This is a genomic window from Microbacterium sp. MYb45 (assembly GCF_002979655.1).
GTDB lineage: Bacteria > Actinomycetota > Actinomycetes > Actinomycetales > Microbacteriaceae > Microbacterium.
In genome coordinates, this window is record NZ_PCPG01000001.1 from 626,461 (window position 1) to 682,330 (window position 55,870).

Below are 55,870 nucleotides of genomic sequence, written 5' to 3' on the forward strand. Positions count from 1 at the left end.
CTGCGCGACGGCGTGGGTCGCGGCACGCCGGGTCATCCACGCGCCGTCCGCCCACTCGTAGGACGACGCGGTCACGACGGATGCTGTGTTCGGCGGTACCTCGGCCGCGAGCGCCATCGGGTCGGCTTTCAGTATCCAGGCTCCGTCGCGGGTGCGGATCTGATACTTGTATCGCGTGCCCACGGGGAGATCGGGGATGAAGAGCTCCCAGACTCCGCTCACGCCCATCGAGCGCATCGCGTGCGCATCGCCGTTCCAGTCGTTATGATCGCCGACGACGCGCACTGCGGAGGCGTTGGGCGCCCAGACGGCGAACGCGACGCCCTGCTCGCCGTCCAGCGTCCGGGGGTGGGCACCCAGCGCCTCCCAGAGGCGTTCGTGCCGTCCCTCGGCGATCAGATGGAGGTCGAGGTCTCCGAGAGTCGGACGGTGTCGATACGGATCCCCGGAGAGCGTCTCCTCGTGATCCGCGTACCGCGTGGCGAGCCGGTATGGGAGCGGGGGACCGACGTGCTGCGCCTCCCAGATGCCATGCGCCACGTGGGCGAGCTCGAGCCGGCTGCCGTCGCCGAACACCGCGGACACGCCGGCGGCCAGCGGGCGTCGGACGCGGATCACGGTGACCGTGCGGTCTGCGGCGTCTTTGTGGGGGTGCGCGCCGAGGATGGCGTGCGGATCGTGGTGCGTGGCCGAGGAGACGGCCTCCCACTCGGTGGATGCGGCGACATCTTCTGTGTAGCTCATGCTCGCTCCCTCACCTTCAGGATGTGCACCGGCTCGGCGAAGGCGTCGAGCCGCACATAGTTGTGATCGTTCCACGTCCAGACGGCGCCGGTGAGCAGGTCTTCGACCTCGAACGGATCGCCGAGCGGGATGCCCCATTGCGTGCTGTCGAGGTGCACGGTCGTCTCGCGCACGGAGTGCGGGTCGACGTTCGCCACCACGATGACGGTATCGGGACGTCCGGTACCGGTGAACGGCGCCGGCAGGTGCTTGCTGTACACGAGGACGGCATCGTCGTCGCTCCAGTGCGCCCGGAAGTTCCTGAGCTGGCCGAGTGCGGGGTGAGCTGCGCGGATCTCGTTGAGGCGCCGGAGCAGAGGAGCGAGCGATTCGCCGCGGGCCTCTGCGCCCGACCAGTCGCGGAACTTGAACTCGTACTTCTCGTTGTCGATGTTCTCTTCCGACCCGGGCCTCGCCACGTTCTCGAAGAGCTCGTAGCCGGCGTATACCCCGTAAACGGGCCCTGCGGTGGCGGCGATGCAGGCACGGATACGGTACGCCGCGCGCCCGCCGAACTGCAGGTACTCGGTCAGGATGTCATGGGTGTTCACGAAGAGGTTGGGCCGCATGTAGTCGGAAGTCTCCTGCGACACGGAGGTGAGGAATTCCTCCAGTTCGCTCTTGGTATTCCGCCACGTGAAGTAGCTGTAGCTCTGCTGGAAACCGACGGCGGCCAGGGCACGCATGACGGCGGGGCGGGTGAAGGCCTCCGCGAGGAAGATCACGTCCGGATCGACGGCGCCGATCTCGCGGATCAGCCACTCCCAGAACTGCAGCGGCTTGGTGTGGGGGTTGTCGACCCGGAAGATCTTCACCCCCTGGGCCACCCAGTGCTTCACGATCCGCAACATCTCGGCCGCGATGCCATCGGGGTCGTTGTCGAAGTTGAGCGGGTAGATGTCCTGGTACTTCTTCGGCGGGTTCTCGGCGTACGCGATGCTGCCGTCGGGGAGGGTCGTGAACCACTCGGGGTGCTCGCGCACCCAGGGGTGGTCCGGGGCGGCCTGGAGTGCGAGGTCGAGTGCGACTTCGAGGCCGGCTCCGTGCGCCGCGCGAACGAAGGCGCGGAAGTCGGCCGGCGATCCCAGGTCCGGGTGGATCGCGTCGTGACCGCCCTCGGCGGAGCCGATCGCATATGGGGATCCGGGATCACCCGGCTCCGCTGTGAGGGTGTTGTTGCGCCCCTTGCGGTTGGTGGTACCGATCGGATGGATCGGAACCAGATAGACCACGTCGAAACCCATCGCGGCGACCTCCGGCAAGCGTTTGGCTGCCGTGCGGAACGTCCCGCTCTTCACGGTCCCGTCCTTGAGCCGCTTCGCGCCCTCCGATCGCGGGAAGAACTCGTACCACGCACCGACGCCCGCCGCGGCACGGTCCACGTTGAGCGTCTGTCGCTCGGTGGCGGAACGCAGGCTCGTCAGAGGGCGGGCCAGGAAGACATCAGCCAGTCCGGAATCGGTGGAGAGCGCGAGTGCCGTTTCGCCATCCCCGGTCCGCAGCGACTCGGCGTCCGCGAGCAGACGTTTCCGCTGGGCGGCGGGGCGGTCCTTCTCAGCGGCGGCCCGCGCGAGCAGCTCTGCGCCGAGCGCGGCCATCACCGGCACGTCGACACCGGCTGCGACCTTCAGCTCCGCGGCGTGGGCCCAGGTTGCGAAGTCGTCGGAGAACGCTTCGAACCGATAGCGCCATGCACCCTGCTCGTCGAGCGCGATCTCCGCCGCCCACCGGTCCGTGCCGTCGCTCCGGGCGGTCAGCCGGTGCAGGCTCTCCTCGCCCGTGGGCGACGTGAGGCGCACCTGCACACCGATGATGTCGTGGCCCTCGCGGAACGAGACCACGGTGAACGGGACGACCTCGCCCACGAAGGCCTTCGGCGCGAAGCCGCCGGGCACTGCAGGTGTCGGATCGAGCAGCGGGATGCGAGTGGAGCGAAGCGAGCCCGGGACATCCGCGTCGCCGAAGGCGCGCGTCGGGATCTGAGCGGGGCTCCGTAGAGCCGAGGACCGAGTACCAGCACGTGCAGCCACATCCCGAATGTACCGCGCCGTCGTGGTCGCGGGTAGCGTGCCGCGTGGTGCGTCGGGAGCCGGGTTCATTCGACGCGGAACAGCCTCATCGATGTACCGGAGACGGGAAGCACATCGCCGGGCGCGAAGATCTCCTGCTCGTCGGAAGGCCGCTCCTGAGCGCTCGACCACAGCGACACGAAGCGGGTCGCGCCCTCGATCTCGTCGGGGAGGCGCACGTCGATGGGTGACTCCGTCCCGTGCACGATGAGCAGGATGCGGTTGTAGGCCTCGGTATCGGGGGTGGAGGCGGCGACGTACTGGAGGGTCCGGTTGCCGGGGTCGGCCCACTGGCCCTGCTCCATCGTCTCGCCGTTCTGGTCGAACCAGTCCATGACCGAGGCATTCGGGATGTGCTCGCCGAGTCGCGCGTAGCGGCCGGGGCGCAATGCCGGGTTCTCCTGCCGCAACCGGATCAGGCGTGAGACATGGGCGCGGAGGTCCTCCTGCCAGGGCTCGAAATCCCAGGCGAGCCAGGTGAGAGCGGAGTCCTGAGCATAGGCGTTGTTGTTGCCGCGCTGGGTGCGTCCGACCTCGTCGCCCGCCGTGAGCATCGGGATGCCGGCCGAGAGGAGCAGCGTCCCGAGAAGGTTGCGCATCGCTTTGCGCCGCGCGGCGAGGATCGTCGGGTCATCCGTGGGCCCCTCGACACCGTGGTTGAAGGCGCGGTTCATGTCGGCACCGTCGCGGTTCTGCTCACCGTTCGCTTCATTGTGCTTGACGTCGTACGAGACGAGATCGTGCAGGGTGAAGCCGTCGTGTGCCGTGACGAAGTTCACGCTGGCGAGCGGCCCCCGGTCTTCGCTGAACGTGTTGGAGGATCCGGCGAGTCGGGTCGCGAACCCACCGACGCCCACCGGGGCGGACGCACGTCGTGCATAGTCGATGTCGCTGAGCCAGAAGTTGCGTACGCGGTCGCGATAGCGGTCGTTCCACTCGTGCCATCCCGACGGGAAGTTCCCCGTCTGCCACCCGCCGAGACCGACGTCCCACGGCTCGGCGATGAGCTTGGTGTCGGCGAGGATCGGGTCATCCGCGATGGCCTGCAGGAGCGGATGCTCCGGCGTGTAGGTGTGTGCCCCGTCGCGGGCGATCGCGGTGGCGAGGTCGAAGCGGAAGCCGTCGATCTGCATCTCCTGAGCCCAGTAGCGGAGGGAGTCGAGGACGAGTCTGGCCCCGGCATCGGTCGCCGTGTTCAGCGTGTTGCCGCACCCGGTGGTGTCGACGTAGACGCCGGACTCGTCCTGGCGGTAGTAGTGGGCGTTGTCGATGCCGCGCAGGCTCGAGCGGGGACCGCCGATGCCCTCTTCGGAGGTGTGGTTGTACACGACGTCGAGGATCACTTCGAGGCCGGCCTCGTGCAGCAGCCGCACCATCCCCTTGAACTCGGCGAGGACGGCCTCCGGTCCTTCTTTGCGCGCGTCCTCGGTCGCGTAGGCGGTGTGCGGGGTGAAGAAATTCAGGGTGTTGTAGCCCCAGTAGTTGGTGAGTCCGCGTTCGAGCAGGCGCGGCTCCGGCACGAAGGCGTGCACGGGGAGGAGCTCGATGGAGGTGATGCCCAGCGAGTGGAAGTACTCGATCATCGCGGGATGGGCGAGGCCCGCATAGGTGCCGTGCAGGGCGGGCGGCACATCGGGGTGACGCTTGGTGAGTCCCTTGAGATGCCCCTCGTAGATCACCGTGCGGTCGAGCGGGATACGAGGCTTCTGGGAATCGCCCCAGTCGAAGCCGTCGACGATGACGACCGAACGCCACTCCTCGTAGCCGTCGCCCTGGGCCAGGCCCCGTGCATACGGGTCCAGCAACAGCGTCTCCGGGTTGAAGGTGTTTCCCGGGCCGTGGGGCCCGCCGACGCGGACGGCGTAGCGGACGCCGGGCTGAAGGAGCTCCGTGGTGATCTCCCAGACGCCTCCTGCCAGCCGTTCGAGCGGAACCTCGTCGGTCGCCCAGTCCAGGTCGGTGGAGTCGAACACGACCAGCTCGATGGACGAGGCGTTCTGCGACCAGACGCGCAGGGTGCCGACGCCGTCGTGCAGACGGACGCCGAGGTTGTCGAGGGTGGTGCCGCCGGGCACGGTCAGGTCTCGGGACGCGGGCATGAGTACACACTAGGCGCGATGTGTTGCAGTCTCATGTCAGGGCGTACCGGGTTCCACGGACGGAGACCCGGCAGGGCGGGTTTCGCGAGAGAATCGAAGGATGCGGCACTATCTCGATCATGCGGCGACCACGCCTCTGCGCCCCGAATCGCGTGACGCCTGGCTGGCTGCCACAGTGACCGTCGGCAACGCCTCCTCCACGCACGGCGCCGGCCAGGATGCCCGCCGACTGCTCGAGGAATCCCGCGAGCGGGTCGCCGCGGTGCTCGATGCCGACCCGATCGAGATCGTGTTCACCTCGGGTGGCACCGAGTCGATCAATCTGGCGTTGCAGGGGCTGTGGAGGGCCCGCCCCGAAGGTACGGCGGCGATCGTGATGCCCGAAGCCGAGCACCACGCCACGATGGACACCGTGGCTGCGCTCGTGGAAGACGGCGCCGAGCTGCGCCGGGTGCCGGTGACCGCCCAGGCACGGATCGATCCGGAACAGTTCGCTCTCCGGCTTCCGGGCGCCGCTCTCGCCACCGCGCTCGTCGCGAACAATGAGGCGGGCACGATCAACGACGCGGCGGCGCTTGCCGCCGCCGCCGCGACGGCGGGTGTGGCGCTCCACCTCGACGCCGTCGCCGCGCTCGGACATGTACCGCTGTCGTTCCGGGATCTGCGTGGAGATCCCGCCGGAGGAGTGGGGCTCGTGGCCATGAGTCTCGCCGGGCACAAGATCGCGGCTCCCGTCGGCGTCGGGGTGCTCGTCACAGCTCGCACCGCTCGAATGACGGCCGTCCTCCGCGGCGGCGCGCAGCAACGAGGCCTCCGGGCCGGAACCCAGGACGTCGCCGGTGCTGCGGCGTTCGCCACTGCACTCGAGCTCGCCGAGTCCGAGCGGACGGAGGAGGCCGCGCGATTGCGTGTGCTGCGCGACCGTCTCGTCTCGGGCCTACGTTCCGCCGTGCCGGCAGCCGAGCTCCTGGGCGATCCGACGGACCGGCTGCCGGGCAACGCGCAGGTGCTGTTCCCCGGTGCGGTGGGGGAGAGCCTGTTGTTCCTCCTCGACGTCGCCGGGGTGGCGGCGTCGACCGGATCGGCGTGCCAGGCAGGCGTCGCCGAGCCGTCGCACGTCGTGATGGCGATGGGGCGGAGCGAGCGGGATGCGCGCAGCGTGCTGCGATTCTCGCTGGGTCGGACGTCGACGGACGCCGATGTCGAAGCGGTGCTCGCCGCGATCGGCGACGCCTATGCGCGAGCTTCCGGCGCCGGCACAGGCGCACGCTCGTAGACTGTTCCCATGCGGATCCTTGCGGCGATGAGCGGCGGCGTCGACTCCGCCGTCGCGGCAGCAAGAGCCGTGGAGGCGGGGCACGACGTGGTCGGTGTGCACCTGGCGCTCTCCAGAGCCGGTGGAACGCTCCGCACGGGTAGTCGCGGGTGCTGCACAATCGAGGATGCGCTCGATGCCCGCCGCGCCGCCGACCTGCTCGGCATCCCGTTCTACGTGTGGGACTTCTCCGAGCGTTTCCGCGACGATGTCATCGAGGACTTCATCTCCGAGTACCAGGCAGGACGAACGCCCAACCCCTGCATGCGCTGCAACGAGAAGATCAAGTTCGCGGCCCTCCTGGAGCGCGCGATCGAGCTCGGCTTCGACGCCGTGTGCACCGGGCACTATGCCACGCTCGTCGACGGTGCCGACGGACTGGAGCTGCACCGGGCGTCGGACAACGCCAAGGACCAGTCGTACGTCCTGGGTGTGCTGAACGCTGAGCAGCTCGCACACACGTACTTCCCGCTCGGAACGACCCCCTCGAAGGCGATCGTTCGTGCCGAGGCGGCAGCACGCGGCCTGACCGTCGCCCAGAAGCCGGACAGCCACGACATCTGCTTCATCCCCGACGGGGACACCCGAGGATGGCTCGCTGAGAAGGTCGGAACCGCCACGGGCGAGATCGTGGATCGCAGCGGGGAGGTCGTCGGCTCGCACGAGGGGGCGCATGCCTTCACGGTGGGACAGCGCCGCGGCCTCAAGCTCGGTGTGCCCGCGGCGGACGGCAAGCCTCGCTTCGTGCTCGAAGTCCGACCGGTGTCGAACACCGTCGTGGTCGGACCCAAGGAGGCTCTCGCGATCGCGGAGATCGCAGGGGAGCGGTTCAGCTGGGCCGGGGCCGCGCCGACGGAGTCCTCGTTCGAGTGTCACGTGCAGATCCGCGCGCACTCCGAGCCGGTCGCCGCACGTGCCGTGGTCTCGGACGACGGGGTCCGGGTGACGCCGGAGGTCCCGCTCGACGGGGTCGCGCCTGGGCAGACCGCCGTGCTCTACGTCGGCACCCGGGTGCTCGGGCAGTTCACGATCGACACCACGGTGTCGGCGGTGCCTGTCGGCGCGTAGACCCCATCGGTGTCGGTGCCCGCTCGTAGACTGGCGGGGTGCCGGAGAACATCTCGCTGGAAGACGCCCGAACCGAAGCCGAGGAGCTGACCGCTCGCATCCTCGACGCGAAGGAGGCCTATTACGGCCGTGACACATCGGTCGTGGATGACTTCACCTACGACGGATGGATGCATCGGCTCGAGGAACTGGAGCGGCTGCACCCCGAGCTGCAGGGTCAGGATTCGCCCACCCAGATGGTCGGGGCGGCCGAGGCAACGGGGCTTGCGACGATCGAGCACGCCGAGCGCATGCTCAGCCTCGACAACGTCTTCTCCGTCGACGAACTGCGGGAGTGGGCGGCGAAGACCAGGGCCGCCGCCGGGCGTGATGTCGCGTGGCTCACCGAGCTGAAGATCGACGGGCTCGCGATCAACCTCCGGTACGAGAACGGCGTCCTCACCTCTGCCGCCACTCGGGGCGACGGCCGCGTCGGCGAGATCGTGACGGAGAACGCCCTCCGTCTGCCAGAGATCCCGCAACGGCTGAGCGGGGAGGGTCATCCCCCGATCGCCGAAGTGCGTGGCGAGGTATTCATCCCTGTCGCAGCGTTCGAGCGTCTCAACGCTGCGCAGGCCGACTTCCGGGACCGCGCGTACGCCGATGCTCTCGCGCGCTGGGAAGCCAGGGGAGGCGCGAAGAAGGCGTTCGACGAGGAGAAGGCGCAGACGGCGGCCGCCCGACGCTTCCCGTCGTTCGCCAATCCGCGCAATGCCGCCAGCGGCGGGCTCCGCCAGCAGATCGACAAGAAGAACGGCCTCGAACTCGAGGCCGGACTCCTGCGCATCGAGTCGCTCGCGCTCTACGTGCACGGCATCGGCGCGTGGACGAACCCTCCCGTCGCCGCGCAGAGCGAGGTGTACGACCTGCTCGCCGAATGGGGTCTGCCCACGAGCCCGCATACGAAGGTGTGCCACACGATCGACGAGGTGGTGTCCTTCGTCGAGTACTTCGGCGAGCACCGTCATGACATCGAGCACGAGCTCGACGGCATCGTGGTCAAAGTCGACGAGCTCGAGCTGCACGACGAACTCGGCGCGACGAGCCGAGCGCCCCGCTGGGCCATCGCCTACAAGTACCCGCCCGAAGAGGTCCAGACCAAGCTCCTCGACATCGTCGTATCGGTGGGACGCACGGGGCGCGCCACGCCGTTCGCCGTCATGGCGCCCGCGCACGTGGCCGGTTCCGTCGTCCGCCAGGCCACGCTGCACAACAAGGATGTCGTCAAGGCCAAGGGCGTGCTGATCGGCGACACCGTCGTTCTGCGCAAGGCCGGCGACGTGATCCCCGAGGTTCTCGGCCCCGTGGTCGAGAAGCGCGACGGCAGCGAGCGGGAGTTCGTCATGCCGGTCGAGTGCCCGGAATGCGGTACACCGTTACGCGCGATGAAGGAAGGCGACATCGACCTCCGGTGCCCGAACGCGCGTTCGTGTCCCGCTCAGGTCCGTGGCCGTGTCGAGCACATCGGATCCCGCGGCGCCCTCGATGTAGAAGCGCTCGGCGAGGTGACCGCTGCGGCGCTCACCCAACCGACCTCACCGGCTGTGCCCCCGCTCGAGACCGAGGCCGGGCTGTTCGCCCTCACCCTCGAGGAGCTCGTACCCATCGAACTGTTCGTGCGAGATTCCGAGACCGGACTCCCGAAGGAGGACGAGGACGGGATCGTCAAGACGCGCGCTCCTTTCCGACGCAACCCCACCGCGGCCGAGAAGAAGTCGGGTCTCGAGGGGCCGCAGCCGTCGTCGCAGGCGCTCACCCTGCTCGCCGAGCTCGAGAAGGCGAAGACCAAGGAGTTGTGGCGACTGCTTGTGTCGCTCAACATCCGCCACGTCGGCCCCGTCGCCGCCCGGGCTCTGGCGCAGTGGTTCGGCTCTCTCGATGCGATCCGTGCGGCTACGCGAGACGAGCTTGCCGCCGTCGAGGGCGTGGGGGGCATCATCGCCGATTCCCTGCTCGCATGGTTCGAGGTCGACTGGCATCAGGAGATCGTGCAGCAGTGGGCCGATGCGGGCGTGCAGTGGTCGACGCCTGGCCACCCCGGGCCGGGTGCGGCGGTTGCGGCGGGTGGAGTGCTCGAAGGTCTCACGGTGGTGGCCACCGGCTCCCTCGACGGCTACACCCGCGACGGCGCGCAGGAGGCGATCATCAACGCGGGCGGTAAGGCTGCGTCGAGCGTGTCGAAGAAAACGGATTTCGTAGCGGCGGGTCCCGGCGCGGGATCGAAACTCGCCAAGGCCGAGGACCTCGGAATCCGGATCCTCGACGCGGCACAGTTCCACATCCTCGTGACAGAGGGGCCGGCCGCGCTCCCGCCCGCGAGCGACGGGTCGTGAAGCGTTACGGGCCTCTGATCGTCGTTCCGAATGCTCTGGCGCTCGGAGACCCCGGGCGACACCATCTTCGTCTCACTCCGCAGGCGGTGATCATCCGCCGAGGTGCCGAAGGTCAAGGGATCGTGCCGTGGGACCGCGTGGAGGGGATCGCTCTCGATGTGCCGACGACGCGGTTCCGGCTGCCCGGGTTCTTCGGCACGGTACTGCTCGGCGCACTGACGGCGGCGATGCTGAGCGACCCCGGCATCGAGCCCGATGATGGAGCGGTGACGCTCACTGTCGATGGTGAGAGCACGACGCTGCCGCTGAGCCGCCATCACGTCGGTGGCTACTGGCAGCCGACGGTGGCGGGCGCACATCGATTGATCGCGCACCTCATCGCACACCCCGAACAGCGGGCATTGTTGGCGCACCCCGAGCCGCTGATCGACGTCGCGGCGCAACTCGCGCGCGGAACGGGATAGTCCGAACCGCGCGCGATGCGGCGTCAGCTCTTGTGACGGGGCTTGCGGAACGGCTTCTCGTCGCGGCTGTCGCGAGCCGGTCGCTCGTCGCGGTCACGACGCTCGAACCGGTCTCCCGCGTCGCGTCCACCTTCACGCGGGCCGCTGCGGCGCGCGCCGGCGGGGCCGCGGTCGGGCTTGATCTCGATCAACCGACCGGAGATGCGGGTGTCGCGAAGCTTCTCCAGGACGGTCGGACTCATGTTCGCCGGAAGCTCGACGACCGAGAAGTCGGGACGGATGTTGATCGCGCCGAAGTCGTCACGGCCGAGGCCGCCTTCGTTCGCGAGGGCACCGACGATCTGGCGCGGTTCGACCCGATGACGGCGACCGACCTCGATGCGGTATGCCGTGTAGTCGCCGCGACCTCGACGCTCACGCGGTTCGCGGGACTCACGCGCGTCCCGTCCCGTGCGCTCGCGCGGAGGGCGATTATCTGCTTCGACAGCCTTCGTCAGCGGATCGTTGGCCGGGTCCAGGAGCAGCGGCTTGTCGCCCTGAGCGACCACGGCGAGAGCTGCTGCCACGTCGGCCTCGGGGACGTCGTGGTGGCGGACGTAGTGGGCGACGATGTCGCGGAAAGCGTCGATGCGGCCGGTCTCCGACAGTGCGGTGGTGATCGCGTCGTCGAAGCGGTTCAGACGCGTGGTGTTCACGTCCTCCGTGCTAGGCAGCTGCATCTGGGCGGGCTGCTGACGGGTGGCCTTCTCGATGTGCTTCAGGAGGTAGCGCTCGCGCGGGGTGATGAAGCTGATCGCATCGCCCGATCGTCCCGCACGACCCGTGCGACCGATGCGGTGCACGTACGACTCGGTGTCGGTGGGGATGTCGAAGTTGACGACGTGGCTGATGCGCTCGACGTCGAGACCGCGAGCGGCCACGTCGGTCGCGACGAGGATGTCGAGTTTGCCGTCCTTGAGCTGGTTGACACTACGCTCGCGCTGCACCTGGGGCACGTCGCCGTTGATCGCGGCTGCGGAGTATCCCCGGGCCCGCAGCTTCTCGGCCAGCGTCTCGGTCTCGTTCTTGGTGCGCACGAAGACGATCATCCCGTCGAAGTTCTCGACCTCGAGGATGCGGGTGAGCGCATCGACCTTCTGCGCATACGACACGACGAGGTAGCGCTGCGTGATGTTCGTGCCGGTGGCAGTCTTGGACTTGATGCTGATCTCTTCCGGCTCACGCAGGTACTTCTGCGCGAGTCGACGGATCTGCGGCGGCATCGTGGCCGAGAACAGCGCGACCTGCTTCTCCTCCGGGGTCTGCGCGAGGATCTGCTCGACGTCTTCCGCGAAGCCCATCTTCAGCATCTCATCGGCCTCATCGAGCACCAGATACTTCAACTCGGACAGGTCGAGTGTGCCCTTGGCGAGGTGGTCCATGATTCGGCCGGGCGTACCGACGATGACGTGGACACCGCGTCGCAGCGCGGACAGCTGCACGCCGTAGCCCTGTCCGCCGTAGACGGGGAGGACGTGCACGCCCTTCATCTTCGAGGCATAGGACTCGAATGCCTCGCACACCTGGAGTGCGAGCTCACGGGTGGGAGCGAGCACGAGCGCCTGCGGGATCTTCTGGGAGACATCGAGGCGTTCGAGGACGGGAAGCGCGAAAGCGGCGGTCTTACCCGTTCCGGTCTGTGCCTGGCCGACTACGTCGCGGCCGGCGAGAAGCGTTGGAATGGTCGCCGCCTGGATGGGCGACGGGGTCTCGTAGCCGAGGTCCTTGATGGCTTTGAGGACGGGCCCGGTGATGCCGAGCTCCTCGAATCCGGGGGTCGCGGGGGAGTCCTCGGGGGCGTCGGTCAGCACTGCATCTTCAGGGGTCACTTCCCAAGGGTAGCGCGCTGCGGCGCTCGGCGCCTGTGAGGACGACCTCAGGCGCCGGTGGTCAGGGCGAGCAGCTTCTCCTTGACCTGACGTCGGAGCACCTTCCCGATCAGCGATTTGGGGAGCTCGTCGACCACGAACACACGACGCGGCACCTTGTACGGAGTGAGGATGCTGCGGGCGAAATCTCGGATCGCCTCCACATCGACATCGGTTCCGGCATCCACGACGATGGCGGCGACGACCTCCTCGCCGGAGTGCTCGCTCGGCAACCCGACGACCGCGGCATCCGCGACCTGGGGGTGCTGGCGCAGCGCGTTCTCGACCTCGGTGGGCGCGACGTTGAAGCCGCCGGTGATGATGAGCTCCTTGATGCGATCGACGATGCGGACGAATCCGGCGTCGTCGATCGTGACGATGTCACCGGTCCGGTACCAGCCGTCGACAAAGACGGCTTCCGTCTCCTCGGGCTTGCCGTAATACCCCGAGAACACCTGGGGGCCGCGCACGACGAGTTCTCCGGCTGATCCGGCCGGGACGTCTTCGCTCGGGTTCTCCGGGTCGACGACACGGCATTCGGTCCCGGGCAGGGGGAGCCCGACCGTGCCGGGCTCGCGGTTGTCCGCGACCGGGTTCGCCATCAGGACGGGCGAGCACTCGCTCAGTCCGTAGCCCTCGACGAGGTAGCCATGCGTGGCCTCTTCGAAGGGGACGACCAGCTCGTGCGGCAGTGCCATGGCGCCGGAGATCGCGACCTCGATGCCGTCGAGCGACACACCCTTCTCCTTCGCTGCGGCGAGGAGGCGGTCCGCGATGGGCGGCACGAGTGGGAGGAATGTCGCGGGGTGCTTCTTGACGACGTCGAGCACGAGGTCCGGATCGAACTTGGGGAACAGCACGAGTCGGGCGCCCATCGACATCGCGAATGTGAGGCAGAGCGTGAGGCCGTAGGCGTGGAACATCGGCAGGACCGCATAGACCACGCAGCCCTTGCCGCGCTGGATCGACGGCACCCAGGCCTGAGCCTGCGCGGCGTTGGCGAGCAGGTTGCGGTGTGTGAGGGCCGCGCCCTTCGGCGTTCCCGTGGTACCGGACGTGTACTGGATGATCGCGAGATCGTCGGTGCGCGGCATCGGATGTGAGGCGGGGATCGGCTCGGAGGCCAGGAGAGAATCCCACGCGACGGTACCGCGCACCTTCTCGGTCAACGCCGCGCGCGACTCGCGAGCCTTGGCGACCGGGAGCCGCAGCGCGAAACGGGTGACGAACGGCATGGCGCGGGTCACGTCGACGGAGATGAGGTTCGTGACGGCCAGATCCGTCGGGAACTCCTGCACCGTGGACACGACCTTGTTCCACACGATCGCGTGCTTCGCGCCGTGATCCTCGAACTGCTTGCGCAGTTCGCGAGGGGTATAGAGAGGGTTGTGCTCGACGGCGACAGCGCCGAGACGGAGTACCGCGTAGAAGGCCACGATGTGCTGGGGGCAGTTCGGTAGAACGATGGCGACCGGGTCTCCTGCGCGGACCCCGAGGTCGCGAAGTCCTGCTGCGGCGCGGTCGATCGCCGACTGCAGCTGTGCGTAGGTGGTCTCGCGGCCGAAGAACTGCAGGGCGGGAGCGTCCGGGTAGTCGCGGGCCGAAGCGGCGACGATGTCGACGAGCGAGCCGTCCACGGGAGGGAGGTCGTCGGGGACTCCTGCGGCATAGCTGGCGATCCACGGGCGAGGGGGCTGGAACGTGCTCACCCGCCCAGCATATGTCGACCGACTCGCGGGGCAGGGGAGTTCGGAGTGCGGCAACTAGACTGGAGGGGTGTCTGAAATCACCCCTGAACTCGTGCGCCATCTCGGTGTGCTCGCACGCATCCAGCTGAACGACGACGAGGTGTCGCGGCTCACGGGCCAGCTCGACGCGATCGTCGACAACATCGCGAAGGTCTCGGAGGTTGCGACAGATGATGTCGTCGCGACGAGCCACCCGATCCCGCTGAGCAATGTCTTCCGACCGGATGTGGTCGGGCAGACGCTCACGCACGAGCAGGTGCTGCAGAACGCTCCGGACGCCGCGGACGGCCGCTTCCGGGTCACCGCGATCCTGGGAGAAGAGCAGTGAGCGACATCATCCGACTGAACGCGGCCGATCTCGCCGCCAAGCTCTCCACGGGCGAGGTGTCGAGCGTCGAGGCGACGCAGGCGCACCTCGACCGCATCGCCGCCGTCGACGGTGACGTGCACGCCTTCCTGCACGTCAACGAGGGAGCGCTCGAGGCCGCAGCCGCGATCGACGCCCGCCGCGCTTCCGGTGAATCCCTGGGGCCTCTCGCCGGTGTGCCGTTGGCGATCAAGGACGTTCTGGTGACGACCGACCAGCCCACGACCAGCGGCTCGCGCATCCTCGAGGGATATCGCTCGCCCTACGACGCCACGGTCGTCGCACGCTCGCGCGCAGCAGGGATGATCGCTCTCGGCAAGACCAACATGGACGAGTTCGCGATGGGTTCCTCCACGGAGCACTCGGCGTACGGCGCCACGCACAACCCGTGGGATCTCGATCGCATCCCCGGTGGGTCCGGCGGTGGCTCCGCCGCTGCTGTCGCCGCGTTCGAGGCTCCGCTTGCGCTCGGCTCCGACACCGGCGGGTCGATCCGTCAGCCCGCGCACGTCACCGGCACGGTGGGCGTCAAGCCCACATACGGCGGCGTGAGCCGCTACGGTGCGATCGCACTCGCCTCCAGCCTCGACCAGGTCGGCCCGGTCTCCCGGACGGTCCTCGATTCCGGGCTGCTGCACGACGCCATCGGCGGGCACGACCCCAAGGATTCGACCTCGCTGCGCGACGAGTGGCCCTCGTTCGCTGAGGCCGCCCGCGAAGGGGCGCGCGGAGACGTGCTCAAGGGGCTCAAGGTCGGCGTGATCCGCGAACTCCCGGACAGCGGCTTCCAGCCCGGTGTCGCGGCGTCGTTCCGCAGCGCGCTCGCGCTCATGGAGGCTCAGGGCGCCGAGATCGTCGAGATCGGCGCTCCACACTTCGAATACGGAGTGGCTGCGTACTACCTGATCCTCCCCGCCGAGGCTTCGAGCAACCTCGCGAAGTTCGACTCCGTGCGCTTCGGCCTGCGGGTGACGCCCGACGGCAACCCCACGGTCGAGGACGTCATGTCCGCGACCCGCGACGCCGGCTTCGGCGATGAGGTCAAGCGCCGCATCATCCTCGGCACGTACGCACTGTCGGCCGGATACTACGACGCTTACTACGGCAGCGCACAGAAGGTCCGCACGCTCATCCAGCAGGATTTCGCGAACGCGTTCGCCGAGGTCGACGTGATCGCGACGCCCTCGGCCCCGACCACGGCGTTCAAGCTCGGGGAGAAGATCGATGACCCGCTGCAGATGTACCTCAACGACATCACGACCATCCCGGTGAACCTCGCCGGCGTCCCCGGCATCTCCATTCCGAGCGGCCTCGCCGATGACGATGGCCTGCCCGTCGGCATCCAGTTCATCGCTCCGGCGCGCGAGGATGCCCGTCTCTACAAGGTCGGCGCCGCGCTCGAGACGCTGCTCGTCGACTCGTGGGGCGCGCCGCTGCTCACTCGTGCTCCGCAGCTCGCAGAAGGGAAGCGCTGATGGCCGCCGCCAAGCTCATGGACTTCGACAAGGCGCTCGAGCTGTTCGAGCCGGTCCTCGGTTTCGAGGTCCACGTCGAGCTAAACACGAACACGAAGATGTTCTCCGATGCGCCGAACCCGGCCAACGAGGCGTTCCACGCCGCGGAGCCGAACACGCTCATCGCGCCGGTCGACCTCGGACTGCCCGGGTCGCTGCCGGTTGTGAACGAGACGGCGATCCGCTCGTCGATCAGTCTGGGCCTCGCGCTCGGCTGCTCGATCGCCGAATCGAGCCGGTTCGCGCGCAAGAACTACTTCTACCCCGACCTGGGCAAGAACTACCAGATCTCGCAGTACGACGAGCCGATCGCCTATGAGGGCTCGGTCGAGGTCGAGCTCGAGGACGGGACGCTCATCACGATCCCGATCGAGCGTGCGCACATGGAGGAAGACGCCGGAAAGCTCACCCACATGGGCGGAGCCACCGGACGTATCCAGGGGGCCGAGTACTCGCTCGTCGACTACAACCGTGCGGGGGTGCCGCTGGTCGAGATCGTGACCAACATCATCTACGGCACCGAGCACCGAGCGCCGGAGGTCGCCAAGGCCTACGTGCAGGCGATCCGCGACATCGTTCGCGGGCTCGGCATCTCCGAGGCTCGGCTGGAGCGCGGCAACCTGCGCTGCGACGCGAACGTTTCGCTGCGCCCGCGGGGTACAGACAAGCTCGGTACCCGCACGGAGACGAAGAACGTCAACTCGATGCGCTCGGTCGAGCGCGCCGTGAGGTACGAGATCCAGCGACAGGCGCAGATTCTCGCCGATGGCGGCACGATCACACAGGAGACGCGGCACTGGCACGAGGACACCGGCACGACCTCGCCGGGACGCCCGAAGTCGGATGCCGACGACTACCGCTACTTCCCGGAGCCTGATCTGCTGCCCGTGGAACCGGCCGCCGAGCTGATCGAAGAGTTGCGCGCCGCGCTTCCGGAGCAGCCCGTCGCTCGTCGTCGCCGTCTCATGACGGAGTGGGGCTTCACGGACCTCGAATTCCAGGACGTCCGCAACGGCGGCCTGCTCGAGGTCGTCGAGGCGACGATCGCTGCCGGCGCCACTCCGGCCACCGCACGCAAGTGGTGGACCGGCGAGATCAGCCGTCTCGCGAACGCACAGGAGAAGGACGCGACCGACCTGATCAGCCCGGAGAACGTTGCTGCGCTGCAGAAGCTCGTCGATGCGGGAACCCTCACCGACAAGCTCGCCCGCCAGGTGCTCGAAGGCGTCATCGCCGGCGAGGGCACGCCGCAGGAGGTCGTGGACGCCCGCGGGCTCGCGGTCGTGTCGGATGACGGCGCGCTGATCGCCGCGATCGACGAGGCCCTGGCCGCTCAGCCCGACGTGATGGCGAAGATCAAGGATGGCAAGGTGCAGGCCGCCGGCGCTGTGATCGGCGCCGTCATGAAGGCGATGAAGGGTCAGGCGGACGCCGCACGTGTCCGTGAACTCATTCTCGAGCGCGCTGCGCAGTAGCGTGCCACCCCGGGCCTCGTGTCCGAGGCCCGGGGGAGAATGGTCGTATGGGACACGGTGACGGCAGAGGACGCATCGTCTCCGCCGTCGATGCCGACGACACGGGAACCCGCATCCTGCACGTCGACATGGACGCGTTCTATGCGGCCGTCGAGGTGCTTGATGATCCCTCCCTCCGTGGTCTGCCGCTGATCATCGGGGCGCCGGACGGCCGTTCCGTCGTCTCGAGTGCGTCCTACGAGGCTCGTCGCTATGGCGTCCGTGCGGCGATGCCGGTTTCCCAGGCGTTACGGCTGTGCCCGTCCGCGCGCATCGTCCTCCCGCATTTCCACCGGTACCAGGAGGTCTCACGGCAGGTGATGGCGATCTTCGAGTCGTTCACGCCCCTCGTCGAGCCGCTGTCGGTCGACGAGGCGTTCCTCGATGTGCAGGGCGTGCGCCGCCTCTGGGGGAGTCCCGCTCGCATCGCGGAGTTGATCCGGCAACGAGTGCTCGACGAGGTCGGCATCACCTGCAGCGTGGGCGTCGCTGCCACCAAGCACGTCGCGAAGATGGCGTCCACGATTTCGAAGCCCGATGGCATGCTCGTCGTCGCAGCGAAGGACACGCTCGACTTCCTCGCGCCGAGACCGGTTCGCGCGATGTGGGGCGTCGGGCCGAAGGCCGCGGAGGCCCTCGAGGCGCGAGGCATCCGCACGGTGCAGGATGTGCGCGAGGCGCCGCGAGAGATGATCGACAGGGCTGTGGGTGCGGCCCTCAGTGCACGCCTCGCGCAGCTGGCGATGGGACAGGATCCGCGTGCCGTCGACACGGAACGCGTGGAGAAGAGCATCGGTCATGAGGAGACATTCGACACGGACATCCGGGATCGGGATTTTCTCCGTGCGGAGCTCCTGCGACTCGCCGATCGCGTCGCAGCGAGGCTGCGGCGTGCCGACTGGGAGACGGCGACCGTCGCGATCAAGATCCGATTCGACGACTTCCGCACGCTCAGCCGCTCCGTGACCCTGAGCGAGCCCACTGCGGTCGGTCAGCGGATCGGCGAGGCAGCCCAGTCACTGTTCGAGCAGATCGATCGGCGGGACCCCGTGCGACTCGTCGGCGTCCGCGCCGAGAACCTGCGCCCCGCTGGCGGTGGCGGTCTCGGCCTCTGGGACGACGACGAGGATTGGCGCAAGGTCGAGGGCGCCGTCGACGAGGCCGTGGCACGGTTCGGCTCGGCGACGATCAGCCGCGCGCGACACATCGGGCGTGTCGATGGCCGAGGCGCCGCGCAGCATCCGAAGGCGCACGGCCTGGATTGATCTCACGCGCGCCCTGTTCCTCGGCTACCGTGGAGGTATGCCGAACATCGCACTGGAACTCGGAAAGCAAGCAGCGTCCTTCGGCGTGAAGAGCGCGTACGGAGAGCCCCAGGATGTCGACGGGGTGAGCATCACTCCCGTTGCATTCACATACTCCGGATTCGGCGGTGGCAGCGGCGACGGTGCCGAAGGCGGGGGAGGGGGCGGTGTCTCCGTCCCGGTCGGGGTCTACGTCCGGCGAGAAGAGGGTCTCCGCTTCGAGCCCAACATCGTCACGCTGCTCCTCGTGGCGGTGCCGTTCGTCTGGGTCACCGGGCGGGCTCTCGTGCGCATCATCCGTGCCCTCAAGAAGTGACGACCCCGTCGCGACGGCTCTGGAGCGCGCTGCGACCCTGATCGAACAGGACGTCCGCGCGCTGGCGGCCGCGAATCCTGTCGTCCTGATCGACGGCGGCAGTGGCGCGGGGAAGTCCTCTCTCGCGGCGAGGCTCGTCAGGCGCTGGCCCGTCCTCGGTCACGTGCAGCTCGTCGCCCTCGATTCGATCTATCCCGGTTGGGATGGCCTCGATGACGGAGCAGAACGCGCTCTCGAGTGGATCCTGCGTCCGCACGGTCGCGGATACCTCGGCACGTGGCGGCGCTGGGATTGGGAGTCGGAGGCCGAGGCGGAGAGCCACGCGGTCGACCCTGCCCTCGGCGTGATCATCGAGGGCAGTGGAATCCTGCGACCATCGACAGCGGGTCTCGCGGACGTCAGGGTCTGGGTGGAATCCGCGGAGGCGTCGCGGAAGACCCGGGCGCTGAATCGTGACGGAGAGACGTACCGTCCGCACTGGGATCGCTGGGCGGCGCAGGAACGCCGTCATCTCGAACGGGACGACCCTCGTGCTCTGGCCACTCGGATCGTCGACGTCCCGTAGGTCAGATCTCCGACGCGGATTCCGCCTCATCGGCAGCCTGGATGATCAGCTCCAGCCGATAGCCGACCCATTCGTAGACATCGTGGCGGCCGTCTTCGTCGGTCTGGACCTCGGACGTGATTCCGAGTCGCGTGGCGATGACGAGACGGATGGCGGTGAGCGTTCGAAGCCAGGCTTCGAGGCTATCGAACGCGATGAGGGTCTCTCGCACTTCAAGCGCGTCTTCCTCCGTGAGCGAGTCGATACCCGGGGGGTACTCATCCAGCGCCGCGCGGACCCTGCGCGCGTCGGCGAGACGACGATCGAGGAGATCCTCCCGCGTGGCATCGGCGAACTCGGCCGCAGCATCCGAGTCTTCGGGATAGGGGTTCGGCGTCAGCCGGTCGATGGCCGGATCATCCGTGCCCCGTGATTCGCTGACGAGCTCGATGAAGTCCTCGACGAGCCGGGACAGGTGGAACTCCTCGATCACGGTGATGGGCATGACGATGATGTCGTCGCTCACAGCGGTGCCTTCCTGACGGTGGCCCAGAGCCCGAAGTCGTGCATGGCCTGCGCATGCACCTCCATGGTCTCTCGCGGTCCGGTGGCGACGATCGCGTGTCCCTCGTTGTGCACGGCGAGCATCAGAGCCGTGGCGTGGTCGAGCGAGTACCCGAAGTAGGTCCGGAACACGCGGACCACGTAGCTCATGAGGTTCACGGGGTCGTTCCACACCACGACCTGCCAGGGCTCGAGCGGGGCGGCGCTGAGGTCGACGATCTCATCGAGTTCCGGGTGGGCGATCCTCGCCATCATGCCCAGCCCATCTCGTGGAGCTGCTCATCGTCGATGCCGTAGAAGTGAGCGATCTCGTGAACCAGGGTCGTATGGATCTCGTCACGGAGCTCGTGCTCGGTCTCGCACTGGGCGAGATGCGGCTCGCGGTAGAGGACGATCCGGTCCGGAAGTTCGCCCATCCCGTATTGCGTGCGCTCGGTGAGCGCCAGACCGTCGTACAGGCCGAGCAGATCCAGGCTGCCGTCGTCGGGGCGGTCCTCCACGACGAACACGACGTTCTCCAGGCCCTCGACCATGTCATCGGGCAGGAGATCGAGCTCGTCGATCACCAGTTCTTCGAAGGCCGCGGCATCCATGTCCATCCTGTCCAGCCTAGAGGCGCGCAGGCCCCGGCGCCGGATCAGTGCAGAAGGACGAGCACGCCGGCCACGGCGATGAACAGTACGCCGAACACCAGGTTGAGGATGCGTTGGCCGCGCACGGATCTGGTGAGTCGCCGGAACGGGCGGGCGGCGGCCGCGAAGAACCCCCACATGACGATCACATCGACCACGATCACCGTGGCGACCAGCGTGAGGTACTGCGGCACCGGAGGCTCGTCGAGCCGGATGAACTGCGGGATGAACGCCAAGAAGAAGACGATCGCCTTGGGGTTGAGCAGGTTGACCCAGAACCCCCGTCGGATCATCGACCAGTGACTCTCATGAGAGTCGACGGGCACGGGAGCGTCATCCAGGGTGCCCGCAGGTTTCGTGAGGATCAGGCGAATGCCGAGGAACACGAGATAGGCCGCCCCGGCGTACCGGATGGTGTTGAACAGGAACTCCGAGCGCGAGACGAGCAGACCGACGCCTGCCGCGACGATCGCGACATGCACGATCAATGCGATCTGCTGCCCGATGATTCCCCAGATCGAGCGCTTCCACCCCTGGTTGAGCGCATTCGACATCGTGTTGATGGCGCCTGCTCCGGGGGTGAAGCTGATCACCACCGACGCGGTGAGCAAGGAGAACCAGACCGCGAGCGACACCACGCAAGTCTAGGGCTTCGGTGGGGACGGGCAGATCAGCTCGGCGATGCGAAGAAGGCCCGAACCATGCGGTTCGGGCCTTCTTCCTGAGGGTGAGTAACGGGACTCGAACCCGCGACATCCGGCACCACAAGCCAGCGCTCTACCAGCTGAGCTATACCCACCATGTGCCCGCCGGAGCAGGCAACCATACGAGTCTATTACATGTTCGGAGTGAACTCGGACACCGTACGGGTGGCGATCTCCCGTGCGTCGTCGCTCGACGGGCCGGGCTCGTCGACGAAGACAGCCTCTCGGTAGTAGCGGAGTTCGCGGATCGACTCCAGGATGTCGGCCAGCGCTCGGTGCCCGCCGTCCTTCGCCGGTGCCTGGAAGAAGACGCGTGGGTACCACCGCCGCGAAAGCTCCTTGATGCTGGAGACGTCAACGTTCCGGTAGTGCAGCCACTGGTCGACCTGCGGCATGTACTTCGCGAGGAACATCCTGTCGGTACCGATCGTGTTGCCGGCGAGCGGCGCCTTGCGCTCGAGCGGAACGAAGCGCTTGATGTATGCGAGTGTCTGTTCCTCGGCCTCTTCGAGAGAGACCCCGTGCGGGATCTCCAGGATCAGGCCGGACGTCTCGTGCATCTTGGTCACGAAGTCATTCATGTGCTCGAGGGCTGCAGCGCCGGGGCGGATCACCACCTGAAAACCGGGATCGACGGGGTTGAGCTCGAAATCGGTGATGACGACAGCGATTTCCACGAGCTCATCGACCGCGAGATCGAGGCCCGTCATCTCGCAGTCGATCCAGACGAGACGATCGTTCTCGGACGCAGATACCATTCCGCCATCCTATCGACGGCCCCGACATCGCTGGGGAAGATGCACTTCCTCGAGCATCGTCGGGTCCGCGATACTCTAGAAGCGTGCGCCTCCGTAGCTCAGGGGATAGAGCAGGAGCCTTCTAATCTCTTGGTCGCAGGTTCGAATCCTGCCGGGGGCACCTTCACCCGATCCGTGTCGGACGGGGCACGAGCTCGTCGCGATGAGCCCATCGACCCGGTCGGGCACGATACTCCTGCCTCAGCAGTAGCGAAGCGCGGCGACCGCGTCGTCCGCACGCCAGAACTCACCGATCACGCGAAAGACCCCGGTCGCGAGGTGCAGGCGCTCGGCGCGATATCGGATTCCGAGGGGATCGGCGACGATACGCAGGTGGCCGAGGACATGTTCTCGTCGGTCCTGCACGCGCCAAAGGTGATCCGCGGCGCGGACGAGGTGCTCGCGGGGAGAAGAGAGCCGGGGCGTCGCATAGGGGACGTCGGGGAGAGAGGTGGTCAAGCTTTCGGACATCGGAACTCCTTTCGTGATTCGAAGCTATGACCGACCACCGACATTCGCCTGTCCGTGGCGACACGCGCTGTGATCTGCCCTTTCTGCACCGCAAGGCGTTCATGAGCGCTGTCCACGCTTCGCGTGTTCCAGGTCGGTTGCCGGGTGCGGTGCAGGTCAGGCTGGGGCGATCCGGACGGGCTCCGCTCCGGTCGACGAAAGGACAGCACATGATCGACATGGTCACCATCGTGGGAAGAGTCGCCACGGATCCGACCCAGGGTCAGACCGGGGGAGGCGTGCCCGTCACGAACTTCCGTCTCGCGAGTACCCATCGTCGTTTCGACTCCGCCACGCAGGAGTGGACGGATTCCGGCACCAACTGGTTCTCGGTCGCCGCCTTCAGGAGCCTCGGCGAGAATGCGAAGGCATCGTTGCGAACCGGGGACAGTGTGATCGTCACCGGGCGGTTGAAGATCCGCAACTGGGAGAGCAACGGTAAGCACGGCACGAGCGTCGACATCGACGCCGACTCCATCGGGCATGACCTGCGATGGGGCACGACGGCATATCGACCGCAGTCCCGTCCGGCGGCGGCCGGGCCCTACGCGGCGCCGAGTGCCGAGGGGAACGGCCCGGACGAATCTCCGGAGGATGATCCCGAGTCGGAGCAGGTCCGGCATGATTCCGAGCCGCTGGACCTGTCGTGGGCTGCGCCCGCCTCGACCGCGGGCGCCATGTCCTGACGGGCGGCTCCGCGCTCGATTCAGCGGGGTGGGGCGCCGGTGGCGTGCAGGGCCGGATTGCGGGGGAGACGTAGACTCGGCTTGTGCTTCGTCGTTCGGTCCTCACGTCGCCGCGCGCGGCCGGTGCCCTTGCGGCTTCGATCGCCGCGTTCCTGCTGCTCTCCGCCTGTGCGCCGACTCCCGGCCCGTCTGCATCGCCCACGGCTGTCGCGTCGCCGACTCCCGGGACGACGACTCCTGCGGAACCGACGCTCGTGCCCGACGGCGCAGCCGAGGAGAACCTCCCGGTCTTCACCTCGGTCGCCGAACGCGTCTGGGCAACGGATCAGCGGGGGGCCGGGCGAGCGTACATCGATGCTCTGGTCACGGCGGGATTCGATCGGAGCGCGATGCAGGTGACGCAGGATCAGTCGACGGTCGGCAACCCTGCGGAGAGCCTGCAGTTCTCCGTGCGCTGGGGTGACAGCGAATGTCTCGTCGGTCAGGTGGGTCCCTCCACGGGACGTGTCGTCACCGTCGTGATGCCGCAGCTCGCCGAGGGGCGCTGCCTGGTGGGCACCACACGTCCGATCGACTGGTGACACGCCAAGGGCTGTTGGTACATCCGTCACGATCTATTCTTCACGCTGATCATCCTCGGACGCGGTGATTGCGGACAGCGTGATGGCTCCGCAGCGCACCGACGTGCGAGGCTGACCTCGGGCGCGCGTGGAGTCCGGCAGACGGCGGAGCCCAGTCCGGGCGCCGGGGAATCGTCTGACTGCCGCCCCGGAGGTAGTCTTAGGTAGATTTCCGCACCGCTTCAGCAGTGCGATGGCAGGTTCGATTCTGATCAGCAAAGGTGTTTAAACGGTATGGCTGAGTACATCTACTCGATGGTGCGTGCGCGTAAGGCAGTGGGCGAGAAGCTCATCCTCGACGACGTCACGATGGCGTTCCTCCCCGGGGCGAAGATCGGCATGGTCGGCCCGAACGGCGCCGGAAAGTCGACGATCCTCAAGATCATGGCCGGTCTCGACACTCCGTCGAACGGCGAGGCGAAGCTCTCCCCGGGGTACACGGTCGGCATCCTGATGCAGGAGCCGGAGCTCGACGAGTCCAAGACGGTGATCGAGAACATCCAGGACGGCATCGCGATCAAGCCGAAGGTCGACCGGTTCAACGAGATCTCGCTACTGATGGCCGAGCCCGACGCCGACTTCGACGCTCTCCTCGCCGAGATGGGCACGCTGCAGGAAGAGATCGACGCAGCCGACGGCTGGGACCTCGACTCGCAGCTCGATCAGGCCATGGACGCTCTGCGCACGCCCCCGGCCGACGCCGCGATCGCACCGCTCTCCGGTGGTGAGAAGCGTCGTGTCGCCCTTGCGAAGCTGCTCCTGCAGAAGCCCGACCTCCTGCTCCTCGACGAGCCCACCAACCACCTCGACGCCGAGAGTGTGCTGTGGCTCGAGCAGCACCTGCAGGCCTACAAGGGTGCCGTGATCGCGATCACGCACGACCGGTACTTCCTCGACCACGTCGCCGAGTGGATCGCCGAAGTCGATCGCGGTCGTCTCATCGGCTACGAGGGCAACTACTCGACCTACCTGGAGAAGAAGGGCGAACGACTCGAGGTCCAGGGCAAGAAGGACGCCAAGCTGGCCAAGCGCCTCAAGGAGGAGCTGGAGTGGGTCCGTTCCAGCGCGAAGGGCCGCCAGACCAAATCGAAGGCGCGTCTCGCTCGCTACGAGGAGATGGCTTCGGAGGCGGAGCGGACCAGGAAGCTGGACTTCGACGAGATCCAGATCCCCGCGGGCCCGCGTCTGGGTGGCATCGTGATCGATGCCAAGAAGCTGCAGAAGGGCTTCGACGGTCGGGTACTGATCGACAACCTCAGCTTCAACCTCCCGCCGAACGGCATTGTCGGTGTGATCGGACCCAACGGCGTGGGTAAGACGACGCTCTTCAAGACGATCGTGGGTCTCGAGCCGCTCGACGGCGGGGATCTGAAGATCGGTGAGACGGTCAAGATCAGCTATGTCGACCAGTCGCGTTCCAACATCGATCCGAACAAGACGCTGTGGGAGGTCGTCTCCGACGGCTTGGACTACATCACCGTCGGCAAGACCGAGATCCCGTCCCGCGCTTACGTGTCGAAGTTCGGCTTCAAGGGCCCGGACCAGCAGAAGAAGGCCGGCGTGCTCTCCGGTGGTGAGCGCAACCGCCTGAACCTCGCGCTGACGCTCAAAGAGGGAGGCAACCTGTTGCTCCTCGATGAGCCGACAAACGACCTCGATGTCGAGACCCTGAGCTCGCTCGAGAACGCCCTGCTCGAGTTCCCCGGCTGTGCTGTGGTGATCACTCACGACCGGTGGTTCCTCGACCGGATCGCGACGCACATCCTCGCGTACGAGGGCACCGACGAGAAGCCCGGCCAGTGGTACTGGTTCGAGGGGAACTTCGAGGCGTACGAGGAGAACAAGATCGAGCGCCTCGGCCCCGACGCCGCGAAGCCGCACCGTTCGACGCACCGCAAGCTGACGCGCGACTGAGGCCGCGATGTCCGCTTCACCGGGGCCGCGTCTGCACATCCCGATCCACCTCCGCTGGGGTGATCTGGATGCGTTCAATCACGTCAACAACACCTCGATGCTGAAACTGCTCGAGGAGGCTCGAGTCAGAGCCTTCTGGCGTGCCGGCCCCGGTGAGGAGGCGCCGTCGACGGCGGTGCTCGATTCCGGCATCGACGAGGGAATCCTGACCCTCATCGCGCGACAGGAGATCGAGTACCTCGCGCCCGTGCCATATCAGCGACGCCCGCTCGAGGTGCAGATGTGGTTCGGCAAGCTCGGCGGCTCCAGCGTCGAAGTCTGCTACGAGGTCCACAACGACCCGACCGCAGAACCGCGACAGATCTACGCGCGATCGACGGCGATCATCGTGCTGGTCGACGCTCAGACCGGGCGCCCCACCCGACTCACTCAGGAGATGCGCGACGCCTGGGAGCCGTATGTGGGCGACTCGATCGAGTACTCCCACCGCTGACGTCGCGGCGGGTACCGGTGTGACCGAGCCCTAGGGCGACTCCTCGGGCACGCGGATCATGATCTCCTGTGCGACGCTCGCGACCAGCGCGCCGTCGCGCGTGTAGATCCGTCCGGTGGCGAGCCCCCGCCCCCCTCGCGCATTCGGCGACTCCTGCACATAGAGCAGCCACTCGTCGACGCGCGCGGGTCGATGCCACCACATCGCGTGATCGAGGCTCGCGACCTTCAGCCCGGCGAGCGCCCAGTAGACGCCGTGTGCCCGCAGGATCGATTCCTGGATCGTCATGTCGCTGAGGTACGCGAGCGCGGCTCGGTGAAGTCGCTGGTCGTCAGGGAGAGGGGCGCGCAGTCGCATCCACACGGCTTGCCGGGGCACTTGTGCATCTTCGCTGGGCAGATACAGCGGTGAGTCGACGTGCCGCACATCGGCCGCTCGCTCACTGAGCATCCGGGTGGTGCCTTCGGGTAGCCCGTGGACCCGCTCCTCGTCCGGGGCGAGCTCATCCGGGCCGGGAATGCCCGCCGGCATCGGCTCGGCGTGCTCCACCCCGGGATCGGCGTCCTGGAACGAGGCGATCATCGAGAAGATCGGCACGCCGTTTTGGTAAGCCTGGGTCCGCCTGGTCGAGAACGATCGGCCGTCGTGGATCCGATCGACCGCGATGGTGATTCCCTGGCTCGCATCCCCAGGACGGAGGAAGTACCCGTGCATCGAATGCACCGCACGGTCCTCAGGGAGTGTCCGCTCCGCGGCGAGCAGAGCCTGGGCGAGCACCTGGCCCCCGTAGATGCGGCCGCTCGGCATCGGGTGCGAGGAGCCCGTGAAGATGTCCTCTGTGGTGCGAGCCTGAGCCGCATCGAGATCGAGGACCTCGAGAAGCCGTTCGACGGTCTGGATGGCGTGCTGCTCCGCGCTCATGTGTTCCTCTCTGCGACCCCGCATGCCGCACCGTTGGTAGTTTAGAACGCGTGACGCATCACCTCCTCCTCGCTGACCCCGACACCGCGAAGGACGTTCTGACCTTCGTCGGACGAGCGACCAGGATCACCGACGAAGGCGTGCGCCTGCAGGCGGCGAACGGTGTGCTCGCGCTCACCACCGCGGTACTCGCGCCGCAGGGTCTGTTCGACCAGACGCCGACCATTCTCGCGATGCGCATCGTGCATGCCGACCCCGAGCTCGAGTGCGACGTCGTCGTCGATCGACTCACGAAGACCGATGACGCCGATCGGCTCACGCTTCCGGAGACCGGTCTGTCGCCGGCATGGGCCGGCGTCGCCCCGCCTCGGAGCGCGTGGACGCCGGAGGCCGCGCTGGCGGCATCCGTGATCGCCCAGCGCGCGCAGTGGGGGATCTCGGCGGTCGCGCGGGGCGCCGGCCCCGGTTCGGGCGAGGAAGCGGTCCGCGCCCTCCGCGCCGCGATCTGGGGTGAACCCGATGAGGATCTCGGAGGGCTGCCTCGCGGAACGGCGTTCGCCGCCGACGCGATGGGCTTCATCTCCGGTGAGGAGCAGGTCCAGCTCTCACGGTCCGGCAGGTGGACACGTCTGGCGTTCCGTCGCGGTCATGTGCTGGTGCGCGGTCCCGTGGCCACCGGGCTGACGGGCGTCCGTTCCACCGGTTCCGCCGTCTAGTCATCGCGCGGATTTCCGCCGCGCTCAGCGCCCGGGACCGTGTTCGTCAGCCCGCTGCTGCGGCCGCGCGGCCGGCGGTTCGCCCCGAGAACAGGCATCCGCCGAGGAAGGTCCCCTCGAGCGCGCGATAGCCGTGAACTCCACCGCCGCCGAAACCGCTCGCCTCACCTGCGGCGTAGAGTCCGGGGATCGGGTCTCCGTTCGCATCGAGGGCACGGCCTTCGAGGTCGGTGTTGATGCCGCCGAGCGACTTGCGCGTGAGGACGTGGAGTTTGACCGCCACTAGCGGCCCGGCGCTCGGGTCCTGCAAGCGATGTGGTGCTGCGGTGCGGATCAGCTTGTCGCCGCGATAACCACGCATGGAACGAAGCATGCCGATCTGCGCATCCTTCGTGAAGTCGTTGTCCATCTCTCGATCTCGGGCGACCACCTCGCGGCGGACGTTGTCGATGTCGAGGAACTCGCCGCCGGGGTGGCGCTGCATCTGCTCGAGCAGCGACTCGAGGTCCTTCTCGACGATGAAGTCCTCACCTTCGTCGAGGAACGACTGCACCGGCCCGGTCGGTCCCTTGGCGAGTCGGGATTTCAGCAGCAGCTGAACATCTTTGCCGGTGAGGTCGGGGTTCTGTTCGCTGCCCGAGAGCGCGAACTCCTTCTCGACGATCTGCCGCGAGGTGACGAACCAGGAGTGATCGTGACCGGTCGTACGCAGGTGCGCGAGCGTTCCCAGAGTGTCGAACCCGGGGAACAGGGGTACCGGGAGGCGCTTGCCCGTCGCATCCAGCCAGAGCGACGACGGCCCGGGGAGGATGCGGATGCCGTGAGACGGCCACACCGGGTCCCAGTTCGTGATGCCCTCGACGTAGTGCCACATCCGGTCGCCATTGATGAACCGCGCACCGGCGGCCGCGCTGACGCTGTACATCGATCCGTCGACATAGGCCGGTACCCCTGTGAGCATGTGCTCGGGGGGAGTGCCGAGGCGTTCGGGCCATGCAGCCCGCACGAGGTTGTGGTTCCCCCCGATGCCGCCAGAGGAGACGATGGTCGCCCGTGCCGCGATCTCGAACTCGCCGATGATCTCGCGCGACGACACCGCACCACGCGATGCGCCCGACGAGGCGAGCACGTTTCCGCGCGCACCGGTGACCGCGCCGTCGGTCACCACGAGCTCGGAGACGCGGTGTCGCGGGAGGACCGTCAGACGTCCTTCCCGCTCGCCCTGCTCGATGGCGGCTGCGAAGGGTGCGACGATCCCCGGCCCGGTGCCCCAAGTGATGTGGAATCGTGGAACCGAGTTGCCCGGTCCGATGGCGCCGTAGCCGCCGCGTTCCGCCCAGCCCACGACGGGGAAGAACCCGACGCCGCGCTCGCGCAGCCACGAGCGCTTCTCTCCGGCTGCGAACTGCAGGTAGGCCTCTGCCCAGCGCCTCGGCCATTCGTCTTCCGGCCGATCGAACCCGGCGTTGCCGAACCAGTCCTGAGTCGCGAGCTCGAGGGAGTCCTTGATCCCGAGCCGCCGCTGTTCAGGGGAGTCGATGAAGAAGAGCCCGCCGAACGACCACCAGGCCTGACCGCCGAGGTTCGTCCGCGGCTCCTGGTCCACCAGGATGACGCGACGGCCGGCGTCTAGAGCCTCGGACGCGGCGACGAGTCCGGCCAGCCCCCATCCGATCACTAGAACATCTGTGGACAGGGGCTTCGTCGTCATGAGCTCTCCGTTGATTCCTGACGTGATCGGGTCTCGAGCGTGGGGCGACCGCCGGGAGCGGCCCCGATCCCCGAAGGCTCGGATGTGTTCACCATGGCATACGCGGCGCGCTCGAGGTAGTCCCAGAGCGTCGCTTCGTGCAGAGGAGACAACTGCGCCTCGTCCACGGCGGTCCGCATGTGACGAAGCCAACGATCGCGCGCGTCGGCATCGATGTGGAACGGCATGTGCCGCATCCGCAGGCGGGGATGCCCGCGCGTGTCGCCATACGTCGTCGGGCCGCCCCAGTACTGCTCGAGGAACATGCGGAGCCGGTCTTCGGCGGGGCCGAGGTCTTCCTCCGGATACATCGGCTTCATCACGGGATCGAGGGCGACCTCGCGGTAGAACACCGACACGATCTTCGTGAACGTGTCGTGTCCACCGATCTCGTCGTAGAACGTCACTTCTGGGGACTCCCGTCATCCGTGGGCTTCTTGCGGCGCCAGATTCCACGGTCAGGGATCACCGGCACGCCGGTCACCGCGTTAGGTCGCGTCCGGGGAGGATTAGCGCCGCGGACCCGGCGGGCGCCATCGAGCCCTGTCGGCACGACATCGACCATGCGCGGCACGCTGATCTCCTTCTCGAGGAGTGCGGCGCGCAGGCGGCGGCGCAGCTCCTGCGCCACGTCGTCCTTCGCGTTGGCACGTGCTTTGATCACGATGCGGACGACGAGGGCATCGCCGTCGATCGACTCCAGCCCCCAGAGCTCCGGTTTCTCGATGATGCGCGTGCGCCACTTGGGATCCTTCGCCAGCCCCTGTGCGGTCTCGAGCATGATGTGCTCGACCTGCTCGAGGTCGGAGTCGGCCGGGACGCCGAGGTCGATGATCGACCGCGCCCATCCCTGCGACATGTTGCCGATTCGGGTGACCTCGCCGTTTCGCACATACCAGAGGGTGCCGTTGACGTCGCGCACCTGGGTGATCCGAACGCTGACGTACTCGACGACACCGCTCGCGAGCCCGAGGTCGACGACGTCGCCGATTCCGATCTGATCCTCGGCCACCAAGAACATGCCGTTGAGCACGTCCTTGACGATGTTCTGCGCGCCGAACCCGAGACCGGCGCCGACCGCAGCCGTGAGGAGGGTCAGCGACCCCAACAGGCTCTGGTCGAGGGCGTTCACGATGAGCACGATCGCGATGACCACGAGCATCACGTTGACGATGTTCTGCAGGATCGTGCCGAGGGTGCGGGTCCGTTGCACCAGACGCATGTCGGCGAGGGGCGAGCGCTCCAAGGCCTGAGTGTCGTCGACCGACGCCTTGCTCTTCGCGCTGTCGACGATGCGGTGCACGACCCGACGGATGACCAGGCGCAGGATGAGCCCGATCACGACACAGCTAGCGATGATGATCGCGACGGTGAGAGCCTTCATGCCGACCTGGCTCAGCCAGGCGAGCAGGTTCGTCGCCCAGTCGGGGAGTGGGGTCTCCGCGGGAGGAGCATTGACATCGAAGGGGAGCATCATCAGTCACGATCCTAGCGAGCGGGTCTCTGTGCAGGCTGGGCGGATCCGCCGTGCGAAAACGGAGACCATCCACGTCCGCTGCGTCGCATCCGCGCGGGACACTCCGAGAGCGAGGTGGGTGGTCTCCGTTTCGAGAGCCGGTGGCGGCTGAGGCGGAGCGCTCAGTCCTCCGCGTCGCGTGCCTGTGCGGCGAGTGCGCGCTCGACGTCCGCGAGGTTCTCGAGCACCAGGCGTCGAAGCGCCGGCGCAGCATCCTGGTTGGCCGCCAGCCACGAGCGCGTCGCGTCACGAAGCGCCCCGTCGGCGAGAGCCGTCGGGAAGAGCCCGACGATCAGGTACTGAGCGATCTGGTAGGTGCGCGACTCCCAGATGGGGAGCAGCATGTCGAAGTAGGCGGGGACGAACTCGCCCAGTACGGCGGCGCCGGCAGGATGCGCGAAACCGAGCGCGGCGGAGCGAACGATCGTGTTGGGAGCATCGTCGCGCTCGATGAGCGAAGCCCAGGCCGCTTTCTTGGACGCCGAGTCGGGCAGAGACGCCCGCGCCTGCGCGGCGAATTCCCCGCCCTTGGCGGTGTTGTCCGCCGCCAGAGCGGCATCGATCGCCGCGGCATCGGTGGCGCCGATGGTCGCGAGACCCACGAGCAGCTGCCAGTTCAGGTCTGCGTCGATCTCCAGACCGTGAAGCGTGTCCTCACCGGAGCGCAGACGGCCCACGATTCCCGCGTGCTCCGGAGTCACCAGGGCATTCGCGAAGGCGGTGACGAACTGCAGCTGGCTGTCGCTGCCCGGCTCGGCCGACTCCGCCAGGCTCCACAATCCGTCGGCGACCTTGAGACGAGCGGTCTCTCGCTCAGCCGGGGCGACGTAGAGCGTGGCGGCCGTCCGCAGCTGAGCGAGCGTGGTGCGCACGGTCGTCGACTCGGTCTCCCGGCCGATGTTCCCCAGCACGAGGTCGATGTAGGCGGAAGCCGCCGTCTCCGCATCCCGCGTCTGATCCCACGCGGCACCCCACACGAGCGAGCGGGCGAGCGGATCGTGGATGTCGGCCAGGTGAGCGATCGCGGTGGCGAGCGACTTCTCGTCGAGGCGGATCTTCGCGTAGGCGAGGTCCTCATCGTTGAGCAGCACGAGGTCGGGGCGGGCGATGCCCTGCAGCTCCGGCACCTCGGTGCGGTCGCCGTCGACGTCGACCTCGAGGTAGTGCGTGCGGGTGAGTGCACCGTCGGTCAGCGTGTAGAAGCCGATGCCCAGTCGGTGCGGTCGGATGGTGGGGTAGTCCGCCGGGGCCGTCTGCGTGATGGCGAAGCGCGAGATCGTGCCGTCGTGGTCCTCCGCGATGACCGGCTCGAGCGTGTTGACGCCTGCCGTCTCCAGCCACTTCTTCGACCATGTGCTGAGGTCGCGACCGCTGGTGGCCTCGAGCTCCGAAAGCAGGTCACTGAGTTCGGTGTTGCCCCAGGAGTGCTTCTGGAAGTACTGCGACACACCGGCGAAGAACGCCTCGATGCCGACCCAGGCGGCCAGCTGCTTCAGGACCGATCCGCCCTTGGCGTAGGTGATGCCGTCGAAGTTGACCTGCACGTCTTCCAGGTCGTTGATCTCCGCGACGATCGGGTGGGTCGAGGGGAGCTGGTCCTGTCGATAGGCCCAGGTCTTCTCCATGGCGTTGAACGTCGTCCACGCCTCGGTCCACTCGGTGGCTTCGGCGGTGGCGATGGTCGACGCCCATTCGGCGAACGACTCGTTCAGCCAGAGATCGTTCCACCACTTCATCGTGACGAGGTCGCCGAACCACATGTGTGCGAGCTCATGCAGGATCGTCACGACGCGGCGCTCCTTGACGGCGTCGGTGACCTTGCTGCGGAAGACATAGGTCTCGGTGAAGGTGACGGCTCCTGCGTTCTCCATCGCTCCCGCGTTGAACTCCGGGACGAAGAGCTGGTCGTACTTGGCGAACGGGTACGGAACCCCGAACTTCGACTCGTAGTAGGCGAAACCCTCGCGGGTCTTGTCGAAGATGTAGTCGGCATCGAGGTGCTGCCACAGGCTCTTGCGTCCGTAGACGCCGAGGGGGATCACACGGCCCGAGGCGCTGGTGAGCTCCGAGAACGTGGACTCGTAGGGTCCGGCGACGAGCGCGGTGATGTACGAGGAGATGCGTGGGGTCGGCTCGAAGCCCCAGGTCGCCGTCGTGTCGTCGTCGTGCACGATGGGCTCGGGCGTGGGGGAGTTGGAGATGACCTTCCATGCCGCTGGCGCCGTCACGGTGAACTGGAACGTCGCCTTGAGATCGGGCTGCTCGAACACCGCGAACACGCGACGTGAGTCCGGGACCTCGAACTGCGAGTAGAGGTAGACCTCTTCGTCGACCGGGTCGACGAAACGGTGGAGGCCCTCGCCCGTGTTCGTGTAGAGGCAGTCGGCATCGACGACCAGCACGTTCTCGGCCTGCAGCCCGCTGAGCGCGATGCGAGAGTCGGCGAAGACCTCGTTCGGATCGAGCTGCTCGCCGTTGAGGGAGATCTCACGCACGTCCCGGGCGATCAGGTCGATGAAGGTGAAGCTCTCCGGAGTCGCGGTGAAGCGCACCACGCTCCGGGAGCCGAAGATCTCGGCACCCTTGGTCAGATCGAGGGCGACTTCATAGGACTGAGTGTCGATGACGTCGCGGCGCTCCTGCGCTTCGATGCGGGTGAGGTTCTCTCCAGGCACAGCTTTACTCCCAGGGGTGAGGGGATGTCACCGGGGTCGGCGCAGTTGGCGCCGACGGCAACCATGACAGCCTACGCCAGTGCGGGAGCCGGCCCCTCGCATCGCACTCGGGAGGGCGGCGGTATAGAAACGGCGCTGCACGGACGCCTTTGCTCCGCCGAGGTGAAAGAATGGAGGGGTGACTGCGATCGAGCCGAATGCCGTTCCCTTTGCCTCGCCTGCTGCCGCGGGTGGTGCACCCTTCGTGACCACGCCGGTCGACTATGACGCGATCCTCCTCGCGGGCTTCGGGGGGCCCGAGGGGCAGGAAGATGTCATCCCGTTCCTGCGCAACGTGACCCGCGGTCGAGGAATCCCCGACGAACGGCTCGAGGAGGTCGCGCACCACTACCGGCATTTCGGCGGGGTGAGTCCGATCAACGGACAGAACCGCGTGCTCAAGGAAGCCCTCGAGAACGCCCTCGCCGCACGCGGCATCACGCTCCCCGTCTACTGGGGCAACCGCAACTGGGCTCCGTATCTCGAAGAGGTCGTGACCGAGGCCTCGACCAATGGTCACAACACGCTGCTGGCCTTCGCCACCAGCGCCTACAGTTCGTTCTCCAGCTGCCGTCAGTACCGCGAGGACTTCGCTCGCATCCTGGAGGAGACCGGGCTCGGGGAGACCGTGACGATCGACAAGATCCGGCCTTTCTACGACCACCCCGGTTTCGTGGAGGCGTTCGAGACGGGAGTCCGTGAGGCTGTCCAAGGCTTCCTGGCCGACGGTATCGCGGCGGCGGACATCCAGATCCTCTTCTCCACCCACAGCATCCCGACGGCCGACGCGGAGCGCTCCGGCGCGCGAGACATCGACTGGGGAGCGGGAGGCGCGTACGCCGCTCAGCATCTCGCCGTGGCTGCCTGGGTCATGGATCGGGTTCGCCAGACGGTTCCCGCAGCGGCCGACGTCTCGTGGGAGCTCGTCTACCAGTCCCGGTCCGGGCCCGCCTCGCAGCCGTGGCTCGAGCCCGACGTGTGCGACGTGATCGGTGAACTGCCCGACCGCGGACGCAAGGCAGTGGCGGTCGTCCCCGTCGGTTTCATGAGCGATCACATGGAGGTCCTGTGGGACCTCGACACCGAGGCCGCGGAGGCCGCGGAAGAGGCCGGACTCGCCTTCACGCGAACCCCCACCCCCGGTGTCTCACCGGCATTCGTCGACGGCATCGTGGACCTGATCGAGGAACGTCTCCAAGGTCGCCCCAACGAGGATCGTGCCCATGTTACGACGCTCCCCGGCGGCTTCGACGTCTGCCGACCCGGGTGCTGTGAGAACATCCGTGCGGGGTTCAAGCCCGCCGCCGCCGGCATCGCCCCATGACCTCGGAGCCGATCCGCGCCGCTTCTAGGATGGGAGTCATGCGCATCCACATCGCCACCGACCATGCGGGACTCGACTTCTCCACGCAGTTGCAAGAGCACCTGCGCGCTGCGGGGTATGAGGTCGTCGATCATGGCCCGATCGAGTACGACGCGGTCGACGACTACCCGGCGTTCTGCATCCGCGCGGCGCAGGCGGTCATCGCCGACCAGCGCGACGGTGTCGAAGCCCTCGGTGTGGTCTTCGGCGGTTCGGGGAACGGTGAGCAGATCGCAGCGAACAAGGTTGCGGGGGTGCGGGCCGCTCTGGTCTGGAACCTGTCGACGGCCGAGCTCGCCCGCGAGCACAACGACGCGAACGTCATCTCGATCGGCGCGAGGCAGCACACCTTCGACGAGGTGACCTCGTTCATCGACCGGTTCATCCAGACACCGTTCTCGGGTGATGAACGCCATGTGCGGCGGATCGGGCAGATCGCGGACTTCGAGCGCGACGGGTCCCTGCTCCCGGATCCGCGGGGCTGACATGCCCGAGGGCCACTCCGTTCACCGGATCGCATGACAGTTCGATCGCAACTTCGTGGGCAAGACTCTGAGCGCGTCCAGTCCACAGGGACGGTTCGCCGAGGGAGCCGCGGTTCTCGACGGACGTGCGGCGGTGAGTGTGCAGGCCGTCGGCAAGCAGATGTTCCTCGAGACGGAGGGCGACCTCTGGCTGCGGGTGCACCTCGGTCTCTACGGTGCCTGGGACTTCGCCGGTGAGATCATCGTCGATCCGACGATAGCCTCCGCCAACGGGCGGATGGGGCAGACGAACCAGCGCGGCACCGTCCTCGACGACCCCATCCTGGATGATGCCGGCGAGAACTCCCTCGCGTCCATCGGGGCACCACGCCGCACGAGGGTGCACGTCCGCATGTCGGAGCAGACGAAGGGCCTCGCCGATGAGGGGCTCGAATGGCCGCCTCCGGTCGTGGGACAGGTTCGTCTGCGCCTCATGACCGACATCACCGCCGCCGACCTGCGTGGCCCGACGGCATGCGTGCTCCAGACGCCGGAGGAGATGCTGGCGACGGTCGCGAAGCTCGGGCCCGACCCGCTGGTCGGGGACCCGGTCGAGAATGAGGAGCGGTTCGTCCGGGCGATCGGGAAGAGGTCGACGGTCATCGCCTTGCTTCTCATGGACCAGTCCGTCGTCAGCGGGATCGGGAACGTCTACCGCGCCGAGATGCTCTATCGGCAGCGGTTGAACCCGCATACTCCGGGTCGAGACGTTCCGGAAGAGGTCGTGCGCGCGCTCTGGCACGATTGGGTGCGACTGCTGGCGATCGGTGTCGAGACCGGCCAGATGATGACGATGGACGGTCTCACGGGCGAGGACTACCGCGCCGCGATGGCGAACCGCGACGACCGGCACTGGGTCTATCACCGGGCGGGGTTGCCGTGCCGGGTCTGTGGCACAGAGATCGCGCTCGAGGAGATCGGCGCTCGCAAGCTGTACTGGTGCCCGCGCTGCCAGGCGTGACCGGACTGTGCACCCCCGCATCCGTTCTAGGCTGATCGCATGCGACAGAATCCGAGCTTCACGCTCGCCGACGTGGCCGAGATCCGCCGGGTGATCGAGATGAGCCCCTGGGCGACGATCATGAGCGCCGGTGATGACGGTCTCGTCGCTTCGCACTATGCGGTGCTTCTGGACGAGACGCGCGACGACCTCACCATCGTCGGGCACGTCGGCCGCCCGGACGACCTCATCCACGGTATTGGGGAGCGCGAGCTCCTCGTCGTGTTCCAGGGGCCGCACGGCTACGTGTCGCCCGGCTGGTACGACGACGTGCAGGCGGTGCCGACGTGGAACTACACCGCCGTGCACCTCGCCGGTGTGCCGGAGATCCTCTCCGACGAAAAGAACCTGGTGGTACTGGATCAGCTCGTCGCGCGATTCGAGTCGCGGATGCCGGAGCCGAAGCTGATGTGGGAACGACCGAACGATGCCGCTTTCGTCCAGCGACTCGCTGCCGGCACAGTGGGGTTCCGGCTGACGCCCACCCGTGTGGTCGCGAAGCGCAAGCTCAGCCAGAACAAGCCGGTCGAGACGATCGAGACGGTGATCAGCGCCCTCCGGTCGGACGGTCCGTATTCGAACCCGGCTCTCGCGGAAGAGATGCGACGTGCCCAGGATGCCAGGACCGGAGGGCGGCGATGACAGATGGCGACGCGGTGGTCGGCACGGTCAGGGCTACGAGGATCGTCGGCCCCGGTCGTGAGTTCCTGATCGACGATGAGCCCGTCGACATCCACATCGCCGACGGGTTCATCGCCGATATCGCCCCCACCGGAGCGCTTCCCTCGCGGGGGGAGGTGCTCGATGTCGAAGGAGCGTGGGCGGTCCCCGGGCTCTGGGACAACCACGTCCACACCGTCCAGTGGGCGCTGACCGCGGAGCGCGCTCCGTTGGGTCATGCGGTCTCCGCGGCGGCTGCGGCGCACGCGATGAGCGGTGTCGTCCCCTTGCCGGACGGGCGCCGCGTCGGCACCGGGTTCCGTGATGCTCTCTGGCCGGATCGGCCGACCCTCGAGCTTCTGGACGCTGCCACCGGTGCGGTCCCCACTTACCTGATCAACGCGGATGTGCACAGCGTCTGGCTGAACTCTGCAGCGCTTGCGCGTGAGGGTTTCCGAAGCGACGACGGCCTGCTCCGTGAGACGGATGCCTTCGAGATCTCGCGTCGATTGAATGCAGTCGACGCCGCGCACGGCGACAGCGCGATGCGGCGAGCCGGCGAGCAGGCGGCCGCACGGGGTGTCACGGGTGTCGTCGACTTCGACATGGCCTGGGGTGCCGATGCATGGCCGCGCCGGATCCGGGATGGCTTCGCCGCGCATCGCGTGGAGTTCGCCGTGTATCCGTTCGATCTCGATCGGGCGATCGCCGCAGGGCTCCGCACCGGCGAGCCGCATGAGGAGCCTGATGCGCCCGCAGCGGGCCGCGGTCTCGTCCACATGGGACCGCTGAAGGTGATCACCGATGGGTCTCTGGGCACGAGGACGGCCGCGTGCTCGCACCCCTACCCGCACGATCCTGACAACTTCGGCATGCTGACGGTGCCCTCCGACGAGCTCGTCGACCTGCTGACACGAGCGGCAGGCGCGGGGTTGGCGGTGGCCGTGCATGCGATCGGCGACCGTGCCGTGACGTCGGCACTGGACGCCTTCACCACAACCGGGGCTGTGGGCTCGATCGAGCATGTGCAGCTCGTGCGGCACGCGGATCTGGCGCGCTTCGGACGCCTCGGGGTCGTTGCGAGCGTCCAGCCACAGCATGCCGTCGACGACCGTGAGCTCGTGGACCGGCTGTGGAGTGGGCAGACCGCGATCGGCTATCCGTTGGCTTCGCTGCGCGATGCGGGGGCCGAGATGCGCTTCGGTTCCGACGCGCCCGTCGCCCCCCTCGATCCATGGCAGGCCATCTCCGCGGCGGTGTCGCGGACGGAGGACGATCGGGCACCCTGGCATCCCGAAGAGCGGATCACGATCGGTCAGGCGCTCGAGGCGAGCGTGCGCACCTCGCTGCGACCGGGAGAGCCCGCCGACATCGTCGTGTGTGGCGCGGACCCCCTCGTGGCGAGCGGGGAGACGCTGCGCGGGATGCCGGTCTGGGCCACGTTGCTCGCCGGGCGCCGCACCCACGCGGGTTCGTAGTCCGCTCCATCACGCAGTAGGGCCGGTCCTCCGATGACGGAGAACCGGCCCTTCTGCGGTGGATGATCAGGCGGCGATGTGCGAGACGAGGAACCAGCGGTCCTTCTCGAGGCCGCGCTGAATCTCGATCGCGACGTCCTGGCTGGTGAGGTCGACCTCGTCGAGCCCCTCGACGGCAGCCTTGACATCGACCAGGATCGCGTCGATGTCGGCGATCACGGCGCGGATCAGCTCGTCCGACTGGGTGAAGCCCGCGGGGACGGTGGTCGCGCCGGCCTTCTCAGCCACGGCGCTGACACGGGCGTCGATCGGCAGGCCGAGGGCGACGATCCGCTCGGCGGCAGTGTCGGCGAAGTCGCCGGCATGCGCGACGATCGTGTCGAGAAGCTCGTGGACGCCGACGAAGTTGGCGCCGCGCACGTGCCAGTGCGCCTGCTTGCCGTTGACGGTGAGCGCCTGGAGGCCGAGCACGACAGGGGAGAGGAACTGGGCCGCCCCTGCAGCCACGGTCGGGTCGATGGCGGTGGTGGAAACGGTCTGTGCCTTGCTCATCTTGTGCTCCTCCGGAGGGAAATCGCGTATCTGATGTATGCAACGCTACTCAGGCTGAGACATTCCGCAAGCAAGCTGAGGCTGGGCTCACTTCCGCATGATTCCGCGGGCATTCGGGTAGCCTCGCCTCATGAGCATCGCTGCCGGAGCTTCCGTCCTCGCCCTGCCGAACAGCGTCCCGTCGATCGCTGACACGGCGTTCGTCGCGGAGGGCGCCCGCATCATCGGAAACGTCTCGCTCGCGGCCGGCGCCAGCGTCTGGTACAACGCCGTGCTCCGCGGCGACTCTGCAGGAATCTTCATCGGACCGGACTCCAACGTGCAGGACAACGTCTCGGTGCACGTGGATTCCGACCACCCCGTATCTGTCGGCACAAAGGTGTCCATCGGCCACAACGCGGTCGTGCACGGTTGCACGATCGGCGACGGCACGCTCATCGGCATGGGCGCCGTGATACTCAGCGGAGCGAGGATCGGTGCCGGGTGTCTGATCGCCGGGGGTGCGGTCGTGCTCGGCGAGGCCGAGATCCCGGCTGGTTCGCTGGTGGCCGGGGTCCCCGCGAAGGTGCGTCGGGGGCTCAGCGACGAGGAGCGAGCGGGTCTCATCGCCAATGCCGATATCTACCTCGTGCACTCGCGGAACCACTCCGCGGCTACCCGGGCGTGACCGTCTCGGCCGCTAGGCTGAGAGACGTAAGGGGCGGTGGCCAAGCTGGTTAAGGCAGTGGGCTCATAACCCAACGATCGCGGGTTCAAGTCCCGCCCGCCCTACGCTTCACCTTCAGCGATTCGTGCGTCGCCACGCGTGAGGAACAGACGGCAGGTGTGACTCGTGACGAACGGCTCGAGAAGTTTCACCTCGAGCGGGCCGTCACTGTGGCGGAGAACGTCCCTCACCAGCTGAGCATGTACACCGCAGACGAGCTCCTGATCCGCGACGAGCAGGTCGTGATACTGACACGGGGTGAGGTCGAATCGTAGGGCCCTCTCGTCGACGACCGGGTTCAGGCCGGCATCATCGAGATGCTCGTAGAGCACATCGACCTGACGCAGCGCATCGGCCTCGAGCTCGTGCGGGGTCTCGCACGACATCGCCCGCAGCATGCGCCCCCGCGAGATAGCCCCCGCGACGCGAGCGCGCGCCACGGCGCTCGATGCGGTGTCGTGAACCGGGTGAAACACCACTGGCGGACGGCCACGCTTGCCCAGGACCAGAGTCTCACTGCAGATCAGCCCTTCGTCCTCGAGCACCCGCACATGATCACGCACGGTGTTGAGGGGTATTCCGCATTGCTCCGCCAACTCACCTGCTGAGCGTCCGGGGGTCTGCTGGATGGCGTGGAGCAATTGGAGCCGACGGGGTTGTGTCAGCCCGCGGAAGTCATGGGCGCGGCGGGGCATGTGGCGAGAGTAGACGGGGAGACGACCGTCGGTCTCACGTTCGACCGGAAATAAACCGGTAGAACGGAATGCGATGTCCGCGACGACTCGAGATGGTGGAACAACCATCACGATGAGGGGCGGAAAGCCATGAGACTCACATCAGAATCCGAGGCGATCGTCCGAGCGACCGCGGGGGTCGTCGCAGAGCATGCCGACGAGATCACCACTCTCTTCTACCGCGAGATGTTCGCCGTGCATCCGGAGTTGCTCCGAGTGTTCAACCGGGCGAATCAGGCGATCGGAGAGCAGCCGAAGGCCCTTGCAGCATCGATCGTCGCATTCGCCGTGCAGCTGATCGACCCCGAGGCACCCGACTTCGCACCGGTGATGCGTCGAATCGCGCACAAACATGTCTCGCTGGGCATCAAGGCGCGCCAATACACGATCGTCGGCCATCACCTCCTCGATGCGGTCGAAACCGTACTCGGCGACGCCGTCACGCCGGAGATCAGGGCCGCATGGGACGAGGTGTACTGGCTCTTCGGATGCTCGCTGATCGCGGAAGAGGCGAAGCTCTATGCCCTCGGCGGCACCGATCCCGATCACCCCTGGCGGAAGCATCGAGTGGTGGAACGGGTCGAGGAATCGGCTGACGTCGTGTCGCTCCTCCTCGCTCCGGTCTCCGGAGATGTCGCGACCCACCGCGCGGGGCAGTACGTGGCCATCGCCGTCGATCTACCGGATGGATCGCGCCAGCCGCGCCAGTACACGATCTCGTCCGGTCCCCGCAGCGACTCGCTGCGCGTGACGATCAAGCGTGTGCGAGCAAACGGGCGCACGCCTGACGGCCAGGTCTCGACATGGTTGCACGAGAACGCACATCCGGGAACGCTGCTCGACGTGTCGCAACCTGCTGGCGATGTCGTCGTCGACCACGATGAGACTCCGCTCGTCCTGGTATCCGCCGGTATCGGCATCACCCCGGTCGCCGCGATCGTCGAAGACCTCTCGCGCCACTCCCCGGCGCGCACCGTGCGCCTGTTCCATGCCGATCGCTCGCACGACACTCACGTGCTCTACGCGTCGTTGCGCAGGCAGGTGCTGGCGATGGAAGACGCCCGTGCGCAGAACTGGTATCGAGACGATGCGGGATCGGCGCCGACTCTTCGACCCGCGTTGTCGGGGCGCATGGACCTCGCCGCCGTCGAGCTGCCGGACGATGCGGACGTCTTCATGTGTGGGCCCTTGGACTTCATGCGTACATGTCGATCCACACTCCTGGCGCGCGGCGTCCCGCCGGAGCGGATCTCCTACGAGGTGTTCGGACCAGATCTCTGGGCGCAACAGCCGACTGTCGAAGCGGCCTGATCGCCGCACCGGGATATCGTGCGACCCGGACAGAGGCCGCTGTCAAGCCCCTCCCTGGCGCCCTCCTCAGGCGACATTCTTCCCACGTGCGGCATAGCGTCGCAGAACGGGAGGCACCATGAGCATCGGCAGCGGAATCGCGCTCTTCGTGATCGGGGCGATCCTCGTCTTCGCGGTGAACGTCGACATCCAATGGGTCGACCTCGACATGGTCGGGTACATCCTGATGGGCGCCGGCGTCGTCATCTTCCTCATCGGCATCGTGCTGCTCGCGCGTCGCCGCAGGACGGAGACGGTCTCGCGAACGTTCGTCGACCCGGCCACGGGCGAACCCACGACTCGTCGCTCCGTCAGCTCCAGCGGTGACGACGCGGTGTGAGGACTGCGGATGGCGTCCGACGATCGCGGTCGTCGGACGCCATCACTCCGCGGGGCTGCTCTCGAGATGCTCCTCGATGAGTGTGATGCCTCCGCTGGAGCTAGCCGAGTGCGCGAGTTCCTCGATCCACTTCCGGCTCAAGTCCGGCGATTCCGGTTCCTGAAAGACGAACCGGAGAGGGATCGACGGGTGCAGCCAGAGCGTCGAGCGCCCGGGAGCATCGCCTTCGGGATGCCGCCATGAGAGCGTGAAGCTCTCGTTGCGTCGTAGCTTGGTGGCGATAACGACTTTCAGATGCGCGAGCGCGCGATCGTCGATCTGGATCGGAGTCTGCGTGTCGCCGTAGTACAGGCTCCCCATCAGCGAACGAACATAGCGATGGGATGGGCGGCACGGGTCATGCGACTCCTCGACAGTGTGGCCACGGACCGAGGGAGTCCGGGTACTCGAACTCTAGCCATGGACTTCAGCTCGCACTGTGCCGGCGTCGCGACCCGCCGCAGAATGCGAACAGACTCTTCGCCGGGTGTCACGCCGGGATCAGCGACGGCGGTGTGCCGAAGGCCTGCTGGTATGCAGTGGCGAAGCGTGACGAGTGGCTGAAACCCCAGCGGCGCGCGACATCGCCGACCGAGCGCCCGTTGCCGTTCTGGAGGTCTCTGCGGGCGCCCTCGAGTCGTGCCCGGCGGAGGGCCTCGGTGGGAGTGATGTCGAGAGCTCGCCGGAACGCGTACTGGAGCCCTCTCGTGGAGATGTAGGCGGCAGCTGCGACATCGTCGATCGTGATCGGCAGGTGCGCGTTCTCGTCGATGTAGGCAAGCGCCCGGCGGACAGCCACCGGAGCTCCCGCCCGCTGGGCGGGGCGGCGCAGAGCCTCGGTGAAGCTCGTGGGGAACGCGGAGAGGGTCATCATCAGGGCATGGCGTTCGAGTTCGGCGGCGATCAGCGGGTCGGAGCCCGAGAGGGCGAGTGCCTGGTCGACATACGCGAACATCGTCTCCCAGCGCCGCGCGTCGGCGGCCGAGTGCGGCGCGAGCCCGGTCGTGCGCAACTTCAGGCCGTCATCGCCGGTCAACTGTCGTGCCCGCTCTTCGGCTGCGGGTCGGTCGAAGACGAGGGCGCGGACGTCGGCCGATCGGTCCCACTTCGCCTCCACTCGGGTGCCGTCGGAGATCCACGGTGCGCCCGGAGTGAGGCTGTGGCGCGCGGACCAGACCCGAGCATCCGGAGCGTCGACACGGCACACGAGGATCTGGTCGAGTGGCTCGGCCGTCGAATGCACCTGCGCCGCTAGTCGGTAGTTGACGAGCGTGACGCTGCGAAGCTCTTCGGACCGCCAGTCGAACCGGAAGCGCCGAGGGTCTGCATCCTGAAGCGCTGCAGAGGGAACGAACTGTTGCCACGTGGACTCGACCTGCTCGATGTCGGTGGACGTGAACTGCATGGGTGCTCCTTGTTCCTCGCACCGCGATCCCACTCGGCGGTGCCTGACAGGAGCGTAGCCCAGTGTGTCGACCGGCCGCGCATCAGCTGATCGGCAGCTTTTCGGCTCCGTCACCGGGCGGCGGTTCGAGCCGATCGCACGGGCCAGCTGCCGTCGATCGATTCCTCCGGATCGAGTCGGCCGATGCTCACGAAGTACTCCGTGAGGCTGGCCGCCTGCGAGCGCGCCCAGCCGATCTGATTCGTGTGCAGCTCTGCCGGGGTCTCGGGGAGGGAGAAGCGACGAGCGAGGGCTTGCGCCACACGACCGGCGGCGATCGCATCCGCGGACGCCTCATGCGCGCCGTCGAGCACGACCGCGTAGTGGGCGGCTACCACTTCGAGCGTGCGTCGCCCGCGGCGGTATCGGTCGTACGCCTTGTCGATCACCAGAGGGTCGATGATGGGGGAAGGGGCGGTCAGAGGGACGATTCCATGTCGGGCGGCCTCGTGCGCGAGCAGCGAGAAGTCGTACGCGGCGTTGTACGCGACCACCGGCACATTCTGCTCCAGCAGCGACCGTAGGGCCGCCGTGACCTCAGCGACGACTTCGGGCGACGGTCGCCCCTCCGCCCGCGCGTGTTCCGTGGTGATGCCGTGCACCGCACTGGCGCCATCCGGGATCGGGATGCCCGGATCGGCGAGCCAGGAGCGGGCGGCGATCTCGCGTCCTGCGGCATCGAGGACACCGACGTACGCGGTGACCACCCGATCGGACTCGACATCGACGCCGGTCGTCTCCAGGTCGAACACCCCGACACGGGTGAGCCACGCAGGGAGCGGGGGACCGGATGGCATGCCTTCACGCTATGCGCGGGCGCAGACATCCAGGGGAAGGCGCACGGCGACTCGTAGACTCGGAGCATGACCGTGCCTTCCCCCTATGCGGACCGCCTTCATCGACTCCCCGTGCAGCGCCACGCGGTAGAGGTGCGTGGAGCGACCACGGCGTACTGGGTCTACGGGCCTGAGAAGGCGGAGACGACGGTGATCGCTGTGCACGGCTTCCGCGGTGATCATCACGGGCTCGAACCAGTGTTGGCGTACCTCCCCGAGGTGCGTGTGGTCGCGCCTGATCTTCCCGGGTTCGGGGAATCAGCGCCTCTGCCCGGGCGCAGACACGACCTGGACGAGTATGCCGGTTGGCTTGACGACTTCGCAGCAGCGGTCGCCCCCGGCGCCATCATCCTGGGGCACTCCTTCGGATCCATCGTGACGGCGGCGGCGGTCGCCCGGGGACTGCGGACTCCGCGCCTGATCCTGCTGAACCCGATCGGGGCTCCGGCGCTGGAGGGACCGAAGGGTCTCATGACGCGCTTGGCCGTTTTCTACTACGCTCTCGGTGCCCGACTTCCGGAGAGACTCGGAACCGCGCTGCTGCGCAACCGCATCATCGTCCGCGTGATGAGCATCACGATGGCCAAGACCAGGGATCCCGCGCTCCGTCGTTTCATCCACGACCAGCACGACACATATTTCTCGCGATTCTCGGACCGGGATGTGCTCCGGGACGCCTTCATCGCGAGCGTCTCTCACGACGTCCGCGAATTCGCTCGCGAGATCGATGTTCCGACCCTGCTCGTCGCTGCAGAGCGTGACGACATCACCCCGATCGAGGCAGAACGCAGGCTGGCGGCGCTGTTCCCCGACGCGACACTCGTGGAGATCGCCGAGGTGGGGCATCTCATCCACTACGAGACGCCGGCAGAGGCGGCGGGCGCCGTTCGTCGGTTCCTCAGGATTCCCGTCGGGCGAGGCCGATAAGGCCTGCGACCCGGAACGGGATGACCTCGCCCATCGCGAGCGAGGTCTCCGTGCGCTCGACGCCTTCGATCGAGAGGATGCGGGCGTCGGTGTCGAAGAGGTGGCGTGCGTCCCTGCACGCGACACGAGCGAGCAGGTCGATCGAGCCGCTCAAGCCGTGCGCCTGTACGACTTCAGGGATCCGCGCGAGCTCGTTGATGATACGCGGCAGTTCGGTCTGGCGTACGCCGATGCTCACGAACGCCTGCAGGGGGAAGCCCAGGACGTCCGGCGAGAACGATCGCTCGTAGGAGAGGAAGATGCCGCTCTGCTCGAGGCGTGTCATCCGCGCCTGGATCGTGTTGCGGGACAGCCCGAGATTCTCCGCCAGCGCGACGATGGTGATCCTCGGATCATCGGCGAGGGCGGCGAGAAGCTCGAGATCGATGCGGTCGAGTCCTGGCATAGTGCCAAACCCTAGCAGTCGGACTTGGCGTCAAATTGTGCAACATGCTCAAGCCTCGCAAGAATGCTTGAGCGAGGTGTTCAGCGGACGTACCCTCAGAGCATGCCGGTGATGACGCCGGCGTCAACGCGCGGAGCCTCACGAGGGCCGCCGACGAGGAGGACGACGATGTCACCGCAGATCACCCCCATCGCAGACACCGCCCAGGATCTCGAACTCTCCGAACGCATCCTGGCTCCTGACGGGAGCCGTGTGTCGAACCCTCGACTGGATCCCTTCGTCGCCGACGTGGATGCTGGGCAGTTGCGGTCGCTGCTGCGCGACATGATCATCCTGCGCCGCATCGATGCCGAGGGCGTCGCGTTGCAACGCCAGGGACAGCTGGGCCTCTGGGCGCCGTGCCAGGGGCAGGAGGCGACGCAGATCGGGACCGCGCGGGCACTCGCTCCTGAGGACTACGTGTTCCCCAGCTACCGGGAGACCGGGGTCATTTACGCACGCGGCGCCCAGCCCGGCGACTACGTGCGCATGTGGCGAGGAGAAGAGGGCGCGGCCTACGACCCTGCAGCGCTGGGCGTCGCGCCTCTGCAGATCATCATCGGCGCACAGACGCTGCACGCGGTGGGGTACGCCCTGGGCATCCAGCGCGACGGTGCGGACGAGGTCGCGGTGACCTATTTCGGCGACGGAGCGACCAGCCAGGGCGACGTCAACGAGGCGATGATCTTCGCGGCGTCGTACCAGGCGCCGGTGGTCTTCGTGTGCCAGAACAACCATTGGGCGATCTCCGAGCCGGTCGCCGTGCAATCGCAGTTCCCGATCGCGGGTCGGGCTCCGGGATTCGGCATCCCGAGCCTCCGTGTCGACGGGAACGACGTGCTCGCATGCATGGCCGCCATGCGCTGGGCGTTGCAGCATGCACGCTCCGGCAAGGGCCCCGCCTACATCGAAGCCGTGACCTATCGCATGGGGCCGCACACCACGGCGGACGACCCGACGCGCTACCGCGACGCGGAGGAGCTCGAGTCCTGGCGGCGACGCGATCCGATCGCACGACTGGAGGCGCACCTCCGGGCCAGCGGTGACCTCACCGACGAGCACGTCGCCGAGACTCAGGCCGCCGCCGACGCGGTCGCGAAGGAGATGCGTGCTGCGTGCCTCGGAATGGTCACGCGTCCGCCGCTCGCGGTCTTCGACGGTGTCTACGCCGAACCCCACACGGGCCTCGAGCGTCAGCGCGGCGAGTATGCGGCGTACCTCGCCTCCTTCGAGAGCGAGGCGTGAACATGACCGAGCTCACTCTCGGAAAGGCGCTCGGCGCCGGCCTGCGGCAGGCCATGCGCGACGATGACAAGGTCGTGCTCCTGGGCGAGGACATCGGCAAGCTCGGTGGTGTCTTCCGCATCACCGACGGGCTTCTCGACGAGTTCGGAGCAGCGAGAGTGATCGACACTCCGCTCGCCGAGTCCGGCATCGTCGGCACAGCCGTGGGCCTCGCCTTCCGCGGTTATCGTCCTGTCGTCGAGATCCAGTTCGACGGCTTCGTGTATCCCGCCTTCGACCAGATCGTCGCCCAGGTCGCGAAGCTCCACTACCGCACACAGGGCCGGGTCAAGATGCCCATCACGATCCGGATCCCCTGGGCAGGAGGCATCGGCGCGGCGGAACATCACTCGGAGTCGCCCGAGGCGTATTTCGTGCATACGGCAGGCATCCGCGTGATCGCGGTGTCGAACCCCGAAGACGCATACCGGAGCCTGCGTCAGGCGATCGCGTCGGATGATCCTGTGGTCTTCTTCGAGCCGAAGCGGCTCTACCACCACAAGGGGGACGTCGACCTCGAAGCTCCCCTCGCGGACGCGCCGCCGATGGGACTGGCGCGCGTCGTGCGGGCAGGGACGGATGCGACGCTGATCACCTATGGGGCGATGGTCTCCACCGCCCTGCAGGCCGCGGAAGCCGCGGAGGACGAAGGGACATCCCTGGAGGTCATCGATCTGCGCTCGCTCTCGCCCGTCGACTACGACTCGGTCGCCGCGTCGGTACGGAAGACCGGACGGGTCGTGGTCGCACACGAGGCATCTCGTGAAGCCGGTGTCGCGGCCGAGGTGATCGCGAGCATCACGGAGCGCTGCTTCGAGTATCTGGAGTCGGCACCGTTGCGGGTGACCGGCCACGACGTGCCGTACCCGCCGGCGAAGCTCGAGAAGTATCACCTTCCTGATCTCGACCGGCTGCTGGACGCCGTCGATCGGGTACTGGATCGGCCGAACAGCCTGACGGGAGCAGAAGCATGATCGCGGAATTCCGTCTTCCCGACCTCGGAGAAGGGCTGGCCGAGGCCGAGGTCGTGCAATGGCTGGTCGCCCCGGGGGACTCGGTCGCCCTCAACCAGACACTGGCCGAGGTGGAGACCGCGAAGGCCGTGGTCGAGTTGCCGTCGCCGTACGAAGGCACGGTGGCAACCCTCCACGCGGAAGCAGGCGAGACGGTCGCCGTCGGGGCGGCACTGATCGACTTCGAGGTCGTCGGTGAAGAGGAGAGCACATCCGCGCCGATGCCGGAGGCGGACGAGAAGGCTCAGCCGAACCTCGTCGGATACGGCGCTGCCCCCACCGCGACCGGACGACCGGCCCGTCGCGCACGTCGCAGCGGAGCGGTGCCGGCGGTTGTCGACACAGCGGTGCTCGAGGCTGCGCCGCACGACGCCACGCCATCGTCCGCGGTCGACTCCGTGGTGGAGCGGCCGCGCTCGACGCCTCCGGTCCGCGCACACGCGAAGCGTCTCGGGATCGACCTCGTGCTGGTGGCCGCAGAGGTCGGAGACCGGGTGATCACTCGCGCTGACGTCGACGCCTACGCCGAAAGGGTAGGAGTGCGCAGTCAGGCCACGGCGGACGTCCCCGTCGCCGCCCCGTCGTCGCCGTTCACGCCCGGTGCTCCCGGCGACGGGGCGCGTGAGACCCGCGTACCGATTCGCGGAGTCCGCAAGCACACGGCCGCGGCGATGGTCCAGAGCGCTTTCACGGCACCTCACGTGACCGTCTTCCACACGGTGGACGTGACGGCGACCATGGACCTCCTTGCGAGCCTTCGAGACGATCGCTCACTCAGCGAGCATCGGATCGGACCACTCGCAGTGGTGGCGAAGGCCGTGTGCCTCGCGCTCGGACGCACCCCCGGACTCAACTCCCGGTGGGACGAGGCTGCCGGCGAGATCGTCCAGCACCACTACGTCGACCTGGGGATCGCGGCCGCGACAGATCGCGGGCTCATCGTGCCGATGATCCGCGACGCGGAGCGGCTGACTCTGGTGGAACTCGCGGGCGCGGTGAGAGCTCTCGCCGAGGTCGCGCGTTCGGGGAAGACCTCGCCGGCGGAGCTGGCCGGAGGCACCTTCTCGATCTCGAACATCGGGGTGTTCGGCGTCGATGCCGGCACACCCATCCTCCCGCCCGGCCAATCCGGGATTCTCGCGGTCGGCGCCGTGCGTCGTCAGCCCTGGGAGTTCCGCGGAGAGATCGCCCTCCGTCAGGTGATGACGCTCAGCCTCTCGTTCGACCACAGGCTCGTCGACGGCGCGGAAGGCGCGCGGTTCCTCAAGGATGTCGCGGACATCCTCGAGGAGCCGGGCCGGGCGATGCTTCTCAGATAGTCGCGCGAAGTGCGGCGTCCGCCATCGCGACCAGCACGGTCGCGGTGGCGGAGTGGCGCCGTGCTGCCGCACGCGTGCTGTGCGGCGTGGAATTGATGAGGCCGAAGCAGGCTTGGACTCGAAGGCGGAGCTCTTCCTGGTCCGCTCCGCCGGCGCCCGCGGTGTGCAGCGGCGCGAGCGCGTCCATCCAGAGGTCGATGTACGCGCGTTGCAGCCGACGGACGGCTGCCCGATCCGCTTCGGACAGGTGGGCGACGTCGCGGTCCTGCACCTGGATCACCTCGGCGTTCCCGAGGGCGAAATCGACATGGAAGGTGATCAGCCCGTGCATCCGCTCATCCGGGCTCGGGGTGTTCTCCGCCACCCGCCGCCCGCCGTTGATCAAGTCCTCGCTGACTTTGACGAGAACCGCGCCGAGCAATGCCTGCTTGCCGGCGAAGTGTCGGTAGACAGCCGGGCCGGACACGCCGACGGCGGCGCCGATGTCTTCCAGGCTCACGCCGCTGTATCCGCGCGCGGCGAAGAGGCGCGCGGCGGCGTGCAGGATCGCATCAGACCGTTCGGCCTTTGCGCGGTCTCGGGCGGTGACCGGGCTTGTCATCTCAGTTAATCCTCGCTAACCTGAATCAACGGGTTAGTGCACACTAACCGAATATGCCTGCACCGCGCCAGGGCGTCGCCCGCGCGGACGTGAGTCGAGGAGGACATCACGATGCCCGCAACGCAGGAGTCCCTGGCGCAGGAGCTGCGCGAGCGCCTCATGGCAGCCGCGCGCGGGGGACCGACCGCATCCCGTGAACGCCATGTGTCTCGGGGCAAGCTGTTGCCCCGAGATCGCGTCGCGCGAGTGCTCGACGAGGGCAGCCCGTTTCTCGAGGTCGCCCCGCTCGCCGCCGATGGTCTGTACGGGGGAGACGCTCCCGGCGCCGGAGTCATCGCCGGCATCGGACTCGTTCACGGTCGCCACGTCATGGTGATCTGCAACGACGCGACGGTGAAGGGTGGCACGTACTTTCCCCTCACGGTCAAGAAGCACCTGCGCGCCCAGGAGATCGCGCTCGAGAACAGGCTGCCGTGCCTGTACCTGGTCGATTCGGGGGGAGCGTTCCTGCCGAAACAGGACGAGGTGTTCCCCGATCGCGAGCACTTCGGGCGGATCTTCTTCAATCAGGCGCGGATGTCGGCCGAGGGGATTGCGCAGCTTGCCGCGGTCCTGGGCTCCTGCACCGCAGGTGGCGCCTACGTGCCTGCCATGAGCGACGAGACGGTCATCGTGCGCGGTCAGGGAACGATCTTCCTCGGCGGGCCGCCGCTGGTGAAGGCAGCGATCGGCGAGGTCGTGACCGCCGAAGAACTCGGCGGGGGCGAGCTGCACGCACGGCGGAGCGGTGTCGTCGACCATCTCGCGGAGGACGACGAGCACGCGCTCGAGATCCTGCGCGACATCGTCGCCACTCTTCCGCCGCCCGCGGCACCCGCCTGGGAGGTCCTGAGCGGCCGCCCGCCCGCTGAGCCGTCAAGCCTGTACGATGCCGTTCCCGTCGACGTGAACGCCGCGTACGACGTGCGTGAGGTCATCTCGCGCCTCGTCGACGGCGACACGTTCCTCGAGTTCAAGCCCGAGTACGGCACGACCCTGGTCACGGGGTTCGCCCGACTCCACGGGCATCCGGTGGGTATCGTGGCGAACAACGGCGTGCTGTTCAGCGAATCCGCACTCAAGGGAGCGCACTTCATCGAACTGTGCGATCAACGGGGGATACCACTGTTGTTCCTGCAGAACATCACGGGGTTCATGGTGGGCTCCGATGCCGAGGCAGGCGGCATCGCCAAGGACGGCGCGAAGATGGTCACGGCCGTGGCGAGTACGAGGGTGCCGAAACTCACCGTCATCATCGGTGGTTCGTTCGGGGCGGGCAACTACTCGATGTGCGGACGGGCGTACTCACCGCGGTTCCTCTGGACCTGGCCTGCGAGCCGCATCTCTGTGATGGGCGGAACGCAGGCCGCATCAGTGCTCGCCACGGTCAAGGAAGACCAGTTGTCCGCGCGTGGCGAGTCGTGGAGCACCGAGGAGCGTGGCGAGTTCGAAGCACCCATCCGCGAGCAGTACGAGCGCCAGGGGGAGCCCTATTACGCCACGGCACGGCTGTGGGACGACGGCATCGTCGATCCCGCGCAGACCCGCGACTTGCTCGGGCTCGCGCTCGACGTCGTCGCCCGCAGTCCGCTGCCCGAACCGCGCTTCGGCGTCTTCCGGATGTGAGTGCCATGTCATCATCGACCGTTTCCTTCCATACCGTGCTCGTCGCCAACCGCGGCGAGATCGCCCGTCGGGTGATCCGTACCCTCCGTACCCTCGGAATCCGCAGCGTCGCCGTGTACAGCGATGCGGATGCGTCCGCGCCCCACGTACGCGAAGCGGATCTGGCGGTGCGGATCGGTCCCGCGCCCGCCGTCGAGTCCTACCTCGACATCGATGCGGTGATCGCCGCGGCCCGCAGCACCGGTGCACAGGCGATCCATCCCGGCTACGGGTTCCTCTCCGAGAGTGTCGGTCTCGCCGAGGCCTGCGCCGAGAGCGGCGTCGTCTTCATCGGCCCCTCCGTCGACGCTCTGCAGATCATGGGAGACAAGGCCCGCGCCCGCGAGCATGTGCTGCGCTACGGCGTGCCTGTCGTTCCGGGCTTCGACGCCAAAGGCCTCTCCGACCTCGAGATCGCCGAGGAGGCGGAGAACGTCGGCTACCCGCTGCTGGTCAAGCCCAGTGCAGGTGGCGGAGGAAAGGGCATGGAGGTCGTCTCCGACGCTGCGGGGCTGCGCGGAGCGCTCGCCTCGGCTCGTCGGGTCGCGTCAGCCGCCTTCGGAGATGACTCGCTCATCCTGGAGCGCCTGATCCGTCGCCCACGGCACATCGAGGTGCAGGTCTTCGGCGATGCCCACGGAACGGTCATCGCCCTCGGCGAGCGCGAGTGCACGCTGCAGCGTCGTCATCAGAAGGTCATCGAGGAGGCACCGTCGGCTGGCATCCCCGCACATACGAGGGAGCGGCTGCTCTCGGCGGCCGTTCTGGCAGCGGAGAGCGTCGAGTACGTCGGCGCCGGCACGGTCGAGTTCCTCATCGACGCCGACGCGCCGGACGAGGTCTTCTTTATCGAGATGAACACGCGACTCCAGGTGGAGCATCCCGTCACCGAGGAGGTCACGGGGCTGGATCTCGTCTCGCTCCAACTGCGAGTGGCCGACGGGCTTCCGCTGGACGTCACGCCGCGGTTGCGCGGCCATGCGGTCGAAGCGCGCGTGTACGCCGAGTCACCCGAGCGCGGCTTTCTGCCCTCCACGGGTACGGTCCTCCTGTTCGACCCGCCGCCCGGAGTGCGCGTGGATTCGGCGATCGAGACGGGGATCGAGGTCACCGGTTTCTACGACCCGATGATCGCGAAGGTCGTCTCGTTCGCCGATGATCGTGAAGCCGCCCTCGCGCGCCTCGATGAGGCACTCGCACGCATGGTGGTCTTGGGCGTCGACACGAACATCGCCTTCCTGCGGACCCTGTGCCGACACGAGAGAGTGGTCGCGGGTGATCTCGACACCGGACTCATCGAGACGCTGCTGCCCTGGAAAGCGGAACGCCCGTCGCGCGCCCAGTTGGCTGCGGCGAGGAAGGTGTCGGCCACCGGAGCAGGGGAACCGCTGCGGACCACCGCGCTGTGGCGGGAGCGTCCAGGCTGGAGGCTGGGTGCCGCGGCCGTACCGGAGGCGACGTTCGTGGCCCTCACGGATGACGACGAAGAGGTTGAACTCGGCGCCGGGGAAGGGCCCGCCCCGCACGGGGTGGTGCATGCCGAGATGGACGCCGATGGCGCGGTCTGGGTGTCGGAGAGAGGCCGCACGGTGCGTCTGCGCCCGCTCGACAGGCGGCACAGGACGCTTCATCGTCTCGCTCAGCGCGAAGCAGGATCGGCGAGGACCGAGCCTGAGGGGCGAGCGCCCATGCCGGGCAGCGTCGTTGCCGTGCTGGTTGCGAACGGGGATGCGGTCTCGGCCGGCGACCCACTCGTCGCGATCGAGGCGATGAAGATGGAGCACCAGGTGCTGGCACCCCGCGATGGCGTGGTGCACCTGCTGGTCGCGGTGGGCGATCAGGTGCGGCGTGACCAACCGGTCGCCCGCGTGACGACGGAGGAGAGTTGAACATGGAAGACCTGTCCGAGGAGGAGCGCGAGCTCGCCGCGATGGTGCGGGAGTTCGCGGACACGGTGGTCGCGCCGCAGTCGTATGAGGCCGACCGCACGCACACACTGTCGATGGACGTCGTCTCGCAGATGGGCGATCTCGGCCTGTTCGGTCTGCCGTTCCCCGAGGAGTACGGCGGTCAGGGCGGTGACTACATGGCGCTCGGCATCGCGATCGAGGCCCTGGGGCGGGTGGACCAGTCGATCGCGATCACACTCGAAGCCGGGGTGAGCCTCGGTGCCATGCCGATCTACCGCTTCGGTACCGAAGAGCAGCGGCAGGAGTTCCTTCCCGATCTGCTCGCGGGGCGGGCGCTGGCGGGCTTCGGCCTCACCGAACCGGAAGCCGGCAGTGACGCCGGCGCGACCAGGACCACCGCACGCCTCGAGGGCGACGAGTGGGTCATCGACGGCTCCAAGCAGTTCATCACCAACTCGGGCACCCCGATCACCCGCTTCGTCACGGTGACCGCCGTGACCGGGAACGAGAACGGGCGCAAGGAGATCTCCACGATCATCGTCCCGAACGGCACACCCGGTTTCACGGTCGAGGCCCCCTACGACAAGGTCGGTTGGAACGCCTCCGACACCCACCCCCTGACGTTTGAGGGGGCGAGGGTTCCTGCCGCGAACCTGTTGGGGGAGCGGGGGAGCGGTTTCCGGAGCTTCCTCAGCATCCTCGACGAAGGCCGCATCGCGATCGCCGCGCTCTCGACCGGAGCGGCCGAGGGCTGTCTGGAGGCCGCCGTCGAGTATGCAAAGAGCCGGACGATCTTCGGGGCGGCGCTGAGCACACGCCAGAATGCGCAGTTCACCCTGGCCCGCATGCGGGCGCGTGTTCACACCGCACGGCTCGCCTGGCATCACGCGGCGCGGCTGCGGGATGCGGGGAAGCCGTTCGCGGAGGCTGCAGCGATCGCCAAGCTGGTGGGCGGGGAGGCAGCGATGGACAACGCCAGAGACGCCACCCAGATCTTCGGGGGCAACGGCTTCATGAACGAATTCCCGGTCGCTCGCCACTACCGCGACTCGAAGATCCTCGAGATCGGCGAGGGCACCACCGAGGTCCAGCTGCTGGTCATCGCGCGCGGACTCGGACTCGCCGGGTAGCGTGGCCCCATGCGCCGTACCGAGCGACGAACGGAGTCGAAGTGACCACGCACGACATCCTCCAGAGGGGTCTGTATTACGAGGAGTTCATGGTCGATGCCCGTTACCTGCACCGCCCAGGCCGCACGGCGACCGAGGCCGACAACGTGCTGTTCACGACGCTCACCATGAACACGCAGGCGCTGCACCTCGACGCCGCGTTCGCCGATGCGCAGGACCCGTTCCGTGCGCGGCTGATGAATTCGATGTGGACGCTGTCGACGATGGTCGGCGCCTCTGTCGCGCAGCTGACGCAGGGCACACTGGTCGCACAGCTCGGGTTCGGCGACATCGTCTTCCCGCACCCGCTGTTCGCCGGCGACACCCTTTATACCGAGAGCGTCATCGTCGACAAGCGGCTGTCGTCCTCACGTCCGGGCCAGGGCATCGTGAAGATCGCGCACACCGGACGCAATCAGGACGACACGGTCGTGGCGACCGCGGTGCGGTCCGTCCTCGTCCACTGCCTCTCGGAAGGACTCGACAAGTGACTTTCGCTCTCGGGCCGGCCC

General features: G+C 67.5%; 55 protein-coding genes and 3 tRNA genes (2 of these 58 running past the window's edge). 34 read left to right on the forward strand and 24 right to left on the reverse strand.

Going from position 1 to position 55,870, the window contains the following annotated elements:
* From glgB to glgX, 3 genes are all read right to left on the reverse strand, one after another.
* On the reverse strand, positions 1 to 744 hold the start of the coding sequence (gene glgB, locus CQ034_RS02975; RefSeq protein ID WP_029263472.1) for a 1,4-alpha-glucan branching protein GlgB. The gene continues 1,461 nt to the left of window position 1, outside the view; only the first 744 of its 2,205 coding nucleotides appear in the window; the start codon lies at positions 742 to 744; the stop codon falls past the left edge of the window.
* A complete protein-coding gene (locus tag CQ034_RS02980) occupies positions 741 to 2,813 on the reverse strand; it encodes an alpha-1,4-glucan--maltose-1-phosphate maltosyltransferase (RefSeq protein WP_258133995.1) in 2,073 nt (690 codons plus the stop codon). Before CQ034_RS02980 ends, glgB begins: the two co-directional genes overlap by 4 nt.
* Positions 2,814 to 2,878: 65 nt before the next feature.
* On the reverse strand, positions 2,879 to 4,951 hold the full coding sequence (glgX, locus tag CQ034_RS02985; protein WP_105709875.1) for a glycogen debranching protein GlgX: 2,073 nt from the start codon (positions 4,949 to 4,951) through the stop codon (positions 2,879 to 2,881).
* Between the two features lie 100 nt (positions 4,952 to 5,051).
* Here glgX and CQ034_RS02990 point away from each other — a divergent pair, with 100 nt between their 5' ends.
* From CQ034_RS02990 to CQ034_RS03005, 4 genes are read left to right on the forward strand one after another with little or no spacing between them, the layout of a single operon-like run.
* Positions 5,052 to 6,227 carry a cysteine desulfurase family protein gene (locus CQ034_RS02990; RefSeq protein ID WP_105709876.1) on the forward strand — a complete coding sequence of 392 codons (1,176 nt, stop codon included), beginning with the start codon at positions 5,052 to 5,054 and terminating at the stop codon, positions 6,225 to 6,227.
* Positions 6,228 to 6,236: 9 nt separating this feature from the next.
* Positions 6,237 to 7,334: a tRNA 2-thiouridine(34) synthase MnmA gene (mnmA, locus tag CQ034_RS02995; protein ID WP_105709877.1), complete on the forward strand. Its 1,098-nt coding sequence runs from the start codon at positions 6,237 to 6,239 to the stop codon at positions 7,332 to 7,334.
* A gap of 38 nt (positions 7,335 to 7,372) precedes the next feature.
* On the forward strand, positions 7,373 to 9,706 hold the full coding sequence (gene ligA, locus CQ034_RS03000) for an NAD-dependent DNA ligase LigA (protein ID WP_105709878.1): 2,334 nt from the start codon (positions 7,373 to 7,375) through the stop codon (positions 9,704 to 9,706).
* On the forward strand, positions 9,703 to 10,170 hold the full coding sequence (locus CQ034_RS03005) for a hypothetical protein (RefSeq protein WP_105709879.1): 468 nt from the start codon (positions 9,703 to 9,705) through the stop codon (positions 10,168 to 10,170). Before ligA ends, CQ034_RS03005 begins: the two co-directional genes overlap by 4 nt.
* Positions 10,171 to 10,193: 23 nt before the next feature.
* Here CQ034_RS03005 and CQ034_RS03010 read toward each other — a convergent pair whose 3' ends face one another.
* Together CQ034_RS03010 and CQ034_RS03015 are read right to left on the reverse strand one after the other, a co-directional pair.
* Positions 10,194 to 12,038: a DEAD/DEAH box helicase gene (locus CQ034_RS03010; RefSeq protein WP_374956805.1), complete on the reverse strand. Its 1,845-nt coding sequence runs from the start codon at positions 12,036 to 12,038 to the stop codon at positions 10,194 to 10,196.
* 47 nt (positions 12,039 to 12,085) lie between these two features.
* Entirely contained in the window at positions 12,086 to 13,786 is a 1,701-nt protein-coding gene (locus CQ034_RS03015) for a long-chain-fatty-acid--CoA ligase (RefSeq protein ID WP_105709880.1), read from the reverse strand.
* A gap of 67 nt (positions 13,787 to 13,853) precedes the next feature.
* Here CQ034_RS03015 and gatC point away from each other — a divergent pair, with 67 nt between their 5' ends.
* The 6 genes from gatC to CQ034_RS03045 are packed head-to-tail and all read left to right on the forward strand — an operon-like array spanning position 13,854 to position 19,405.
* The gene (gene gatC / locus CQ034_RS03020) at positions 13,854 to 14,153 is read left to right on the forward strand and encodes an Asp-tRNA(Asn)/Glu-tRNA(Gln) amidotransferase subunit GatC (protein ID WP_029263463.1); all 300 of its coding nucleotides are present in this window, start codon (positions 13,854 to 13,856) and stop codon (positions 14,151 to 14,153) included.
* The gene (gatA, locus tag CQ034_RS03025) at positions 14,150 to 15,667 is read left to right on the forward strand and encodes an Asp-tRNA(Asn)/Glu-tRNA(Gln) amidotransferase subunit GatA (RefSeq protein WP_105709881.1); all 1,518 of its coding nucleotides are present in this window, start codon (positions 14,150 to 14,152) and stop codon (positions 15,665 to 15,667) included. Before gatC ends, gatA begins: the two co-directional genes overlap by 4 nt.
* Positions 15,667 to 17,181 (forward strand): Asp-tRNA(Asn)/Glu-tRNA(Gln) amidotransferase subunit GatB, encoded by a 1,515-nt coding sequence (gene gatB / locus CQ034_RS03030; protein WP_029263461.1) that lies wholly within the window; start codon positions 15,667 to 15,669, stop codon positions 17,179 to 17,181. The genes gatA and gatB overlap by 1 nt, the downstream gene beginning before the upstream one ends.
* A gap of 47 nt (positions 17,182 to 17,228) precedes the next feature.
* Complete coding sequence (dinB, locus tag CQ034_RS03035) at positions 17,229 to 18,485, forward strand: DNA polymerase IV (protein ID WP_105709882.1); 1,257 nt, start codon at positions 17,229 to 17,231, stop codon at positions 18,483 to 18,485.
* 37 nt (positions 18,486 to 18,522) lie between these two features.
* Positions 18,523 to 18,840, forward strand: coding sequence for a hypothetical protein (locus CQ034_RS03040; protein WP_029263459.1), 318 nt, complete (start codon positions 18,523 to 18,525; stop codon positions 18,838 to 18,840).
* Positions 18,824 to 19,405 (forward strand): hypothetical protein, encoded by a 582-nt coding sequence (locus CQ034_RS03045; RefSeq protein WP_105709883.1) that lies wholly within the window; start codon positions 18,824 to 18,826, stop codon positions 19,403 to 19,405. The genes CQ034_RS03040 and CQ034_RS03045 overlap by 17 nt, the downstream gene beginning before the upstream one ends.
* 1 nt (position 19,406) lies before the next feature.
* Here CQ034_RS03045 and CQ034_RS03050 read toward each other — a convergent pair whose 3' ends face one another.
* From CQ034_RS03050 to orn, 6 genes are all read right to left on the reverse strand, one after another.
* A complete protein-coding gene (locus tag CQ034_RS03050) occupies positions 19,407 to 19,910 on the reverse strand; it encodes a DUF2017 family protein (protein WP_105709884.1) in 504 nt (167 codons plus the stop codon).
* Positions 19,907 to 20,203: an ATP-dependent Clp protease adapter ClpS gene (gene clpS, locus CQ034_RS03055; protein WP_219860754.1), complete on the reverse strand. Its 297-nt coding sequence runs from the start codon at positions 20,201 to 20,203 to the stop codon at positions 19,907 to 19,909. The genes CQ034_RS03050 and clpS overlap by 4 nt, the downstream gene beginning before the upstream one ends.
* Positions 20,200 to 20,547: a metallopeptidase family protein gene (locus CQ034_RS03060; protein ID WP_105709886.1), complete on the reverse strand. Its 348-nt coding sequence runs from the start codon at positions 20,545 to 20,547 to the stop codon at positions 20,200 to 20,202. Before CQ034_RS03060 ends, clpS begins: the two co-directional genes overlap by 4 nt.
* 38 nt (positions 20,548 to 20,585) lie before the next feature.
* Positions 20,586 to 21,215, reverse strand: coding sequence for a LysE family transporter (locus CQ034_RS03065; RefSeq protein ID WP_181156193.1), 630 nt, complete (start codon positions 21,213 to 21,215; stop codon positions 20,586 to 20,588).
* A 91-nt stretch (positions 21,216 to 21,306) separates the two neighbouring features.
* Positions 21,307 to 21,379, reverse strand: a tRNA-His gene (locus tag CQ034_RS03070).
* 36 nt (positions 21,380 to 21,415) lie between these two features.
* Positions 21,416 to 22,042: an oligoribonuclease gene (gene orn, locus CQ034_RS03075; protein ID WP_105709888.1), complete on the reverse strand. Its 627-nt coding sequence runs from the start codon at positions 22,040 to 22,042 to the stop codon at positions 21,416 to 21,418.
* Between the two features lie 87 nt (positions 22,043 to 22,129).
* On the opposite strand from orn, the gene CQ034_RS03080 reads away from it, so the two are divergent.
* Positions 22,130 to 22,202: transfer RNA gene (locus tag CQ034_RS03080), tRNA-Arg, on the forward strand.
* An 80-nt stretch (positions 22,203 to 22,282) separates the two neighbouring features.
* On the opposite strand, the gene CQ034_RS03085 is transcribed toward CQ034_RS03080, so the two are convergent.
* A complete protein-coding gene (locus CQ034_RS03085; RefSeq protein ID WP_105709889.1) occupies positions 22,283 to 22,552 on the reverse strand; it encodes a hypothetical protein in 270 nt (89 codons plus the stop codon).
* 209 nt (positions 22,553 to 22,761) lie between these two features.
* On the opposite strand from CQ034_RS03085, the gene CQ034_RS03090 reads away from it, so the two are divergent.
* The 4 genes from CQ034_RS03090 to CQ034_RS03105 all read left to right on the forward strand — a co-directional run bounded on the left by CQ034_RS03090 (position 22,762) and on the right by CQ034_RS03105 (position 26,304).
* A complete protein-coding gene (locus CQ034_RS03090) occupies positions 22,762 to 23,277 on the forward strand; it encodes a single-stranded DNA-binding protein (protein ID WP_105709890.1) in 516 nt (171 codons plus the stop codon).
* Between the two features lie 83 nt (positions 23,278 to 23,360).
* Complete coding sequence (locus tag CQ034_RS19515; protein WP_181156194.1) at positions 23,361 to 23,858, forward strand: DUF6993 domain-containing protein; 498 nt, start codon at positions 23,361 to 23,363, stop codon at positions 23,856 to 23,858.
* A 273-nt stretch (positions 23,859 to 24,131) separates the two neighbouring features.
* Positions 24,132 to 25,811, forward strand: a complete 1,680-nt coding sequence (gene ettA / locus CQ034_RS03100) for an energy-dependent translational throttle protein EttA (RefSeq protein ID WP_029263449.1) — start codon at positions 24,132 to 24,134, stop codon at positions 25,809 to 25,811.
* A 7-nt stretch (positions 25,812 to 25,818) separates the two neighbouring features.
* The gene (locus CQ034_RS03105) at positions 25,819 to 26,304 is read left to right on the forward strand and encodes a thioesterase family protein (protein ID WP_029263448.1); all 486 of its coding nucleotides are present in this window, start codon (positions 25,819 to 25,821) and stop codon (positions 26,302 to 26,304) included.
* 30 nt (positions 26,305 to 26,334) lie between these two features.
* Here CQ034_RS03105 and CQ034_RS03110 read toward each other — a convergent pair whose 3' ends face one another.
* Positions 26,335 to 27,225, reverse strand: a complete 891-nt coding sequence (locus CQ034_RS03110; protein ID WP_181156195.1) for an acyl-CoA thioesterase II — start codon at positions 27,223 to 27,225, stop codon at positions 26,335 to 26,337.
* 50 nt (positions 27,226 to 27,275) lie between these two features.
* Between CQ034_RS03110 and CQ034_RS03115 the strand changes: the two genes are divergently transcribed.
* On the forward strand, positions 27,276 to 27,941 hold the full coding sequence (locus CQ034_RS03115) for a hypothetical protein (RefSeq protein ID WP_105709891.1): 666 nt from the start codon (positions 27,276 to 27,278) through the stop codon (positions 27,939 to 27,941).
* A 46-nt stretch (positions 27,942 to 27,987) separates the two neighbouring features.
* Here CQ034_RS03115 and CQ034_RS03120 read toward each other — a convergent pair whose 3' ends face one another.
* The 4 genes from CQ034_RS03120 to pepN form a co-directional block, all read right to left on the reverse strand.
* Positions 27,988 to 29,652 carry an FAD-binding dehydrogenase gene (locus CQ034_RS03120; protein ID WP_105709892.1) on the reverse strand — a complete coding sequence of 555 codons (1,665 nt, stop codon included), beginning with the start codon at positions 29,650 to 29,652 and terminating at the stop codon, positions 27,988 to 27,990.
* Positions 29,649 to 30,098, reverse strand: coding sequence for a globin (locus CQ034_RS03125; protein WP_105709893.1), 450 nt, complete (start codon positions 30,096 to 30,098; stop codon positions 29,649 to 29,651). Before CQ034_RS03125 ends, CQ034_RS03120 begins: the two co-directional genes overlap by 4 nt.
* The gene (locus CQ034_RS03130; protein ID WP_105709894.1) at positions 30,095 to 31,168 is read right to left on the reverse strand and encodes a mechanosensitive ion channel family protein; all 1,074 of its coding nucleotides are present in this window, start codon (positions 31,166 to 31,168) and stop codon (positions 30,095 to 30,097) included. The genes CQ034_RS03125 and CQ034_RS03130 overlap by 4 nt, the downstream gene beginning before the upstream one ends.
* Positions 31,169 to 31,329: 161 nt before the next feature.
* Positions 31,330 to 33,882, reverse strand: coding sequence for an aminopeptidase N (gene pepN, locus CQ034_RS03135; protein ID WP_105709895.1), 2,553 nt, complete (start codon positions 33,880 to 33,882; stop codon positions 31,330 to 31,332).
* A gap of 178 nt (positions 33,883 to 34,060) precedes the next feature.
* Between pepN and CQ034_RS03140 the strand changes: the two genes are divergently transcribed.
* The 5 genes from CQ034_RS03140 to CQ034_RS03160 are packed head-to-tail and all read left to right on the forward strand — an operon-like array spanning position 34,061 to position 38,946.
* Positions 34,061 to 35,245 carry a ferrochelatase gene (locus tag CQ034_RS03140; protein WP_105709896.1) on the forward strand — a complete coding sequence of 395 codons (1,185 nt, stop codon included), beginning with the start codon at positions 34,061 to 34,063 and terminating at the stop codon, positions 35,243 to 35,245.
* Between the two features lie 38 nt (positions 35,246 to 35,283).
* Complete coding sequence (locus CQ034_RS03145; protein WP_105709897.1) at positions 35,284 to 35,769, forward strand: ribose-5-phosphate isomerase; 486 nt, start codon at positions 35,284 to 35,286, stop codon at positions 35,767 to 35,769.
* Between the two features lie 55 nt (positions 35,770 to 35,824).
* Positions 35,825 to 36,769, forward strand: a complete 945-nt coding sequence (locus CQ034_RS03150; RefSeq protein WP_258134001.1) for an Fpg/Nei family DNA glycosylase — start codon at positions 35,825 to 35,827, stop codon at positions 36,767 to 36,769.
* A 39-nt stretch (positions 36,770 to 36,808) separates the two neighbouring features.
* The gene (locus CQ034_RS03155) at positions 36,809 to 37,450 is read left to right on the forward strand and encodes an FMN-binding negative transcriptional regulator (protein ID WP_105709898.1); all 642 of its coding nucleotides are present in this window, start codon (positions 36,809 to 36,811) and stop codon (positions 37,448 to 37,450) included.
* Positions 37,447 to 38,946 (forward strand): amidohydrolase, encoded by a 1,500-nt coding sequence (locus CQ034_RS03160; RefSeq protein ID WP_105709899.1) that lies wholly within the window; start codon positions 37,447 to 37,449, stop codon positions 38,944 to 38,946. The genes CQ034_RS03155 and CQ034_RS03160 overlap by 4 nt, the downstream gene beginning before the upstream one ends.
* 66 nt (positions 38,947 to 39,012) lie before the next feature.
* On the opposite strand, the gene CQ034_RS03165 is transcribed toward CQ034_RS03160, so the two are convergent.
* On the reverse strand, positions 39,013 to 39,498 hold the full coding sequence (locus tag CQ034_RS03165) for a Dps family protein (protein WP_029263436.1): 486 nt from the start codon (positions 39,496 to 39,498) through the stop codon (positions 39,013 to 39,015).
* Between the two features lie 130 nt (positions 39,499 to 39,628).
* Between CQ034_RS03165 and CQ034_RS03170 the strand changes: the two genes are divergently transcribed.
* A complete protein-coding gene (locus CQ034_RS03170; RefSeq protein WP_105709900.1) occupies positions 39,629 to 40,165 on the forward strand; it encodes a gamma carbonic anhydrase family protein in 537 nt (178 codons plus the stop codon).
* Between the two features lie 30 nt (positions 40,166 to 40,195).
* Positions 40,196 to 40,269, forward strand: a tRNA-Ile gene (locus tag CQ034_RS03175).
* Here the strand turns inward: CQ034_RS03175 and CQ034_RS03180 are convergent.
* On the reverse strand, positions 40,267 to 40,899 hold the full coding sequence (locus CQ034_RS03180; protein WP_181156196.1) for a helix-turn-helix domain-containing protein: 633 nt from the start codon (positions 40,897 to 40,899) through the stop codon (positions 40,267 to 40,269). The genes CQ034_RS03175 and CQ034_RS03180 overlap by 3 nt on opposite strands.
* A gap of 129 nt (positions 40,900 to 41,028) precedes the next feature.
* Here CQ034_RS03180 and CQ034_RS03185 point away from each other — a divergent pair, with 129 nt between their 5' ends.
* The gene (locus tag CQ034_RS03185; RefSeq protein WP_105709902.1) at positions 41,029 to 42,249 is read left to right on the forward strand and encodes a globin domain-containing protein; all 1,221 of its coding nucleotides are present in this window, start codon (positions 41,029 to 41,031) and stop codon (positions 42,247 to 42,249) included.
* A gap of 118 nt (positions 42,250 to 42,367) precedes the next feature.
* On the forward strand, positions 42,368 to 42,628 hold the full coding sequence (locus tag CQ034_RS03190) for a DUF6458 family protein (protein ID WP_029263432.1): 261 nt from the start codon (positions 42,368 to 42,370) through the stop codon (positions 42,626 to 42,628).
* 42 nt (positions 42,629 to 42,670) lie between these two features.
* Here CQ034_RS03190 and CQ034_RS03195 read toward each other — a convergent pair whose 3' ends face one another.
* The 3 genes from CQ034_RS03195 to CQ034_RS03205 form a co-directional block, all read right to left on the reverse strand.
* Positions 42,671 to 42,988 carry a hypothetical protein gene (locus CQ034_RS03195; protein ID WP_029263431.1) on the reverse strand — a complete coding sequence of 106 codons (318 nt, stop codon included), beginning with the start codon at positions 42,986 to 42,988 and terminating at the stop codon, positions 42,671 to 42,673.
* A gap of 169 nt (positions 42,989 to 43,157) precedes the next feature.
* Positions 43,158 to 44,072, reverse strand: a complete 915-nt coding sequence (locus tag CQ034_RS03200; protein WP_105709903.1) for a helix-turn-helix transcriptional regulator — start codon at positions 44,070 to 44,072, stop codon at positions 43,158 to 43,160.
* Positions 44,073 to 44,182: 110 nt separating this feature from the next.
* Entirely contained in the window at positions 44,183 to 44,908 is a 726-nt protein-coding gene (locus tag CQ034_RS03205; protein WP_105709904.1) for a 3'-5' exonuclease, read from the reverse strand.
* A 66-nt stretch (positions 44,909 to 44,974) separates the two neighbouring features.
* Here CQ034_RS03205 and CQ034_RS03210 point away from each other — a divergent pair, with 66 nt between their 5' ends.
* The gene (locus tag CQ034_RS03210) at positions 44,975 to 45,874 is read left to right on the forward strand and encodes an alpha/beta fold hydrolase (RefSeq protein WP_105709905.1); all 900 of its coding nucleotides are present in this window, start codon (positions 44,975 to 44,977) and stop codon (positions 45,872 to 45,874) included.
* Here the strand turns inward: CQ034_RS03210 and CQ034_RS03215 are convergent.
* Positions 45,846 to 46,319 (reverse strand): Lrp/AsnC family transcriptional regulator, encoded by a 474-nt coding sequence (locus CQ034_RS03215; RefSeq protein WP_029263426.1) that lies wholly within the window; start codon positions 46,317 to 46,319, stop codon positions 45,846 to 45,848. The two genes, CQ034_RS03210 and CQ034_RS03215, sit on opposite strands and share 29 nt — an antisense overlap.
* Before the next feature lie 168 nt (positions 46,320 to 46,487).
* Here CQ034_RS03215 and pdhA point away from each other — a divergent pair, with 168 nt between their 5' ends.
* Genes pdhA through CQ034_RS03230 form a run of 3 tightly spaced genes read left to right on the forward strand, consistent with a single transcriptional unit; the run spans position 46,488 to position 49,974 of the window.
* The gene (pdhA, locus tag CQ034_RS03220) at positions 46,488 to 47,603 is read left to right on the forward strand and encodes a pyruvate dehydrogenase (acetyl-transferring) E1 component subunit alpha (protein ID WP_105709906.1); all 1,116 of its coding nucleotides are present in this window, start codon (positions 46,488 to 46,490) and stop codon (positions 47,601 to 47,603) included.
* Positions 47,604 to 47,605: 2 nt separating this feature from the next.
* Entirely contained in the window at positions 47,606 to 48,616 is a 1,011-nt protein-coding gene (locus tag CQ034_RS03225; protein ID WP_029263424.1) for an alpha-ketoacid dehydrogenase subunit beta, read from the forward strand.
* Positions 48,613 to 49,974: a dihydrolipoamide acetyltransferase family protein gene (locus CQ034_RS03230; RefSeq protein ID WP_105709907.1), complete on the forward strand. Its 1,362-nt coding sequence runs from the start codon at positions 48,613 to 48,615 to the stop codon at positions 49,972 to 49,974. The genes CQ034_RS03225 and CQ034_RS03230 overlap by 4 nt, the downstream gene beginning before the upstream one ends.
* Here CQ034_RS03230 and CQ034_RS03235 read toward each other — a convergent pair.
* On the reverse strand, positions 49,967 to 50,575 hold the full coding sequence (locus tag CQ034_RS03235; RefSeq protein ID WP_029263422.1) for a TetR/AcrR family transcriptional regulator: 609 nt from the start codon (positions 50,573 to 50,575) through the stop codon (positions 49,967 to 49,969). The two genes, CQ034_RS03230 and CQ034_RS03235, sit on opposite strands and share 8 nt — an antisense overlap.
* Before the next feature lie 111 nt (positions 50,576 to 50,686).
* Here CQ034_RS03235 and CQ034_RS03240 point away from each other — a divergent pair, with 111 nt between their 5' ends.
* The 5 genes in view from CQ034_RS03240 to CQ034_RS03260 are tightly spaced (at most 41 nt apart) and all read left to right on the forward strand, a layout consistent with a single transcriptional unit that may run on beyond the window.
* Entirely contained in the window at positions 50,687 to 52,240 is a 1,554-nt protein-coding gene (locus CQ034_RS03240; RefSeq protein ID WP_105709908.1) for a carboxyl transferase domain-containing protein, read from the forward strand.
* 5 nt (positions 52,241 to 52,245) lie between these two features.
* A complete protein-coding gene (locus tag CQ034_RS03245) occupies positions 52,246 to 54,168 on the forward strand; it encodes a biotin carboxylase N-terminal domain-containing protein (RefSeq protein ID WP_105709909.1) in 1,923 nt (640 codons plus the stop codon).
* A gap of 2 nt (positions 54,169 to 54,170) precedes the next feature.
* A complete protein-coding gene (locus CQ034_RS03250) occupies positions 54,171 to 55,319 on the forward strand; it encodes an acyl-CoA dehydrogenase family protein (protein WP_091036265.1) in 1,149 nt (382 codons plus the stop codon).
* A 41-nt stretch (positions 55,320 to 55,360) separates the two neighbouring features.
* On the forward strand, positions 55,361 to 55,849 hold the full coding sequence (locus CQ034_RS03255) for a MaoC family dehydratase (RefSeq protein ID WP_091036267.1): 489 nt from the start codon (positions 55,361 to 55,363) through the stop codon (positions 55,847 to 55,849).
* Positions 55,846 to 55,870 carry the start of a CoA ester lyase gene (locus CQ034_RS03260; RefSeq protein WP_105709910.1) on the forward strand. It continues 782 nt past the right edge of the window, so the window shows 25 of its 807 coding nt (coding positions 1–25); it begins with the start codon at positions 55,846 to 55,848; its stop codon lies beyond the right edge, outside the window. Before CQ034_RS03255 ends, CQ034_RS03260 begins: the two co-directional genes overlap by 4 nt.

Excerpts from the sequence above, each read along its gene's own strand:
- pdhA (WP_105709906.1), top strand. The coding sequence starts at position 46,488 with ATGTCACCGCAGATCACCCCCATCGCAGACACCGCCCAGGATCTCGAA.
- CQ034_RS03110 (WP_181156195.1), bottom strand. The coding sequence starts at position 27,225 with ATGAGCGCGGAGCAGCACGCCATCCAGACCGTCGAACGGCTTCTCGAG.
- CQ034_RS03155 (WP_105709898.1), top strand. The coding sequence starts at position 36,809 with ATGCGACAGAATCCGAGCTTCACGCTCGCCGACGTGGCCGAGATCCGC.
- CQ034_RS03250 (WP_091036265.1), top strand. The coding sequence starts at position 54,171 with ATGGAAGACCTGTCCGAGGAGGAGCGCGAGCTCGCCGCGATGGTGCGG.
- CQ034_RS03200 (WP_105709903.1), bottom strand. The coding sequence starts at position 44,072 with ATGCAGTTCACGTCCACCGACATCGAGCAGGTCGAGTCCACGTGGCAA.
- CQ034_RS03215 (WP_029263426.1), bottom strand. The coding sequence starts at position 46,319 with ATGCCAGGACTCGACCGCATCGATCTCGAGCTTCTCGCCGCCCTCGCC.
- CQ034_RS03145 (WP_105709897.1), top strand. The coding sequence starts at position 35,284 with ATGCGCATCCACATCGCCACCGACCATGCGGGACTCGACTTCTCCACG.
- CQ034_RS03245 (WP_105709909.1), top strand. The coding sequence starts at position 52,246 with ATGTCATCATCGACCGTTTCCTTCCATACCGTGCTCGTCGCCAACCGC.
- orn (WP_105709888.1), bottom strand. The coding sequence starts at position 22,042 with ATGGTATCTGCGTCCGAGAACGATCGTCTCGTCTGGATCGACTGCGAG.
- CQ034_RS03085 (WP_105709889.1), bottom strand. The coding sequence starts at position 22,552 with ATGTCCGAAAGCTTGACCACCTCTCTCCCCGACGTCCCCTATGCGACG.
- CQ034_RS03170 (WP_105709900.1), top strand. The coding sequence starts at position 39,629 with ATGAGCATCGCTGCCGGAGCTTCCGTCCTCGCCCTGCCGAACAGCGTC.
- CQ034_RS03060 (WP_105709886.1), bottom strand. The coding sequence starts at position 20,547 with ATGGACATGGATGCCGCGGCCTTCGAAGAACTGGTGATCGACGAGCTC.
- CQ034_RS03190 (WP_029263432.1), top strand. The coding sequence starts at position 42,368 with ATGAGCATCGGCAGCGGAATCGCGCTCTTCGTGATCGGGGCGATCCTC.
- CQ034_RS03090 (WP_105709890.1), top strand. The coding sequence starts at position 22,762 with ATGATCGACATGGTCACCATCGTGGGAAGAGTCGCCACGGATCCGACC.
- CQ034_RS03180 (WP_181156196.1), bottom strand. The coding sequence starts at position 40,899 with ATGCCCCGCCGCGCCCATGACTTCCGCGGGCTGACACAACCCCGTCGG.
- glgX (WP_105709875.1), bottom strand. The coding sequence starts at position 4,951 with ATGCCCGCGTCCCGAGACCTGACCGTGCCCGGCGGCACCACCCTCGAC.
- mnmA (WP_105709877.1), top strand. The coding sequence starts at position 6,237 with ATGCGGATCCTTGCGGCGATGAGCGGCGGCGTCGACTCCGCCGTCGCG.
- CQ034_RS03235 (WP_029263422.1), bottom strand. The coding sequence starts at position 50,575 with ATGACAAGCCCGGTCACCGCCCGAGACCGCGCAAAGGCCGAACGGTCT.
- CQ034_RS03210 (WP_105709905.1), top strand. The coding sequence starts at position 44,975 with ATGACCGTGCCTTCCCCCTATGCGGACCGCCTTCATCGACTCCCCGTG.
- CQ034_RS03240 (WP_105709908.1), top strand. The coding sequence starts at position 50,687 with ATGCCCGCAACGCAGGAGTCCCTGGCGCAGGAGCTGCGCGAGCGCCTC.
- dinB (WP_105709882.1), top strand. The coding sequence starts at position 17,229 with ATGGGACACGGTGACGGCAGAGGACGCATCGTCTCCGCCGTCGATGCC.
- clpS (WP_219860754.1), bottom strand. The coding sequence starts at position 20,203 with ATGATGGCGAGGATCGCCCACCCGGAACTCGATGAGATCGTCGACCTC.
- CQ034_RS03165 (WP_029263436.1), bottom strand. The coding sequence starts at position 39,498 with ATGAGCAAGGCACAGACCGTTTCCACCACCGCCATCGACCCGACCGTG.
- CQ034_RS02990 (WP_105709876.1), top strand. The coding sequence starts at position 5,052 with ATGCGGCACTATCTCGATCATGCGGCGACCACGCCTCTGCGCCCCGAA.
- CQ034_RS03205 (WP_105709904.1), bottom strand. The coding sequence starts at position 44,908 with ATGCCATCCGGTCCCCCGCTCCCTGCGTGGCTCACCCGTGTCGGGGTG.
- CQ034_RS03160 (WP_105709899.1), top strand. The coding sequence starts at position 37,447 with ATGACAGATGGCGACGCGGTGGTCGGCACGGTCAGGGCTACGAGGATC.
- CQ034_RS03195 (WP_029263431.1), bottom strand. The coding sequence starts at position 42,988 with ATGGGGAGCCTGTACTACGGCGACACGCAGACTCCGATCCAGATCGAC.
- CQ034_RS03130 (WP_105709894.1), bottom strand. The coding sequence starts at position 31,168 with ATGATGCTCCCCTTCGATGTCAATGCTCCTCCCGCGGAGACCCCACTC.
- ettA (WP_029263449.1), top strand. The coding sequence starts at position 24,132 with ATGGCTGAGTACATCTACTCGATGGTGCGTGCGCGTAAGGCAGTGGGC.
- CQ034_RS03185 (WP_105709902.1), top strand. The coding sequence starts at position 41,029 with ATGAGACTCACATCAGAATCCGAGGCGATCGTCCGAGCGACCGCGGGG.
- CQ034_RS03120 (WP_105709892.1), bottom strand. The coding sequence starts at position 29,652 with ATGACGACGAAGCCCCTGTCCACAGATGTTCTAGTGATCGGATGGGGG.
- CQ034_RS03225 (WP_029263424.1), top strand. The coding sequence starts at position 47,606 with ATGACCGAGCTCACTCTCGGAAAGGCGCTCGGCGCCGGCCTGCGGCAG.
- CQ034_RS03040 (WP_029263459.1), top strand. The coding sequence starts at position 18,523 with ATGCCGAACATCGCACTGGAACTCGGAAAGCAAGCAGCGTCCTTCGGC.
- gatB (WP_029263461.1), top strand. The coding sequence starts at position 15,667 with ATGGCCGCCGCCAAGCTCATGGACTTCGACAAGGCGCTCGAGCTGTTC.
- CQ034_RS03105 (WP_029263448.1), top strand. The coding sequence starts at position 25,819 with ATGTCCGCTTCACCGGGGCCGCGTCTGCACATCCCGATCCACCTCCGC.
- CQ034_RS03230 (WP_105709907.1), top strand. The coding sequence starts at position 48,613 with ATGATCGCGGAATTCCGTCTTCCCGACCTCGGAGAAGGGCTGGCCGAG.